This is a genomic window from Stenotrophomonas sp. 2619 (assembly GCF_040548725.1).
In the GTDB taxonomy this organism is placed as follows: domain Bacteria; phylum Pseudomonadota; class Gammaproteobacteria; order Xanthomonadales; family Xanthomonadaceae; genus Stenotrophomonas; species Stenotrophomonas maltophilia_AP.
In genome coordinates this window covers 115,344-173,014 of the sequence record NZ_JBEPSF010000001.1, presented here as the reverse complement: position 1 = coordinate 173,014, position 57,671 = coordinate 115,344, and the positions used below count along the sequence as shown (strand labels likewise).

The following is a 57,671-nucleotide window of genomic DNA, read 5'->3' as shown; positions in this document are numbered from 1 at the left end:
GGGCCAATTCGACCAGATCGGCCTTTGCCTGGGCACGCCGCGACTTGCGCACGTATTCCTGATAGGCCGGCATCGAGATCGCCGCAAGAATGGCAACCACGGCCACCGCGATCATCAGCTCGATCAAGGTGAAACCACGGACGCGCGAGCGGGCGGGCGAAGTATGCATGTCGTTCCTCGGCACGAAAGTAATCATCGGATCTGGCGCCAGGACTGGCGACCACACGGCCGCGGCATGTAAAGGCCATCAGCGCCCGGCGCGCGCAGCACGAAGGTGCACTGCTCGGCCTGGATCAGCTTGTCCACGGTGCAGCTGGAGTCCTTGAGCGGATCGCACGCCTTCAGCTTGGGCACGAAGATGCTGGTGTCCTTCACGGGCGGGCCCTGGCTGCGATCGCCGCCCTTGGTCAACGCCACCCCACCGCAGTTGCCCGTGCACAGGGGATCGCCGCCGACAGAGGGACTCAATCCGGTCATCGCACCACCACCGTTGAGCAGGCTCAGGCCGTAGAGCCAGTTGATGCCGCCGCCGCTACCGCAGATGGCCGTGCCGGGAATGTAGGTCGTGAAGAACACCGAGCCGTTCTGGATATTGGGGTTGCCGACGAAGCGCTCTCCGTCGATACCACTGCCGATCACCAGGTCCACGTACCAGCCACGCTTTGTGGTGTAGTCCACCCCGTTGCGACTGACATCGCGGATGTCATAGCCGGCAGCGGAGGTGCCATCGGTGACCGACTGCGCCACCAGGTTGCCGCGCCCGCCCGCGGAGCTGGTCAGGTTGTCCCATACCCCATACAGCGACTGCACCGGCGAGCGGCTGCTGACCTGGTTGTCATCGGCGGCGAAATACTGGCCGGTACCGAAGAACAGGCTGACGCCGCCGCCCGGACCAGCGGCCACTTCGATGCCGCTCATGATCGGCTGCACAGCGTTGTCGCGCACGGCCGTGAACAGCGGTGCACCGTTGAGCGCCACGTTCCAGTTGTTGGGGTTGCCATCGGAAAGATCGAACTTCCAGAGGTTGCCCAGCATGTCACCGCCGTAGACGGTGTCGGTGATGCCATCGTTGTTCTTCACCGCCACCGGCGCAATGTTGATCAGGCCGTTGCGGTTGGCATAGGCGGCCCCGCTCGGCGAGAGACGCTTGAGCACCTTGCCGGTCTGGATATCGACCACGAACAGCGCGGCCTTGCCACTGGTGGAATTGATGCCGTTGCCGAACAGGGCCACGAAGCGCGGTGCATCGGTGGGCGTAGCGCCCGGCACCGGTACGATGGTCGGCTTGCCAAGGACGAAGCCAAGATCCGATTCGGTCTTGCCAGACACTTCCCACAGCACCTTGCTCGCGTCGAAGCGGGTCGGATCGCCCACATCCAGCGCGAACACCGAGCCGTTGCCCACCGAACTGGCATTGGGCGCCTGGCTGGACCCGCCGGCACCGGTGGTGCCGACCAGCACACTATGCCAGCCGGTGCCGTAGTAAACGTCCGAAGAGCTCAACGGCCCATCGACATAGTAGCGATGACCGTACTTCGGGTTGGCCAGTTCGGCCATGTGCTGCAGCGACGCAGACGGGATGAAGGCGAACTCCTCATTGCCGGCAGACGTGCTGGTGGATCCGTTGAATCCATGCAGCATGCCGTCGTTGGCGCCCACGTACACCATCGTGGGCGGGCCACTGGAGGCTCGCTTGGCGGTCAGGAAGGTCTCATAGGCCTTGCCGAGGGTCAGCTTCCAACTGGCGGTGGAGGTGGACCAGTTCGTGTAGCCGTAATCGTCGCGGTTGGACACGATCTCGGTGGTCGAGTTGACGATGTCGCCCAGCGCCGTGCTGCGCGCGCGCAGCCCACTGACCGCCGTGCCACGCAGGTAGCTCACCAGGCTGGTCAGAGACTTGTTGTCGAACCAGACCGGCGTCGAGGCACTGAAGCCGAGTGTCCGCAACTTGGCTACATCATTGTTCCCTACCAGGTTGCTGGCCTGGAACTCGGCCACCGCAGCCGCGGTAACCGTGCCATTGGTCGCAGTGGACGTCGGTGACGTCGCCATGTAGATGCGGCGGGTGGAACTGCCGATGCGACTGGACGCACGCCACAGCTCCGCGCCATCGGTGCCATCGAGATTGACCTGGGTGGCAATTACATCACCGGTCCAGTCATACGATCCCTGCGGCACATTGAAGTGGGAGGACACCGTGAAGGAGCCGGTACTGATACGCGCGCCTGCGCCACTACCGCCCACGGGGGCATCGCCCTCGGCGACGCTGTTGAAGATCGCCTCCAGCGCTTCCTTCAACTTGGTCGGGTTGCGGGCCAGGAAGTAGTTGTCCGGCACGCCGGCCTTCTTGCTGTCCCACTTCTTGCCCGGCGCCACGCCGTACTTGGCGGCGTACCACAGCGGGCTCTCCAGCTGTCCGGCAGCGGCATTGGCCGAGGCCTTGTACTTCACGACGACAGGACGATCCCACTCGGCATGGAAATCATTGGTCTGGTTCAGCACCGAACCGTTGCGGTTGCTGCCATTGGGACGATCACCCGGGCGAAGCGCCAGTCGCTGCACCGTAGCAGCGGCGTTCGAGCCCGAAATGGTGTAGCCGGTCAACATGGCATTGCCTGCGAACGCCGACAGGTTCTCGATGCGGATGAGAACCTCGTCAGCGGCCACCTTTGCTTTCAGGGTGGTACCCCGCGTCACGCCACCGGACACCGCCGAATTGCACAGGGTGGTGTTGGTATTGGCTACCACGCTGCGCGTGGCATCGGCACGCCAGCACATGCTGTTAGTACCGGCCGGCACCGTATTGCAGGCCTCGCCAACACAGTAGCTCAGCATGGCCACCACGTCGTTGTCGTGATCGTTGCCCCACAGCGAATCTTCCCACACCAGCGAGAAACTACCGGCGGTGGCATCATTCGTATAGGGACGGCCATAGACGTTGCTGCCAGTGGCCGTACTGGACGTCTTGGCTCCAATGCCTACCGAGCCCAGGAAGCAACTGCGCCAGTCAGCGTCCGTACGCGACGCCCATCCGGTATTGTTGGCCTGGCACAACGGCGCCAAGCTGATGGTCTTGCCACCGACCTTGATGTCGAATTTGGGCAGGTTCTCGGCCATGGCAACGGTGTAGGTCGTCGCGGTCACCTTGTGATCGGCCGGCTTGCCCGGGATATTGCCGGCGCGCAGGTCCGTGGACGCAGCCGCCTTGGCCATGCCAGCGATGAGGTAACTGCCCTCCATCGATGGAATGTCGGGGCAGATACCGCGCGCGAGACTGAGGCTGCCGACCGTCTGGCCCTGGCAGATGTCTTCATGCGTGTTGAGGGAGGTGTTACGCGGCGTAGCGCCGACGCGGCCGACCATCCAGGACTTGCCCGCGATACCTTCGGCGGTGCCGATGGCGTCGGTGGCCGTGGCGGCGTTGATCGACGCAGGCAGGCTGCCGATGTTGTCGCTGTCAAACGACGGCAGGCCCGACGACAGCACCAGGATGCTGCAGTTGGCGCAGTACGAATTGCCGCCGTCCACCGGGGCACGATAGGGGTCCTTCCACGCGATGCCCTTGGGCAGGCCGCTCAGATCATTTGCATCGCCATAGACTTTCGCGCTCTTGCCTACATAGCGCAGCGCCTCAGCATACATCTCGGCCAGCGGGTTGCCCCAGGCGCTGCACTTGTAGCTGCCGGTACCAGGATCGATCAGGGTCTTGCTGCCCTGGCGGTTGAGAATGCTGTAGTCGCCGCAGTCATTCCACTTGTCCTTCCAGTTCCATTGATCGATGCGGAGCGTGGAAATCGTGTTGATGATGCCTTCGCCATCCTTCACCGCGTTGGGCTTGAGGTAACAGAACTGGCCCGTCGACAGATCTACTTCATCGCCGGCTGCACAGGTGGTGGTGCCATTGCCGGCCAGCTTGCCGATGTTGCGACGGAGTGCGCCGCCGTCGCGCGGATTCGCGTAGGTGCCAGAAATCAGACCAAAGCGGAGGCGGCCGCTTTCGCCGAAGTTCTGCAGCACGCCCACTGGTTTGTATCGGTCGGCAACGCCATCGTTGTACTTGCGGCAGTAACTCTCACGGACGGCATTGGCGGCCGGCGAACATACCTCGACCCGCACGGTGTAGCGCGTAGCGCTCTGCGGCGAATCTGCCTTCCCGTCGTCGGTACGGGCCACACCGCACTGGTTGAGTGCGGTCGATGCCCACTCGGTGTATTGGCCGGCCGCCACCATCATCTGGGGCACGCCGCCAGCAGCCACCGTGGCGTTGCAGAACGACTGCGCGCCGGACAGCGGCGTGAAGCTGCTGATGTCGCCGCCGGTGTACACCTTCACCCACGCATGCAGGTCGTTGGGAATCTGCGCGCGCTCGATCACGGTCCGATCAACGTCATCGACGATGCGCAGCCCGCCGTACAGCACGCCGCGCATCACATCGAGGCGACTCATCGTGACCCAGTTCAGGAAGTTGCCCGACCAGCTGGCCGAGCACGTATGTTCATTGGTGCCGGTTGCCTTTGCCGACGCCTTGAAGACGCCGTCGGGACCCGGGCCGCTGCTGGTGTAGCACAGATTGGAATCGAAGTAGCCACCGTACTCGAAGGTGTCGGTATAGGTGGTATTGAGCACGCCAACGTCGTCGAGGTCGCTGTAGTCGCTGTAGGCCTTGTTGAACAACTGCTCGTCGCGCGACATCACCATCATCATCAGCGGCGGCTGGGTCACCTTGGTATACAGCGGCTCCTGGGCGATATCGTAGTCGCCTAGTGCTGCGCGCAGCGGCATCACCAGCGCAACGATGGCCGTCAGGACCACGACAGCGCTGCCCGCGCGCAGCCAGGTGGCGGGAGTCATGCGGAGGAAACGACGCTGGGTGCTCATGGGATGAAGACCGTATCGATGACGGCGCTGGCCGACGCATTGGTTGGGTTGTCACTGGCAAGTGCCGTGACCTGGTAGATGTTGCCGGTTTCTTCGTTCTGCTTGACCCCCACCCGACGGCTCGAGGCGGCGAAGCACTTGTCCACGCGCCGGGTGTAGCTGGCCGAAGCGGTCTTCACGCCATCGGCCCAGGTCAGCGGGTCGTAGGTGGGGCTGCACACTTCCTGGTTGGCCACGAAGATGCCGCCGTCCGCCAGTTTGGTTTCGATGGCGCTCTCGACCCCGCGCGCATCCGACTCGGCGTTCTGGAACGCCTGGTTGGTACGCAGGTAGTTGGCTGCCATGCGCTCCTGCATGCCGGTCACCTGCATGCCCGCGATACCGATCAGGGCCAGCAGAATGAGCATGATCAACGCGACATACAGCACCGCGCCGCGCTGTGCGCGTGGGAAAGAGTGGCGGGGCATTTGAATGGCCATGGGAACCTCAGTTGCCGTACAGGCGATTGCGAAGCGCTACCGTGGTCTGGTACACCGCGCGCATGCGGCCATCATTGGGCGCAGTGAAGGTGACGCCCATCGTGGTAAGCGCGGCGGCATTGGTGGCCTGCTGGGCAGCAGACGGGTCGGGGCTGGAGATCACCATGCCCAGCTGCACCGCGCCAACGCGGCGCCACGCGGCGGCCGGGTCAGCCAGCGACCCCTGCACATCCTTGGCGGTGCCCTGACGGTCGATGTAGCCGCTCGGCGACACGGCGGTCAGCCGTCGATCCTGGCCATAGAGCATCTGCAGGTTTTCCACGCCTTCAACCAGCGCCTCCGGCGTACCCACCACCAGCGCGCCATTGGGACCGGCGGTATAGCGCACGCGGTACAGCGAGGTCTGCGCGTTGGCCGCGTCGTAGCCAACGTAGAACACGATGCTCTCGGCGCGATACAGCATGGCCTGGCCGGTGGTGTACAAACTGCTGAAAAGCGCCGCATTGAGCGGTGCATCACCCGCACTGACCGAGGATGCGCCCACCGCGCGCGCCTGGAACACGGTGGCCGACAGGCAGTCGGCAACGCCGAACAGGCCCGGGTTGTTCACCCCGCTCTTCAGCACCGCCATGCGCAGACCGTCGAAGTTGAACACGGGGCGCTGCGGATCACCGGTGATGGAGGTAACCGGCACGCCATCCGGCATCAGGTAGCGCAGCGCGACGATATCGCTGCCATCGACGCGATTCTTGATGGCGTCAGCCAGATCGGCCGGCAAGGCCGGGCTGTAGGCAGTACCGCCGGTACTCGGCGTGGCTGACAGCGTGACGGCCTGGTTGGGCTCGGTATTGGTCGCCTCGTAGCCCTGGATGGAATGGGTGAAGTCCAGCGCGGGGTTGGCGGTGATATTCAGCGTGGTGCGCAGCGAACCGGGGGCTTGCAGAGAATGCGCCTGATCGTTCACACAACCGAAGTGCCCGGCCATGCGCAGTTCGCGCTGCAGGCTGTCCATCGCGAAGCGGCTGTTTTCCTGCACGCGCGCCAGGCCCTCGGACAGGCGATAGGCCGCGCGTGACGCGGAGAACACCTGGACAACCCCCAGCATCACGATCAGGCCGATGACCATCGCGATCATCAACTCGACCAGGGACATGCCGCTCATGCGGCGGGTGCGTGGCAGCGGGCGGGTCACAGGCGGGTACTCGCGGAGAAGGTGGTGTCGGTGGCATCGGCGCGCCAGCGCTCGTCGCCCCAGCTGACGCTGACAGTGATGACATCGCCGTTGCGCGCAACCGACGCCGTGGCGTTCTCACCCAATGCCTTGCCCAGACGGCAACGCCATTCCTTCATGACCTTGTCTTTGTCGATGCCGGCACCGGTTGGCGACCTGCAGTCGGCCGCGGCCGTCGTCGCCGCGTAGGTGCCCACATACAGCGGCGCCGCCACCCGGTTGATGCGGATCTGGTCGAGCAGTTCGTAGCTCAGGTTGGTGGCTTGCGTACGGTAATTGGCGCTCTGGACGAAGCGCACGTTCATGGTCTGCAACAGGGCGAACCCCAGCAGGCCAAACCCCAGCACAACAATGGCGATCAGCACTTCGATCAGGCTGAAACCGCCCTGCTGCGAACGCAGCGAAAGGGTACGACGCGGCATCATGCGCAGGCCTCCTTGTGCAGCCGGACCTGGCCGGTCGGCGAGATGGTGAGGCGACGCTGCAGGGGCACCGCATCGCATTTGTCAGGCCGCAACGTGATGTCTTCGGCCGTGTTGGCGCGATTGCGACCGCGTGCATCGAAGGCAATCGACAACGCCTGGTCGGCGACGCCTTTCATGCTCTTGCGGCCTTCGGAAAAGCGCAGTGGCGTGTCGCCCTTGTCAAAGCTGCCATTGCCGTTGACGTCCGACCAGACCAGCCAGCCGTCTGTCCAGGCGGTGCCGTTGCAGGTCAGGCCATCGGACGAGGCACAGACGCCGGCCCCGTTGGTGCTCTTCACCGCCTCGGAACGGGCCAGCGCCAGCGAAGCGATCAGCTCGTTGGAGGTGGTCGCCATGCGGCTGGAGCGCAGCGTCGTCTGGAAACTCGGAAAGGCAATCGCAGCCAGGATGGCAACCACCGCAACGGTGATCATCAACTCGACCAGCGTGAAGCCTTTGGATCGGCGGACGGACATGGAACGCTCCCCAGCGTGATGGCATAGAAGATGAACGCCCCGCCGCCCGGCGGCAAGCGGCGGCAGGACGAACGGTCGCCCGGGGGCGACAGGCGTCAATCGGTTGACACGACAAGGCAGGGGCGCAGGCGCCGGGCGGGCCGCCAGCTCCCCGGCCAGCACCCCACCCTGCCCGCCCCGCGTGACCCGGACCACCCCGGCCCGGGTCAGCGCTCAGGTCAGGCCAGGACCTTGTAGCAGGGCTGGTACTCGCCGGAGATCTTCATCCGGCGCTGCTCGACGAAGGCGCGCAGCAGTTCGTCCAGGGCCTGCATCATGTCGGCGTCACCGTGGATTTCGAACGGGCCAAACTCCTCGATCCGGCGCATGCCGTCTTCCTTCACGTTGCCGGCGACGATGCCGGAGAACGCGCGGCGCAGGTCGGCGGCCAGGGCATGCGGCGGGCGGCCATGGTGCAGGTCCAGCGCGGCCATGGCTTCATGGGTCGGCACGAACGGCTGCTGGTACTCCCACGGAATCTCGATGGACCAGTTGAAGAAGAACGAATCCTTCTGCTCCAGGCGGTGCTCGCGCACGCGCTTGATGCCCGCGGACATGCGCCGCGCCACCGCCACCGGATCACCGATGATGATCTCGTAGCGGGCGGCAGCCGCATCGCCCAGGGTCAGCCGGATGAAGCGGTCGATCTGCTCGAAGTACGGCGCAGCCACGGTCGGGCCGGTCAGGATCAGCGGGAACGGCAGATCCTTGTTTTCCTCGCGCAGCAGGATGCCGAGCAGGTACAGGATTTCCTCTGCGGTACCCACGCCGCCGGCGAACACGATGATGCCGTGGCCGATCCGCACGAACGCTTCGAGCCGCTTCTCGATGTCCGGCATGATCACCAGGTGGTTGACGATCGGGTTCGGCGACTCGGCGGCGATGATGCCCGGCTCGGTCAGGCCGATGTAGCGGGTGACGTGCTTGCGCTGCTTGGCGTGGGCAATGGTGGCGCCCTTCATCGGGCCCTTCATCGCGCCCGGGCCGCAGCCGGTGCAGATGTCCAGGCCGCGCAGGCCCAGCTCGTAGCCGACCTGCTTGGTGTACAGGTACTCATCGCGGCCGATCGAGTGGCCGCCCCAGCACACCACCAGGTTCGGGTCGCCCGGGTTGAGGATGCGCGCGTTGCGCAGCAGCCCGAACACCGCGTTGGTGATGCCTTCGGAGGATTCCAGTTCGGCCGCGTAGGCCGGGCCCATCTCGATGGCCATGTAGGCCAGGTCGCGGACCACGGCAAACAGCAGCTCGGCGACGCCGCGGATGATCTCGCCATCGACGAAGGCCATCGCCGGTGCGTTCACCAGGTCGATGCGCACACCGCGATCCTGCTGGGCCACCTGGATGTCGAAATCGGGGTACAGATCGCGCGCCGCGCGCGGATCGTCGGAGGCGCTGCCGCTGGTGAGCACGGCCAGCGCGCAGCGGCGCAGCAGCTCGTGCATGCCACCGCCGGAGGCATCACGCAGGCGTGCCACTTCGGCGCGCGACAACACATCCAGTCCACCGCGCGGGTAAATCCGCGCGTCCTGCACCGGCAGCGTCCGCGCCGGGGTTTCGGTGATCTTCATTTCCATTCTTTTCGCTTCCTCAAGGTAGACGACTGTACTGCTGCCCCCTTAAAAAGCAAAACGGCCGGGAAACCCGACCGTTGGATACATTCTGACGTCAGCTGGCCCTCTGGAGCCGCTGCGGCGCGCTGATTTCTGCGCAACCCATCGAAGATACATGGGCCGGACCTGTCTGGCAAGGAGACCAGGCAACGCTGGCAGCCGGCCATAAAAAAAAAACGGCCGGGTTTCCCCGGCCGTTTTCAATCACGTATCAAGCCCGATGGATCAGAACTTGTACTTCAGGGTCAGCTGCATCGACCAACGCGACACGCCGGTGTTGCCCTTGTCGTTGTTGTTTTCCTGGATCTGCGGGGTATCGGTGGAACCGGTGAAGTTGTAGATGTACTTGCCGGTGGCCGGGTCGATACCGGCATAGCTGGCCACACGGGCGGTCGAGTTGAAGCCGTAATCCTCGATCCTGCCCCACTTCTTGTTGATCAGGTTGCCGACATTCATGATGTCCAGCGCCAGCTCACCCTTGTGCTCCTTCATGAAGCCCGGGAATTCCTGGGCGATATGCACGTCGAAGCTGTTGGTCCACTTGGTGCGGAAGGCGTTGGCCGGGGCGATCTGGCCCTGGTACTTCTCCAGCTGCGGGTTGGCCGCCAGCCAGTCGAAGAAGGCCTTTTCCATTGCCGCGCCGCCGGTGAACTTGACGTCGCCGTAGCCGTTGGGCACGTAGAACAGGTCGTTGAAGAAGCCGGCACCCGAGGTGGACGCAGCGTCGCCGTTCATGTCGTTGTAATAGATGTAGCTGAACGGACGACCCGAACGGCCTTCATAGAACAGGCCCACGGAGGTGTTGTAGTCGCCGAAGAACGCCTTCTTCCAGTTGATCGAGCCGGTGATACGGTCCTTGATCGCGTAGCGCGAGTCATAGGCCACGTTCTCATTGACGTTGCCGATCAGGGTGCTGCCCCAGTTGGAGGTGTTCTGCGAGCTGGTCAGCGGGCTGACTTCGGTCGCGGCGGTGTAGGTGTAGGCCAGCGACCAACCCCAGTTCTCGGTCAGCGGCTTGTTCAGGCCAACAGTGAACTGGCGGCTGCTGCCCTTGTCGGTGTTCTTCATCAGCAGCACGTCGCCCATGTCGGTGGGGCGATTTGCCTTGCCGCCCACGCGCTGGGTGGTACCAACGGCAGTTGCACCCTCACGGATAGAGCAGTTGGTCGGCGTAGCTGCCAGACCCACGCACGGAATGTAGCCCGCGCCGTTCCAGAACAGCTCACGACCGTCCTGGCCAATACGGGTCGCACCGGCGCCAGCCTGGTTGTACAGATCCAGACGCTCGAAATAGATCGCGCTCTTGACCTTGGTGTACAGGAACTCAGCCGACGCGACGATGCCGTACCACGGCAGTTCGTGGTCAAAGGCCAGGTTGGTCTTCCACACCGACGGCAACTTCAGATCGGGCGAGGCGATGTCCACGTTCTGGCGTGCGCCGGCGCCCGCGCTCGGGATGTACGGCGGATTGGTGTCCGGGGTGAAGATCGCACCCGGGTTGTTGACCGTGTACTCGGTGTAGTTCAGACCGGTGTTCTGGTAGGCACCTGCCAGCCACACGTTCGGGGCCGCGCCACCGAACAGGCCCACGCCGCCGCGCAGCTGGGTCGGGCGATCGGTGTCGAAGGTGTAGTTGAAACCGAAGCGCGGCTGCACCAGCTTCTGGTCAGGCAACTGGGTGTTGTCATACCCGTACAGCTGCATGATGCGCGGGTTGTACAGCTTCTGCGTGCTGAAATCCGGCATGTCGACGCGGACGCCGGCCTGCACGGTCAGGTTGCTGTTGACGGCCCAGCTGTCCTGGATGAACACACCGGTGTTCTTCAGCGTGTACTTGGCCGGGATGTCATCGTAGCTGCCGCCTGCACGCGGGGCGCGCACGATGTACTGGCTCGGATTGTTGTTGGCGAAGTCGTTGAGGCTGGCGAAGCTGTAGGCGCCATTGACGTTACGGCCGTAGTAGTTCAGCAGGTCGTTGTCGGAGTAGTCGAAACCGAACTTGACGGTGTGGTCGCCGACGTACCAGGTAGCCGCACCGAAGGCGCTCAGCTCCTTGCTCTCGACCGCATTGACGTGCGAGTTCTGCTCGGTACCAAAGTACAGCGAGTCATTGCCGGTGGCGCCAAAGCCACGCACCTGGATCTGCGGCAGGCTCGACGGGGTGGTACGGATCGAGGTGTATTCCTTGTGCGACAGCTTGAACTCGGTCGAGAAGTTCTCGGACCAGTCACTGAACAGCTCGCCCATCCACGATTCGTAGGTCTTCGGCTGCTGGTACCAGAAGCTGCTCAGCGACACGGCGCTGCTGCTGATCTGCGGGAAGCGGACCACGTTCTGCTCGAGCTTGTTGTAACGCACGGCGGCACGGTGGTTGTCGCTGATGTTCCAGTCGACCTTCAGCGCGTACTCTTCCACTTCGGTCTTGTTCGACGGCGCGTTGAGCGAGCCGGCATCGAAGCCGTAACCGGTGGCGATCTGCTGCGCGCGGGCAATGTCGGCATCGGTGATGCTGCCCTTGCCGTACGGCGAGTCGGTCAGGCTGACGCCCGGGGCCGAACGCTCCATCTTCTCGTAGTTGGCGAAGAAGAAGACCTTGTCCTTGATGATCGGGCCACCCAGGGTCATGCCGTAGGTCTTTTCGTCATCGAAGCCGTTGAAGCGGACGCCTTCCAGATCCTTGCGGACCATGTCCTTGTCGCGGTACGCGTAGTACACGGTGCCGCCGAAGTTGTTGGTACCCGACTTGGTCACCGCGTTGATCACCGCACCGGTACCACCGGCGATGGTGGTGTCGTAGTTGGCGATGTCGATGTTGATTTCCTGGATCGCATCCATCGACACCGGCTGACGCTCGGTCGGCAGGTTGTTGGATTCCAGGCCGAACGGATCGCCGGCACCGATGCCGTCGATGCGGATCGCGTTGTAACGGGTGTTCTGGCCACCGACCGAGATCGCACCGTCGGCCTTGCTGACCTGCGAGATGCGCGGGTCGAGGCGGATGTAATCCTGGATGTTGCGGTTGACCGACGGCAGCGACTCGATCGTCTGGCGATCGACGTTGGTGCCGGTGCCCATCTTGTAGGCGCTGAAGATTTCCGAACCACCGGCCACGGCCACGACCTGCACGGCATCGAGGTTGGTGGCACCGGCGGCCATGTCGCCGGCCAGGTTGGCGTTGACGGTGTTTACCTGATTGAGGTTCAGGTAAACGCCCTCTTCGGTCTTGGTGCCTTCACCGGCCTTGTTGATGGTGATGGTGTACGGACCACCCACGCGCAGGCCGCGCGCGTTGTAACGACCCGACGCATCCGTGGTAGCGCGGCTGACGGTGCCCGACTCGGTGTGCGTGATGGTGACTTCGGCACCGACGACAGGCGAACCTGCGGCGGACGTGACCTGGCCGCCGACACCGGCAGAGGTGCTCTGGGCGAAGGCGGGAGCGGCGGCAAGTGCAGCCACGAGACCAAGAGTGAGCTTGGACATCCGGAGGTGGGTCATTTTGGGGATAGCCTCGATGCGAGATTGGGGATGGCGGAGAAAAAAACGCGCCCAAGCAGCCTTGCTGGCGGCTGACTGGACTTTTGATCTGGGTTCCCTAGCCGCAGGCTGGTTTCAGCCGCAACGGTTAACACTAGATTAACACGGTAGCTCCGGATTGTGACGGTTTGGCGACAAAACACACGCCATCACAACGGTATCGTGACGCCTTCTTCACATTCAGGATGAACCGGCTGAATGGCGGGGATATGACAGTACCCGCCCGTAGAGCCGGGCTCTGCCCGGCTGGCGCCGCGATCGGCCAACCACGTAGAGCCGGGCTCTGCCCGGCTGCGCCAGAACGTCAAAGTCGGCCGGGCAGAGCCCGGCGCTACGCGGGGGTGTGGATCTGGCCGCGGTGGGCCGCACCGGCGGCCGAGAGCAGCAACACCGCAGCGTGGGCGCAGTCGACCGGATCGCGGGCGCTGCGGTCTTCGTCCAGCGAGAAAGCCCGGGCACGCAAGGCCGTGCGCATCGGGCCCGGCTGCAGGCCGCTGACCCGGACCGGGCTGCGGCCCAGCTCGTCATGCAGGCTGCTGATCAGGCCCCGCAGGCCGTGCTGGGCGGCGCCATAGCCGCCCCAGTACGCCTGCCCTACCCGTTCGGGGTCGTCCACGGTGAACACCAGCGCGGCATCGTCCCGCTGGCGCAGCAGCGGCAGGCAGGCCTGGGCCAGCCAGGCTGGGGCGGTCAGGTTGACGTGCACCGCCCGCGCGAACGCGGCCGGGTCGGCCAGCTCGAACGGGGTCAGGCCGGCGAAGTCGGCGGCGCAGTACAGCAGGCCATCCAGACGGCCAAGTTCGCTCTGCAGGCGCTCGGCCAGTGCGGCGTAGTCGTCTGGGGTGGCCCCTTCCAGGTCCATCGGGTACAGCAGCGGCTCGGGGCCGGCGGCCTGGACAGCCGCGTACACCCGGTCGAGCCGGCGCGGCTTGCGCCCCAACAGGACCACCGTGGCACCGGCTTCGGCGCAGGCCACGGCAGCGGCGCTGCCGAAGCCACCGCCGGCACCGGCGATGAGGATGACGCGATCGGCAAGCGATCCAGTCCCGACCACAACGGACGGGACCGCACTCATGGGAGCGACGCCTCTTCCACGATGCGCTTGAGCTCGCCCGATTCGAACAGCTCCAGCACGATGTCGCAGCCGCCGATCAGCTCGCCGTGGATGAACAGCTGCGGGAAGGTGGGCAGGTTGGAGAAGCGCGGCAGGTTGGCGCGGACCTCCGGTTCCTCAAGCACGTTGACCGTGCGCAGCGCGACCGCACCGGCGGCCATCAGGGCCTGGATCGCCCGGCTGGAGAACCCGCACATGGGGTACTGGGGGGTGCCCTTCATGAACAACACGAGGGGGTAACGCTCCACTTCGGTCTGGATCTGCTGCATCACCGCCACAACGACTCTCCCTGCGGGTGGGACAACCCGGCCTGGCCGGTCGGATAGACTTCCCTCAGCGCCATTGTAAGCCTTCCGGCCCTGCCTCCGGCGCCCCCGTCCCCAATCCAATGCGAGCCATGCCCCTCGACCTGCCCCGCCTGCCCTACGACCGCACCGCCCTGCAGCCGCACCTGTCGGCCGAAACGCTGGACCTGCACCACGGCCGCCATCACCGTGCCTACATCGAGGCGGTCAACGCGCGCATCGAAGGCACCGAGCTGGCCGACCTGCCGCTGGAGGACATCGTGCGGCAAAGCCAGGGCAGTCTGTTCGATGCCGCCGCCCAGGCCTGGAACCACGCGTTTTACTTCCAGTGCCTGCACCCGCGCGGCGGCGGCGATCCGAAGGACCGGCTGGGCGAACTGGTGACCCGCCACTTCGGCGATGTGCGCCGGCTGCGCGAAGAGTTCGAGCGCGCCGCGTTGGGCCTGTTCGGGTCGGGCTGGGTCTGGCTGGTGCAGCACCCGACCGGCGCGCTGGCCATCCAGAGCACGCGCAACGCCGGCACCCCACTGACCGGGCACAGCACCCCGCTGCTGGCCTGTGATGTGTGGGAGCACGCGTATTACACGGACTACCAGAATGAGCGCGCGCGCTATCTGGAGGCGTTCTGGAAGGTGGTGAACTGGGATTTCGTGGCGGCGCAGTTGCGCGATTGAGCGGTGTGTACCGACCAACGGTCGGTACCTACGTGGGGGTTTACGGTCGGTACCTACCGGCAGGTCACGACCGTTGGTCGTGACCGGGGCGCTCGCCCCCCTTCCACCGTCTCTACCCGCGCAGCACCGCGACCACCGGGGCGACCTGGGCGCCGCGATCAAGCTGCCCGCCCACGTTCTCCAACGCGTCGGCCAACCTGCCCGCGTCGTCATCGCGCAGCGTGGCATGGCCCACCTTGCGGCCGTCGCGCGGCTGTTTGCCGTAGTCGTGCCAATGCCCGCCGGGCTGGCCCAGCACGGCCTCCGCGGCCGGCATCGCGCCCAGCCAATTCAACATGCAGGCCTGCCCCAGCATGCGGGTGTCGCCCAGCGGCAGGCCGAGCACGGCCCGCAGGTGGTTCTCGAACTGCGAGGTCTCGCTGCCTTCGATCGTCCAGTGGCCGGAGTTGTGCACGCGCGGCGCCATCTCGTTGACCAGCAGCTCGTCACCGCGGCAGAACAGCTCCAGCGCGAACACGCCCACATAGTCCAGGCGTTCGGCCAGCGCACGGGCATGGCCGATGGCCGCCTCGTGCTGGGCCGGGCTCAAGCGCGCCGGGGCCAGGCTGGCCGACAGCACGCCGTCTACATGCCAATTGCCGGTGACCGGCCAGGCACGGAATTCACCGTCGCGACCACGCACGGCCACCACGCTCACTTCGCGATCGAAGGCGACGAAGCCCTCCAGGATCAGGCCGGTCTTCTCGACGTACTCGCCGAGCGTGGCCCAGGCCGCATCAATATCAGCCGCGCTGCGGATGCGGAACTGGCCCTTGCCGTCGTACCCCAGGCGGCGGGTCTTGACGATGCAGGGCATGCCGAATTCGGCCACCCGGGCGGCGAGTTCGTCGCGACTGCGGATGTCGGCGAACGGCGGCAGCGGAATGCCCAGCTGCTGGAACAGGGTCTTCTCGCTCAGGCGGTCCTGGGCCACGGCCAGCGCATCCGGGTTGGGATACACCGGCACGCGCTCGGCCAGGAAGCGGGCGCTGTGCGCGGGCACGTTCTCGAAATCGAAGGTGACCACGTCCACGCGGGCGGCAAAGGCGGCCAGCGCGGCCTCATCGTCGAACGCGGCCACCTGCAGCGGCGCCACCTGGGCACCGCAGGCATCGGCGGCCGGGTCGAACAGTTCAAAGCGCAGCCCCAGCGGCGCGCCGGCCAACACCATCATGCGGGCCAGCTGGCCGCCGCCCAGGATGCCTACGGTTCGGGGGCTCATTGACGCGGATCGTCGTGGGCCATGACGTCTTCGGTCTGGCGGGCGCGGAACGCGTCCAGCGCCTGGCCGATCGCCGGCTGTTCCGGGGCCAGCATCGCGGCCGCGAACAGCGCCGCATTCGACGCGCCGGCGTTGCCGATGGCGAAGGTGGCCACCGGGATGCCGGCCGGCATCTGCACGATCGACAGCAGCGAATCCATGCCGTTCAAGGCCTTGGACTGCACCGGCACGCCCAGCACGGGCACGGCGGTCTTGGCCGCGATCATGCCCGGCAGGTGGGCCGCGCCACCGGCACCGGCGATGATCGCGCGCAGGCCACGGCTGCCGGCCTGCTCGGCGTAGGTGAACAGCACGTCCGGCGTGCGGTGCGCCGAGACCACTTTCACTTCATAGGGAACGCCGAGCGCATCGAGCTTCTGGGCGGCGTGCTGCATGGTTTCCCAGTCGGAGCGGGAACCCATGACGATGCCGACGAGCGGCGCGGATTGGTTGGGGGTCATTGGCCGTCACCTGCCTTAAAGACGTATTCTAGCCATCTTCCACGCAAGACGAAGAATCCATGGATCGCAAGCTGCTCGACCTGCTGTGCTCGCCCGACACCCGCCAGCCCCTGTCCCTGCTGGACGCCAAGGGCCTGGAGGCACTCAACCGCGCGATCGGCGCCGGCACCGTGCTCAAGGCCGACGGCAGCACCCAGGCGCTGGCCCTGCGCGAAGCGCTGCTGACCCGCGACCGCAAGCAGGTGTTCCGCGTCGACGACGGCATTCCGGTGCTGCTGGCCGAAGAGGCCATCGCCACCGCGCAGATCGCCGACTTCCCGGAAAAATGAGCCGGGCCGAGCTTGCGGCACCCGATGCCGCCGCGGTAGAAGCCGACGTGGCACGGGCGCTGGCCGAGGATATCGGCAGTGGCGATGTCACCGCGGCACTGCTGCCCGACCGCCCCGACAGCGCCTACCTGCTGTGCAAGCAGGACGCGGTGATCGCCGGCCGGCCGTGGTTCGACGCCACCCATCGCGCCCTGGACCCCCAGGTCCGGATCGACTGGCGGGTGGCCGAGGGCGACCACGTTGCCGCCGGTACGGTGCTGGCCATCCTGCACGGGCGCAACCGCAGCCTGGTGAGCGCCGAGCGCACCTCGCTGAACTTCCTGCAGACGCTGTCAGGAACGGCCACCACGACGGCGCGCCATGTGGCCGCCGTGGCGGGCACCGGCGCGCGCATCCTGGACACCCGCAAGACCCTGCCCGGGCTGCGCGTGGCGCAGAAGTACGCGGTGCGCTGTGGCGGCGGTGACAACCATCGCCTGGGCCTGTTCGACACGGTGATGCTCAAGGAAAACCACATCCGCGCCGCGGGCTCGCTCACCGCGGCGGTGCAGTCCGCGCGGGCGCAGTGGCCGCAGCTGCCGCTGGTGGTCGAGGTCGAAGACCTGGACCAGTTGCGCGAAGCACTGGCGGTGGGCTGCGAGCGCATCCTGATCGACGATTTCGACGCGGACCTGCGCCGCGAGGCCGTGCGCATTGCGGCCGGGCGGATTCCGCTGGAAGTCTCCGGCAGCGTGGGCCTGGACGGGCTGCGCGCGATCGCCGAGGACGGGGTGGACTGCATCTCGATCGGCGGCCTGACCAAGCACGTACAGGCGATCGACCTGTCGTTGAAGTTGGGCCCGCCGCCGGGTTGAGGCGCGCGTGCCGACCGACGGTCGGCACCTGCCCGGCCGGTAGCACACGACCGTTGGTCGTGTGGCATCGGCCCGTGGCGTTCACGGGATCGGCAGACCGGGTCTGCGAGGCTTGCCCTGCCCCCACCCGGAGAGCGCGTATGCGCCCCTTGTTCCTGCTTGCATGCCTGTCGCCGCTGGCGACGCTGCTGCCGGCCACCGCGGCCGCGGCCGAGGCCTGCGATATCCCGCCCCGGTTTGGGCTGAGCCCGCTGGCGGTGAACATCGTGCAGACCGCCTGCAATGAACACCGGCTCTGGTATCGCCCGTTCATCGACCGCGACGGCCGCGTGGCCAGCATCAGCGCGACCGAAGCCGAGGACGTGCACCTCGCCGACAACGGCATGGTCGCCTGGCAGCGCGTGGTGGGGTACTGGCGCCAGAGCGGCACGCTGTCGCCGATGGGCGGCCAGCCCGGCGCATCCAGCTGCATGGCGCCGCCAGGCACGCGCTACACCGACACCGACTGCCGTGCCTTCCTGATCGACAACCCATGGTCGGCCGCCTTCATCTCCTGGGTGATGACCCGCGCCAGCGTGCCGGGCTTTACCCGCTCGCCCCGGCATATCGACTACATCCGCGCGGCGTACCAGAACAGCGGCCCGTACCGGATGACCGATCCGGCGCAGGAAAAACCCGCGCCGGGCGACCTGCTGTGCTACCTGCGCGATCGCCGGGAAGCGCTCAGCTACAGCGGCCTGGTGCAGTCGCTGGGCAGTGGCGCGGTGACGCATTGGAAGTCGCATTGCGAGGTGGTGATCGCGGCCAACATGGGCGGCGACCGCACCCTCTACCTGATCGGCGGCAACGTGATGAACACCGTGGCGATGCGCAAGCTGTCGCTGGACCGCAGCGGCCGCATCGAACTGCCGCCGGCCAAGGCCAATGCCAGCGATGGCATGGAACTGGGGTGCACGCCGGGCCGCGAAGAGGAATGCAACTTCAACCGGCAGGACTGGGCCGCGCTGCTGAAACTGGTGGCGACCGCGCCTGCAGCGCTTCCGCCGCCGGCCACACTACCGCCGCCGGATGCGGAGGGCGTTCCACCGGGCCCCGCCCAGCCGTTGACGCCGCCACGCCCGTTGCCGGTGTCGCCGGCTGCGCCGGGGTCAGCACCGGCACCCACACGCCAGCCGTCGTCACCGGCTACGCCGCCCCAGCCTCCGGTGCCGTTGTCCGGGGCTGCGCCGCGCAGCGGGGGATGACGGACGCCTCAATGGCTTGATCCGGGCGAGGTTCGCCGCCATCTTGGATGGTTCCAGCCGCTCAGAACGTACCGAGTCACCAATGCCCAGTTTGATCCTGTTGATGATTGCCGGTGCGTTCGCCTACGCGTTCTGGAACTCCGCACGCGCCGCCGCCGAGCGGGCCGGCGAGCTGGGCCGCAACGCCTGCCGCGCCGCCGATGTGCAATGGCTGGACCAGAGCGTGCATTCCACCGGACTGCGCGTCTGCCGCAAGCCCAACGGCTGGCTGGGCTGGGAGCGCACGTTCAAGTTCGAGTATTCGCACGATGGCGTGGACCGCCACAGCGGCCGCATGGTGCTGCGCGGGGATGAGCTGGTGTCCTTCGTCGGCCCCTCCGCAGCCCGCATCAGCGAGATCCGGCGCAGCGTGGACACCACAGGCGCCGAGGACGTCTGACCCCGGCGGTAGAGCCGACCGTTGGTCGGCTGACGCATCCCGCGGTAGAGCCCACCGTTGGTCGGCTGTCGTTGGGTCGGCTGCCTGGATTTCGGCGGAGAGCAGCCGACCAACGGTCGGCTCTACGTGGAATGGCCGCCTTGCGGCGGCCATGCGTGTTTTACTTCACCACGCGCAGATGCGGGCGGCCGCTGGGCTTGGGCGGCACATCATCAGGCGGGGTCGGGCTGTCATCCGGCGGCAGCTCATCGTCCGGGCCCGGTTCGTGGCCGGGAATGTCATCCGGCAGGGCCATGCCCTGCCCGGTCTCGCGCGCGTACACGGCCAGCACGGCCGAAATCGGCACGTGCACCGGGTAGCTGGTGCCCGAAAAACGCGCCGAGAAACTCACGCCGTCGTTGTCGATATGCAGCTGCACCACGGCGCGTTCGGCGATGTTCAACACCACCCGGCCGTCCTTGACCGCGCTCTGCGGCACCTGCACGCCCGGCATCCCGGCGTCGACCAGGATATGCGGCGTCAGGTCGTTGTCATTGATCCATTCCACCAGGGCCCGCAACAGGTACGGACGGTGGCTGGTCATGCGGAAAGTGTCTTCAGTCATGGGGTAGAGCCGAGCCTTGCTCGGCTGCGGGGATCCGATTGCGTAGTGACAAGTGTACGCGCCCGCCTACCCGCAGGTCAGCCTCCGCGCGTGCCCGCCCTGCGTTTTCATTCAGTGCACCGGCCGCCTGAGCGTGCCGGTGCGTGCCGTCAGCCCGGCAGATCGCGCAGCTTCTTTTCCTGGTCGGTCAGGCTGCGGATGAAACCGGGATGGCGGAAAATGCGGTTGCCGTAGTCTTCGATCGACTTGCCGTCCTTGGGCAACGGCACGTCCAGCGACTGCAGGCGCCAAATGATCGGCGCCATGGCGCAGTCGGCCAGGCTCATTTCCGGATTGAGGAAGAACTTGCTGGCCTTGAACAGCGGCACCGCGCTGGTCAGCAGCTCCTTCAGCCGCTTGCGACCGGCTTCGGCCTGGGTCTTGTTGCCCAGCTGGATGGCCTGCACCTGCGGCACCCAGTCGTGCTCGATGCGCAGCATCGCCAGGCGGATGCGGGCGCGCGACAGCGGATCGACCGGCATCAGCGGCGGGTGCGGGTAGCGCTCGTCCAGGTACTCGCTGACCACCGATGCCGCGTACAGCACCAGTTCGCGCTCCACCAGGGTGGGCACGGAGTGGTACGGGTTGAGGTCGATCAGGTCCTCGGGCGGATTCTGCGGGTCGACCGGGACGAAGTCGTAGCTCACGCCCTTGGCAGCCAGTACCAGGCGCACGCGATGGCACAGCACATCGTCGTTCGAGGAAAACAGCGTCAAGGTGTTTCGCATGCGTACGCTCGCCGCCATCAAAGGCTCTCCAACGTCCGGTAACCGCCGGTCGTATCGGCGCCGCCAGCCCACTGCCAGCGGTCGTCACAGTACCCGAGTGTGCAACTGCCCATCACAAAAGCCAATAGGCCGATCGACCCCTGCCGGGGCCGATCCACGCTCGGTGGCGCCTGGAGGCTCAGTGCACGTCCTTCCAGTATTCCTTCTTGAGCAGGTAGGCAAGGAACGTCAGCAGGGCCAGGAACAGGATCACCCAGACCCCCAGCTTCTGGCGCTTGAGTGCGGCCGGCTCACCGGCGTATTCCAGGAAGTTGGTGATGTCGCGCACCGTCTGGTCGTACTGCTGTGCATCCACGTTGCCCGGCTGCGCGATCTTCAGGCCGATCACCGGCGGGTCGGCGCCCGGGCTTTCCGCCTTGCCGTGCACCGCGTGCTGCAGGCCCTGCATTTCCCACAACGGGTTGGGCATGGACGCGTTCGGGAAGAGGCTGTTGTTCCACCCCAAGGGCCGCGACGGATCCACGTAGAACGACTTGAGGTAGGTGTACACCCAGTCGCTGCCGCGCACCCGGGCAATCAGGCTCAGGTCCGGCGGCATCTTGCCGAACCACTTTTCAGCCTGCGCCTTGGGCATGCTCACAGGAATCGGCTCGCCGATCGGGGTGCCGGTGAAGTTGAGGTTGTTCATCACCTCGTCCTCGCTCAACCCGAGATCGGCGGCCATCCGCGAATAGCGCAGGTACTTCAGCGCATGGCAGCCCGAGCAGTAGTTCATGTACAGCTGCGCGCCACGCTGCAGCGACGCCCGGTCGCTGAGGTCGTTGCCGGCCTGCAGGGTCTTGCCGCCCTCGGCGGCACCGGCGATGGCGCTGCTCAACATCAGGGCGGCCGCGCAGGCCAGCCGGACAATCCAGTGGTCAGTCATGCGTGGTCACCCGATCCGGTACCGGTTTGGTCCTGTCCAGCCTGGTCCATAGCGGCATGGTGATGAAGAAGGCGAAGTACAGGAAGGTCAGCACGCGGCCCACGTAGGTTTCATGGGCGTCGGTGCCGGGACCCGAGCCGATCACGCCCAGCCACACGAAGCACACCGCGAACACCCCCAGCAGCACCCGCGACAACCAGCCACGGTAGCGGTAGGACTTGACCCGCGCGCGGTCCAGCCACGGCACCAGGAACAGGATCGCGATGGCCGAGAACATCACCAGCACGCCGCCCAGCTTGTTGGGCACCACCCGCAGCATCGCGTAGTACGGGGTGTAGTACCAGACCGGCTTGATGTGCTCCGGCGTGACCAGACGGTTGGCCTCGGTGAAGTTGTCGTGTTCCAGGAACAGGCCACCGAAGGCCGGGGCGAAGAAGATGATGAAGGCGGCGATGATCAACAGGAAGCCGGCGCCGACGCCATCCTTGAGCGTGTAATACGGATGGAAGGGAATGCCGTCGGTAGGCGCGGTGGCCGACCAGCGGTTGCCCTTGGGGCCCTTCTTGATTTCCACGCCGTCGGGATTGTTGGAGCCCACCTCGTGCAGCGCGCCCAGGTGCAGCACCACCAGCAGCAACAGCACCAGTGGCAGGGCGATCACGTGCAGGGCGAAGAAGCGGTTGAGGGTGGCGTCGCTGGGCAGGTAGTCGCCCATGATCCACTCGGTCAGGCCGGTCCCGATCACCGGGATCGCGCCGAACAGCGAGATGATCACCTTGGCGCCCCAGAACGACATCTGGCCCCAGGGCAGCACATACCCCATGAAGGCTTCGGCCATCAGCACCAGGTAGATCAGCATGCCCAGGATCCACACCAGTTCGCGCGGCTTCTGGTAACTGCCGTACAGCAGCCCGCGGAACATGTGCAGGTAGACCACGATGAAGAACAGCGAGGCCCCGGTGGAGTGCATGTAGCGGATCAGCCAGCCCCACTCCACATCACGCATGATGTATTCGATGGAGGCGAACGCTTCGGCGGCGTTGGTCTTGTAGTGCATCGTGAGGAAGATGCCGGTCACGATCTGGTTGACCAGGATCAACAGTGCCAACGAGCCGAAGTAGTACCAGATGTTGAAGTTCTTCGGCGCGTAGTACTCGCTCACATGCTTGCGGTACACCGGCATCAGGCCCGGTGCGCGGGCATTGACCCAGTCGGCGACGCCGGTGGCGGTGCGGGTAAGGATGTTGGCCATGATCAAGCCGCCCCCTGCGGGTCAACGCCGATGATGATGGTGTTGTCGTCCTGGTAATGGTGCGGCGGCACCAGCAGGTTGATCGGTGCCGGAACATCCTTGAACACACGACCGGACATGTCGAAGCGCGACTTGTGGCACGGGCAGAAGTAACCGCCCTTCCACTGCGGGTCGTAGGGCTCGGGACGGATCTCGGCGACCATTTCCGGCGAGCAGCCCAGGTGGGTACACAGCCCGACCAGCACCGAGACATCTGACTTGATCGAGCGGAACTCCGGGTTCTGCTTGAGCACGTACTCGGGCTGCTGGTCCTTCTCGCCGGATTCGGGATCCTTCAGGCGATCGTCCAAGCCATGCAGGGCCTCCAGGATGGCCTTGGAACGCTTGACGATCCAGATCGGCTGTCCACGCCACTCCATGACCAGTCGCTGGCCTTCCTGCAGGGCGCTGATATCGGCAATCACAGGGGCACCGGCCAACTTGGCGCGGGCACTGGGATTCCAGGACTTGATGAACGGTACCGCTGCAAATCCGACGCCGACTGCTCCGACCACCGCGGTGGTTGCTGAAAGGAATCGTCGACGTCCGGTGTTGACTGGATCGTTTACCCCATCGTTGGCCATCCGGCACTCCGATATTGATTTAGGTAGCTTGAGGCTGCCAGTGGACCGGTGGGGGCCAGTCCACATTGAATCTGCCGCGAGTGTAGCTGAACCGAAGTCGGCCACACAACGCGGTACTACGGAACGACATTACTGCAGGACATTACGCCATCAAGGCACGCCAGCGCCATGGGCGCGGTGCTTCATTGGGTGGTGGCCTGCGCACCGCGGTAGCGATCGGCCAACTGCGCCACCCGCTTCACGTAGTACTGGGTTTCGCTGTAAGGCGGGACCCCACCATGGCGATCCACCGCGCCCTCGCCGGCGTTGTACCCGGCTGCAGCCAGGGTGAGGTTGCCATTGAAGCGCTTGAGCAGCCACGACAGGTACTGCACGCCGCCGCGGATGTTCTGCGCTGCGTCATAGGAATCGGTGACGCCGAAACGCCGCGCGGTGGGCGGCATCAACTGCATCAGGCCCTGGGCGCCGGCACGACTGAGCGCGGTCGGGTTGTAGGCCGACTCGGCATGGATGATCGCCCGCACCACCGCCTCTTCAACCCCGAACTCGCGCGCAGCAGCGGCGATCTCGGTCTGGAAGGCCGTGGTGTTGAGCCGCACCGAGCCGAAGTTGACCCCCGGGTTGGCGCCGCAGGCGTAGCAGCGTTCGATGAAGCTGTAGTGGATGGTGCGCACCTGGCCAAGGCTGGCCAGCTGGGTGGGACGGGCGCTGGTGTAGTGGCGCACCCCGTCCTTCATGTAGGAATAGACCTGGCCGTTGACCACGCGCCCGGCCTTGTTGGGCCGCGGTGCGGGCGCCGCCGGGGCGCTCAGCACGGTGGCCGGCTGGGCCGGGGCGCTGGCCGTCACCGCGCTGCCCGTGCTGGCGCGATCGGTGGCGGCGGGACTGGCGGCGGGTGTCGCAACGACCGCCGCGGCGGCCGGGGAAGGCGCGGGCGGCACATACCGGCGGGCGGCGCCGCGGTCGGGCCGGTAACTGCTGACCACGCTGCAGGACGCGCCCGAGACCCGCTTGCTGACGTAGCTGGGGATGTTGTCGGCCCCGACGCACTTGTACAGGGTGCCCGCACTGGCCGGCAAAGCGGTCAGCGCAGCCAAGGCCAGCGCAGCGATCCCCAAGATCCCCTTCATGGCGGCGAGTGTCCCAAGTTAACGGAGCGTTGCCAAGTCTTTGACGCGCCACTGACGGACCGCCGCCCCCAACCCCGACGGCCGTCACATCCCGACCCGGCCCGGGCGCCCGGCGCCCTCCCCCCTTCCCCGCTACAATGGGCGGCTTCCCAGCAGCCTTCCCGGCTGCCTGCCCGCCCACCCGACTGGAATAAGCGCCATGACCGGGACGCCAGCTTCGACCGCGCCGACTTCGGCCGGCTCCGCCTTGCCTGCCTCCGTTTCGCCCGATTCGCCCCGCCCCGACCTGATTCCCCTGCCCGGCACCCGGCCGAAGGTGGACGGCCCGGTGCGCGGCAAGCTCTATATCAAGACCCACGGGTGCCAGATGAACGAGTACGACTCGTCCAAGATGGCCGACGTGCTCGCCGCCGCCGAAGGGCTGGAGCTCACCGACGACCCGGCCGAGGCCGACGTGCTGTTGATGAACACCTGCTCGATCCGCGAAAAGGCGCAGGAGAAGGTGTTCAGCCAGTTGGGCTACTGGAAGGCGCTGAAGAACAACGGCCGTGGCGTGATCATCGGCGTGGGCGGCTGCGTGGCGTCGCAGGAAGGCGAGGCGATCATCAAGCGCGCCCCGCACGTGGACCTGGTGTTCGGCCCGCAGACCCTGCACCGCCTGCCCGAACTGATCCGGCAGCGGCGCGAATCGGGCAAGTCGCAGGTGGACATCAGCTTCCCGGAAATCGAGAAGTTCGACCGCCTGCCCGAGCCGCGCGCCGACGGTGGCTCGGCGTTCGTGTCGATCATGGAAGGCTGCTCCAAGTACTGCTCGTTCTGCGTGGTGCCCTACACCCGTGGCACCGAAGTGAGCCGTCCGTTCGAGGACGTGGTGGTGGAAGTGGCCCAGCTGGCCGCCCAGGGCGTGCGCGAGATCAACCTGCTCGGCCAGAACGTCAATGCCTACCGCGGGCCGTATGGCGAGGGTGAGTTCGCCGATCTCGGCCTGCTGATCCGCACCATCGCCGAGATCGACGGGGTGGGCCGGATCCGCTTCACCACCTCGCACCCGCTGGAGTTCAGCGACTCGCTGGTGGATGCCTACCGCGACGTGCCGCAGCTGGCCAACTTCCTGCACCTGCCGGTGCAGGCCGGCAGCGACCGGGTGCTGTCTGCGATGAAACGCGGCTACACCGCGCTGGAATTCAAGGCCAAGATCCGCAAGCTGCGCGCGGTGCGCCCGGACATCTCGATCAGCTCGGACTTCATCGTCGGTTTCCCCGGCGAGACCGACGAGGATTTCGAGAAGACCATGAAGCTGATCGAGGACATCGGCTTCGACCACAGCTTCTCCTTCATCTATTCGCGCCGCCCGGGCACGCCCGCGGCCGACCTGGAAGACACCATCAGCGACGCCGAGAAGCACGCCCGGCTGTCGCGCCTGCAGGCACGGATCAACGAACATGCCGCCGGCATCTCGGCCAAAATGGTCGGCACCGTGCAGACCGTGCTGGTGGAAGGTCCGTCCAAGCGCGACCCGAACGAGCTGACCGGCAAGACCGAGAACATGCGCTCGGTGAACTTCCCGGGGCACCCGCGCCTGGTGGGGCAGTTTGTCGACGTGGTGATCACCGAGGCGTACAGCAACTCGCTGCGCGCGCGGATGGTGACGGCGTAACGGCGTGCCGACCAATCAGGGGCGTGCCGACGGTTGGTCGCCCCTAATCCAACCGCTTGCGGAATCGCAGGATCGCCAGGGTCATCATCACCGCGATGAAGGCCAGCAGTGCCAGCACCTCCGGCCACAGCTCCCACCAGCGCGCGCCCCGCAGCATGATCCCGCGCACCAGCCGCAGGAAATGGGTCAGCGGCAGCACCTCGGCCAGCCACTGCACGACCCTGGGCATCCCCGCGAACGGGAACATGAAGCCGGACAACAGGATCGACGGCAGGAACACGAACATCGTCATCTGCATGGCCTGGAACTGCGACTGCGCCTTGGTGGAGATCAACAGCCCCAGCGACAGGTTGGCGGTGATCAGCAGCATCGCCACCAGGTACACGTCCAGCACGCTGCCACGCACCGGCACGTCGAACAGCCACATGCCCAGCAGCAGCACCAGGGTGGTCTGCACCAGCCCGATCGCCGCATACGGCAGCACCTTGCCGATCATCAACTCGCTGCGGGTCAATGGCGTGGCGATCAGCAGTTCCATGTTGCCGCGCTCGCGTTCGCGCACGATCGCCACGGCGGTGAACATCACCATGGTCATGGTCAGGATGATGCCGATCAGCCCCGGCACGATGTTGATCGCCGAGCGCCGCTGCGGGTTGTAGAACGCCACCACGCTGATCTGCCCGGCACTGGCCACCGCGCCGCTGCGCAGCGGCCGGTCGTTGCCCACCGGCTGGGTGCTCAACGGAACCTGCGCCAGCTGCACTGCCGCGCTCTGCACCACGGTGTCACTCCCGTCCACCATCACCTGGACGGCTTCGCGACCTTCAAAACGGCGGCGTTCGAAATCCGGCGGCACCACCACCCCGATGCTGATGCGCCCCTCGCGCAGCGCCTGCACCAGCTGCTCGGGCGTCTCCACGCGCAGGATCGGGTGAATCACCCCCGTGGCTACCATGTCCATCAGCAGGGCACGCGAGGCCGAGGTTCCGGCCTGATCGGCCACGCCGGTGTCGAGATGCCGCAGATTGAGATTGATGGCATAGCCGAACAGCACCAGCTGCATCACCGGGATGCCCACGATCATGGCCAAGGTGATGCGGTCGCGGCGCATCTGGCGCAGCTCCTTCAGCACGATCGCCCACAGCCGGCGCAGGCTCATGGCGAGGTGTCCTGCGCCGCAGTGCTGTCGCGTCCGCGCGTGGCCGACACGAACACGTCCTCCAGATTGGCGGCCGCCGGCACGACCTCGGCGCCCTGCCCGCCGCCGCGCAGCGCCTGACGGATGCGGTCCTCACCTTCGCCGGGGTGCGCCAGCAGCACGCGCAGGGTGTTGCCGATCTGGGCCACGCTGAGCACGCCAGGCAGGCCGGCCAGCAGGCGCTGGGCCTGCCGCGGCTGCTGGGCGGCTACTTCCAGGGTGCGGCCCTGCAGCGCGGCGGTCAGCTCGGCGGGGCTGCCGTCGGCCACCAATGCGCCCTGGTCCAGGATGGCCAGACGGTGGCAGCGCTCGGCCTCGTCCATGTAGTGGGTGGACACCAGCAGCGTGGTGCCGGCATCGGCCAGGTCGAACAGTTTCTCCCAGAAATCGCGGCGCGACTCCGGATCCACCGCGCTGGTGGGCTCGTCCAGGAACAGCAGCTCGGGCTGCTGGATCACCGCCCCGGCCAGCGCCAGGCGCTGCTTCTGGCCGCCGCTCAGGGTGCCGGCCAACTGCTTCTGGCGGTCTTCAAAGTGATACTGCGCCACCAGCGCGTCGATGCGCTGGCGTGCCGCAGCGCGCGGGATGTCCTGCACGGCGGCAAGAAACTCCAGGTTTTCGCGGACGGTCAGGTCATCGAACAACGAGAAGCGCTGGGTCATGTAGCCGATGCGCCTGCGCAGCGCTTCGGCCTGCTCGGGAATGCGCAAGCCGAGCACCTCGATGTCGCCCTCGCTGGGGGTGAGCAGCCCGCACAGCATGCGGATGGTGGTGGACTTGCCCGAGCCGTTGGGGCCAAGGAAGCCGTAGACGTTCGCGCGCGGCACGCTGAGATCGACGTGGTCGACGGCCACCAGGTCACCGAAGCGCTTGGTCAGCCCGCGCGCGCGGATGGCCAGTGACTCCCCACCGGCCCCCGCCGGTTCGGGCAGCACGGCCGCAGCGGGATCGGTCGGCACCGTCGGGACCATCAGAACGTCACCCGCACCGGCACCCCGGCGGGCAACCGGGCCAACGCGGCGGTGTCCGTACCGACCAGCTCGATCTCGGCCAGGTAGCTCAGCCGCGCCGCGTCCTCACCGGTGAGCGCGTAGTACGGGGTGAACACCGGGTCGCTGCGCACCGCCCGCACCCGACCGGTCAGGGCGCCGTCGCGCCCCTGCAGGTAAACGTGGGCCGCCTGCCCCACCACCACCGACGGTCGCAGCGCCGAGGGCAGGTACACCCGCGCATACGGATGGTCACCCACCAGCAGCACGGCCAGCGGCGCGCCCACCGGCGCCTGGTCTCCCAACCGGTACGGCAGCGCGTCGATCACCCCGGCGCGCGGTGCCACCAGTGCCAGCTTGCCCAGCGTGACCGCCTGTTCGTCCTGCTGGGCCTGCGCGGCCTGCAGCGACGCGGCGCCCTGGGCGACCTGCTCGGCGCGGGTGCCATGCTGAAGCGCCAGCAACGCCTGTTCGGCGGCCTGCACCACGCCCGTTGCATTGCCGGCGGCGGCACGGGCGCGGTCGACGTCGGCCGCCGCCACCAGGCGCTGCCGCCCCAGGGGCTGCAGGCGGGCGTAGTACGCCGATGCGTCCGCGGCCTGTGCGCGCGCGGCGGCCAGATTGGCCCGGGCCTGGGCGATGTCTTCCACCCGCGGGCCGTGCTCGAGTTCCTCAAGCGCCTGTCCGGCGCGTTGCGCCTGCGCCTGCAGTGCGGCCACCTGCGCGGCGGTGCGGGTGGCGTCCAGTTGCAGCAAGGGGGCGCCAGCGGGTACATGCTGCCCTTCCACCACCGCGACCGCGACGATGGTTTCCGCGGCGGGCGCCGGTACGGTGATGCGGTCCCATTCGAGGGTGCCAAGGGCTTCAGGCGGCGCGGGGTGGCAGGCGGCGAGCAGCGCGGTCGAGAAGCAGAGTGCCGACAGGCGGCAAAGCAGCGTTGGCGATGGCATCGCAGCGTTCCAGACGGGACCGGATGCTGCCATGCTGCCTCTCCGATCAGCGGCTGCCCGTGAAGGCCAGGCGCGCGACGCGTACTGCGGCCCCCTGAATCGTCCACGATGGCGGAGCTACTGCCTGCCCAGGGCGGCCCTGGCCCTTTCCCACTGTGCCCGCCCTCAACGCCGCACGTCATATCCCGCTGTATGCGAGGCGACGACGGGTCAGACCATAGGTGTCGTGGAGCAGCGCCTCGATCGCCTGCGAGCCTTCGGCAAGCACGTTCCCGTCCGGACTACCGCATTGCGCCTCCCCTGCACCGTCCCCCGCACCCGCTGGCTTCAACCAGCACGCCAGCTCAAGCCGCTCCTGCCCCTTGCGGTCATAGCGATACACGCGGTACGCGGCGCTGCCGTCCCCCAGCAGCGTCTGCCTGAAGCCCGCACGTCGGCCGGCACCTGCAAGATCTTCGCCAACGGCGCCAGGGCCACCGGAGCCGTAGCGGATCACCTGCTGCACCTTGCCTGCTGCGTCGTAGTCTTCCTGACGCAGCACAAGCTGCGACCGCCACACCCGCTGGACAGGGACATGGCTGCCGGCGGCGAACACTTCCTCCACCCGTACGTCCTTGCCATAGCCGTAACTGCGCACACGCGGGTAGCTGGCCAGGTTCGCAAAGCCATCGCGGGCGGCCGACATCGGAAGATCCACTTCGGGGAAATCGTAATGCACGCTCGCCTTGGAGCGCCCATCCGTCTGTGGCCGCTCCCGATAGATCGGCTGCGCATCGTCGGCGGCGAAATCCGGCGGATACGCGTACAACGATGCAATCCCGCGTCCCGACGCAATCCGTGCCCCAACCGTGTTATCGGCAGCGGCGACGTCCGGCCGGGGCGGCATGAGGAACGTGGCGGTCCCTGTCCAACCCGCGTTGTCATAGCCATCCGGCCGCATCAACGCCACGGCGCTCCCGTCCGGGAGCGAGGGCGGTCGGGATCGCAGCAGGGCTAGGACGGTACCGTCGTCGTTGTACATCACCCGCAGCGAATCCACGTTGTCTTCGCTCAGGTCCGCACACGCCTTGCCGAAGTCCCACCGCCCGACGCCGGCCGTGTCGATTGACCATGTCAGGCGTCCAACCTGGTCATACCGTGCGCAGTACAGCAGACCACTCTTGGGCGCCAGCCACGCGACACCGTCGGGTGGCAGCACATCGGGGCTGACGACATCACGCACTTCGACAAGGCGCCCCGCCCGATCATAGTGGTAGAGCCGCACCGCGCCGACGAAGAAATTCTTCGACCAGCGCCTGGCGCCTTCTGCGACGGGTGTTACGGCATCAACCTGCTTGACGGCACCGTCACCGTGACGCGGTTGCCAGCGCTCCTCCCTGCAGACGCGCCACGTGTCTTCAATGCGTTCCCCATGGATGGCGGTACCCCCCGCGGCACCAAACATGTCAGTCGGCGGATCCTTCTGTGCCTGCGAAACCTCCACGTCGGGCAGCACAGCGCGGTTCTGCGCGTCCGTGCGGAACGGGTCGATACGGGTGTCGAACCCATCGGTGTTGCCCGTCATGAAGATTCCGGACGCTCCAGAGGATGCCCCTGCTGCTGCAGCATCTCCCGTGCAGGCCGCTGCCAGCGGCGCGCCAAGCATGCCTGCAACGGCGAGCACGCTGGTGACTGTCCGTTGAGACTTCCTTTTACTCGGATCATCCATGACGTTTCATCCGTAGTTTTGTAAACAGCTTCCGCGTGGTTCGCCTGCAACCGCCTGAGCCACGCCGATTCGACGACCTTACTTGGCAAATATCATCATCAGCAGCACCATCAGCCCCCCGAGGGCTGCCTGCACCGCGCCAACCGCCGCAGCGGCCATCACGGCAACGATCATATAGCCGATGTAGAACATCGCGCCCAGCCCGAACAGGTTGAGCCCCAGCGCCAGCATTGCCGAGCGCCAGGCCTGCCGCCGCCGGAACAGACTGACAACGCCCAGCAACAGGCCCGCAAGGAATACGATCAACACGGAGAGCAGTATCACGGCGACGGTAATCACGCGCCGTTCGGTGATGGACTCCCACTCGACGGCCAAGGCGGCGACGGCCAGGCCGATCAAGACCAGCAGGCCGAGGAACGACAAGGCCAGCGCGCTCTTTGTCAGGCGTGAAAGCCGCGCTGACGCGCCGCCGTCACCGATCGGGATGCCCAGACCCTCCTCAGGCGGGACACCTTCGGGCACCTTGGCCGGCACAGTCATCGCGCTTCGCCGTAGCTCAGCTTTTCCACGTCATATCCGTACGTCTTGGCCATGTAGCTGTCGATTGCCGCCAGCCCTTGAACCACCATCTTTCCATCGGGCGTTCCACAGCGATTGGCGACGTTCTTCATGCCGTAGATCAGCGCTTCTTCCCTGCTGCGCTTCGGTGTTGGATCGGGCGTCCACCATGGGAAATGGCGGAGGGGTTTGTTGCTGGGGACATCGTGCTGCCAGCAGACGAAGGTCAGACGCTCCTTGCCTGCTGTGTCGTAGTCGTAGACGCGGTAGCTGGCGTAGCCGGTGGTAGTGGGCGTGACCTTCAGCAAGCCACTTTCGGCATAGCCTTTCAGGTCTTCCTCGTAGGCATCCTGCGGTGCGGCACCGTATTGAACTACGCGGATCAGCTTGCCATTGCCGCCGTACATCTCCTGACGATTCAGATCCAGGCTGCGCCACTGCCGCTGGCGCGGCTTTCTGGAACCAGCGTCGAAGACTTCTGACACCGTCATTCCGCTCCGATGAGGAAAGATCCTGACCCTGGGGTAGCTACCGATCGCAGCGAATCCCTTGTCTATCACCGACAAGGGCACCGGTGAACCAGGAAACCGGTACTCAAGCATCGAACCGCCGGCATCGCCACGCGCCGCATACAAGGGCTGCGCGTCTGCTGCCGCGAATTCCAGAAACGTTGTACTGAGGTTGGTCAGTTCATCTTTCGCATTGAAATGAAGCTCCACGTGCGCTTGCTCGCCGGACGGAAGCCGTTCGGGCAGCCAGATGGACCCGTAGCCTCCGCCGCCAGACTTTCGCTGGCTGTCGGAGGCGTCGGCATCGCCCTCTCCGTAGTAGTTCAGCATGGCGCGCAGGGTTCCATTGGCGTTGTAGCGATACCGCTCAAGCGAATGCTCGCCAGCCTTGAGCTGGCCACACGAGAACGCCGGGGCCTTGCTGACGCTAGGCCCCGGCAAGCCTGCAGACTGCACCAACCTGCCATCTTCGTAACGGAAGCAGTACAGGACGGATCGTGCAACGATCTTCGACGGGTACTTCGGGTTGAGCCTGTTGGCCTCAGGGGACATGTACCTGTCCACCTCAATGAGATTATTGGACCCATCGTAGTAGAAGGCGGTTGCCGAGCTCATGTAGTAGTGCGGCAGCAACTTCACCAGCACGGGATGTCTTTCCTGCGCTGGCGTAGGCATGTACGCAATGGCCGCCACCCTTCCATCACTGTCCCGAAGACGTTCGGGCTTCCCACCAAGACTGTCTCTTACAACAGCGTTCAAGGTTCTACTCTTCCAGGTCTCCACCCGGCAGACCCGCTTACCGCCTCGCCCATCATCTTCAGTGAATACAACGTCCCCTCCCCATTGATCGAACTTTCCGGCCTTAAGCTCTTTCAGCGCGGGAGAAACGGCAGGCGGTGCCAGTCGACCGCCCGGCAAAAGACGGGGAGTGGCGACGCCGACGCCCCCACCTTGTCCATTACTGAATAGCAGGCTTACCCCGGTTGCAGGCGATGCCAGAGGGTCCAGCCTGTCGGTGCATGCAAGCGCGCGGCCGCCCGAGCAGAGGGCACCTGTGATGACCAGGAGGGACAACAGGGACTGCCTGATTTTCATGTTTGCTCCGTGGGGGATTTCACGTCCAAGCGAGCAAGCGCCTGCAGGGTGCCGCTGGAACCGCCTTGAACGGCCGGAAGAGCGGCAATGAGTTCTACAGGCATTGCAGCAGCAGGATCATCCATCCCGTGCCCCCATTCAAGCGGCATCGACACCCAGAATCCTCTGACCCGGTCCCCTGCCCCGCTGCCTTTCAGTCGTGAGAGCGCCTTGGCAATGTTGTGGCGACCCACAGTGCGCGTCGCCTCGTCCACCTTGGTGCTTGCCACTTCCATGTACTGCGCTTGAAGGTCAGGTGGCTGCGCGTAGATGTAGCGCGCGATGGCGTCCTTTTTCTCATTCCAGCCACCGGAAGGAAATCCATCGAAGACTGAGTCGTAGCGTGCCATGGAATTCCTCGGAACGTTCGTGAACACCTCTTCGTATATGGATGCATTCTTTTCCGCAAGGCTACGGATGTAATCCGACGTATCGGCACTCGCCGGCAATTCAAGGTTCAGCTCGGCATGGTCCTGCTTCACGATAGGAGGATGAAATATTCTGTCGGTTGCATCCGTAAATCCGCCTTGCTTCTTGATTGCGCCAAACACAACCTCTTCCTGAATCGACATGCCCAGGAACTTCTTCCACAGGCGCATCCGAAGGTCCTGTGCAAACTTTCGCGTCACGACCCTCACGCCATTGCCCAGGTCACGCACTGATGTCGCCGTATCCACAATCACCGCAGCGATCTCGGTGTCGCCGTCGCCCTGCAGGCTCCGATCGTTACAGTTGGCACTTCCGATGATGGCGACCGCATCGTCAACGATGAGCAGCTTGGAATGCACGTAGCACTGCTCGGTCACCAGATAGAGTGGTGGACTGCCCTTGCTGCCCCCGGCAGTTTGCGGCCCGCGGCTATAACTGTCGTGATTGATGTCTTTCAGGACACCGTAGCTGCGTAGATTCAAGACTGTCAGGTACTTCTTCCAGCCACCTGCCGCAACTTCGTCTCGCAGATCTTCTTCGCTGACGCTTACGTCGCGAATATCCTTGCGTTTGGCCACGAGAGTGCGACTGATTCGGCGAATCAGACTGTCGTGACCACGCAACAGCGTCTGCTGCGCCCAGTAGTGCTGCTTTACCACGGCACCGTCTTTCACGTTGCCTTCCGGATGCACGGGAAGCGTGATGTAGACGTGGAACCCTTGGCCACTCCGTATTGCCTTTGCGACGCGGGTGGCAATGGTGTCAACAAGTGTATTGCGCGCGGCGGAGGGCACGCCCTGCTTCTTTGCAAGAACATCAGCAATGGGCGTCTCGGGCAGTACAGCGTCCAGCGGACCCGCAGCAGCGCCCAGCACGCGCGCTGTTCGCTGTGCCTTCTTCTCCTGGGCCGGCGTTGCAGGCCCCCGCTGGCCGCCCTTGATGATGGTGTCCAAACGTCGCCCAGGATCTGCATCCGAGAAGCCGCAGTCGGAAATCAGGAACTGGGTTTCAATGTAGACGAACGCCTTGGCGGATGCGATGCAGTTCAGCATGGCATCCTGGATCGATCTCATAGGCAGGCTGCGCTCCCAGTACGGCTTCAGATCACTGCCATCGTCCATATTCAACCGATATTGTCTGCAGCCTTTCCGCTCCATATCGTGCAGTGCGGTGCCAGACGACCGGACGATCTGCACGCTGACCTCGCCTGCGCTGCCCCTGCTGCACAGGTCTCCAAACAGTGCCGTTCTTCCACCCATTGCATCCAACCAGGCATCCGTCAGCGCAGTGAGCTCAAGACCCCGTCCCAACGACTTCTGCTCCGGCACGCCAGCACCCAGATCGTTTGCCTGTCCAATGCCGGCATTGACGACAGCATTCGCTCCTCTCCCGATCAGCGATTCACCGCGTTGATTCTGCCAGACCATTGCATTCCATCGGTGCATGAAGTTGCGGCAGATATCGAAAACAGCCGGGCCCTCCAGCCGTGCATGCACGTCCTGCCAAGGCATGCGTGGCTGACGACCACTGTCCAGCAGGCTCTGGGCACGGTTGATCGGGGTGTCCAGCCATTTCCGGAAGGACTCCCACGACTCCTTGGCACGCTCCAACGCAGCCAGTGCTTCTGCGCGCGCCTTCTCGACGTCCTTTACAAGCTGAGATGGATCAGCGGCATAGGTGCCCAGTCGATCGACAACTTTCACGGCGCGATCGTAGCTCTTCAGGAGCTCGGCTTTCTTTTCGTTGATCCAATCATTGATAGCCTTGGCTTGAATTGAAGTGAACGCGTCCACTGCATCCGAAGCCGCATTGGCAGCGCCTCCGGCATTGCCCTTCGCAGCCTCATCTGCGGCACGGTTGCTTGCAGCAATCACCTCACGATACTTGTGCCGTGCCTGGTCGAGATCGATCTTGATGGAATTGAGGACCTTTCCTACGGTCCGCACCACCTCGATCATCTCCTTGATTCCCTTGACGTCTGTCATTTCCTGAAGAACTGAAATGATTGCATCGCTAAGGACCTGCTTGCCCTTCTCTTCCAGGCGGGGCGTGATGGCGGCCTTGTCCGCGTAGTCCAGAAGTTCGGCCAGCGCTGCTCCGTCCTCCCATTGCTGCTTCATGCGGTCGAAGGCAACCGTAAGCCCAGGTAGATAGGCCGGCGCGAACCCCGGGCGCGTCCTCCCAGCCACATCAGGGCCCGTCTCCTTCTTGGGTTGAGTCAACGTCACTTCATCCGCCGTCATGCCGCGCGGTTTCATCAAGCAGTTGTTGTAGTGGTCATTCAGTATGTGTAGTCGGGGGTCGCAGACGACGTCGAAGTTGCCATCATCCCAGCGCCCATGTGCAACATCCAACCCACCTACAAAGCCAATCTTCCCGTCAACCACCAGAATCTTCTGATGGTGAGAGAAGCCGATATTGAAAGGATCCGTACGTCCCGTTGCCGGGTTATGAAGTCCAACTTCGATGTTTCCAGGCGTCTTGTCATCCCGCATCATGTAGAGCGCGGTCCGTGCTTCGTTCTCATGCGTGTACGCGGCGGCTTCGATGCTGTCATACAGCAGCACCCGCACATCCACCCCACGCACATTGATCGCGTCATACAGCAGCTCGCTCAGGCGACCGCGGTGCCCGGCCTCTCCCCGTCCGGTCAGCTCCGTGTCGAAATTCATCTGCCAGTCGGCGATGAAGATGAATTTTTTCGCGCCGCGGATCGCCTCGGCCATTGCATGCATGGCCGAGCGCCCGTCGGTGTAGGACTTCACCGCGTTGCCATGCCGTACCGGGGCGAACTGGCGATCCGGCGGCGCGTAGTAGTCACCGCTGGAGGTACCTACCTGGCCGGACTGGCAGGTCAGCGCGTTGCGCGCAACCGTACTGGTAGTGGTGCCGTCGGCCATGGTTCAGAGCTCCTTGCGCTGCTTGGGCGTGGTGGTCAGCAGGGACTGGAACTCGTACTCCACCCGGTGGCGGATGGCGCGTAGCGCATCGGCATCGGGCAGGTGCTGCAGGTCCTTGCTGTAGTTGTTGGCATCCAGGGTCTCGACGATCTCGCGTACCCCGGGGCCGGTGCTGAACTGGCGCATCTGCAGCGGGATGGCGTCGATGCCGTGCACCAGGTACAGGCGCCCGGGGAACCGCGCCACGGCGTCCCAGACGGTCTTGCAGTCGGCATCGTCAAGGGCGACCTTGCCGTCGTCGTCGGCGCTGCCTTCCTTGAGCACTTCCACCCACTGTCCGGCATCCACCGCATGCAGGTTGTCCGGCGTATCGCTGGCGCTCTGCCGGGTGCGCACGATTTTCCACGGCTGGCCGGCCAGCGCGATGCCCTGCGGGCCCGGGATGTCCTGCAGGCGGAAGGCGAAGCTGGGCAGTACATCGGGGGATTCGCTGCGCGGCATGGTGGGCAGCGGATAGGTCAGGTTCGCGGGGCCAACGAAGGACTTCTGACCCGCATGCACGGTGATGTTGCCGGGGCAGGTCACGGTCAGGTTGCCGCCGGCCAGGGTGATGCTGGCACCGCCGGCCGTGGCGATATGCACGGTTTTCGGCGCGGCCATTTCGACCGCCGCGCTGGCACTGGCCGCGCGCAGGGCGTTGCGCGCCTGCAGCAGGATCTGGTTGTCCTGGGCCTGCACGATCAGCTCGCCCTGCCCGCTCACCACGCTGAGCGTGTTCCCGGCGGCCGTGCCCACGGTGGCCGCCAGCACGCCGATGGCTTGGCTGGCGTGGACACGCGCCTGGCCTTGGACGACACATTCGGACGCCTGCCCGCTGGCCAGGCTGAGCACCTCGCCCACCGCCCATTGCAGGCTCTGCCCGGCGACCTGCACCAGACCGTCGCTGCCAGACAGACCCAGGGTGGCATCGCCGCTGTGCGGCAGGCGCTCTTGTCCGCCACCGCTGGCGTACGCCGGGGCGTCGGCCCGACCGCTGTCGAAGGCGTTCCCGGCCACGGTGGTACGAGTGCTGCGCAGCAGGCTGGCCAGCGGCGCAGGCGCATCCTGCTGGCCCGCCACGCCGGCGTGCGCGGCGACGGCGACGCTGCGGTGCACGCGGGTGGCTTGGTGCTGGACCCGGCCAAGTTCGTTGAGCTGGGTCAGCAGCGCACTGGGGGCGACCGCCTCACCGGCCGGCGCGCGGGCGGCGCGCGGTTGCGCGCTGAGCCACAGGCCGGCGCGGGCCCGCACGGCCCCCCAGGCGTCGGTGCGCAGCTCGTTGCCTTCGCCGCGCAGGCTGCCGCGGAAGTTGTCGGCCTGGTGGATCAGGTGCCCCAGGTTGAGCTGGGTGCTGGCATGGGTCGTGGCCAACTGCAGGCGCAGCTGTCCGTCGCTGTCGTCGAACAGCAACCGCGAGTGCCCCTGGCCGTGCCACTCGCGCGACTGGATGCCCCACAGCGCGGCCGGGTTGCGGTGCGCGTCTTCGCCGGCGCCCATCGCATGCCAGGCGGGCGCGTGGCCACCGGCCAGGTTGCCCTGCGCACTACTGCGGGCATCCCCTGCCTGCGCATAGGCGCCTCGTTCGCTGGTCGCCGACGCGCCGGCCGGGGGGGCGGCCGTGCCAGCTTCGCCGCGACCGTTGTAGAGCGTACCGACGATGAGCGGGCGGTCGATGTCGCCTTCCAGGAAGGTCACCAGCACCTCCTGCCCTACCCGTGGCAGGAACTGTGCACCCACCCCGGGGCCGGCGTAGCGTTGGGCAACGCGCAGCCAGCTGCTGCCATCGTCGCCGCTGCCTGCCCGCTGGAAGTGGAAGCGCACCTTGATCCGGCCCAGGTCGTCACAGGACACCTCGCCGCTGTCGCTGCCATCAGCGGCAATCACCCGCGCGGTCTGGTAGCCAGGTGCCAGCGGCCGCGGATTCAACCGCAGGCCGGTGCCGTCTTCGCGCGCCGGGCGCCACGCCACGGCGCGGTCCACGCCCTCGAAGGCGTTGGCATAGCCCAGCGTTTCGGCCCGCGTGCCCAGCTGGCGCTGGCGCGCGGGCGTATCCAGCCCGGCCATGGGCGCCGGTGGCGCATGGCCCAGGCGCTGCAGCAGCGCCTCGCGCGCGGTGGTGGGAAAATTGTTGCTGGCCTGATGCCAGATGCGCGTCACCAGCACATTCGGCACGCCGGCACGGTCGGACAGCGGCCACTGGCGCAGGTTGAACCAGGTACCCGTGCGAAGCCCCGGGGCGGTGCTGCTGCCCACCCAGCTGGCGCTGCGCGATTCGTGCGCCTGGGCAGCCAGGCGGCTGTAATGGTCGGCCACGCCGCGGTTGGCGAACGCATAGGCGCCCACCGGGGTGTACGCCTCCAGGGCGGTCTCCCCGCGTTGCGCGGACAGCACCGGGGTCTGGCCCTGACGCGCCTGCTGGCCGAGATAGTCGTCACTTGCCAGCACCAGCGCGGTTACGCCGATACGCCGCGAACGTCCCAGCGTCAGCACGCTGTCGGTGGCCTCGGTGGCGTCCGCGCGGTGGAAGCGCAGCCCGCCGTCGCGCTCGGAGGTGGCGTCCTGCGCCTGCGCGGCGCTGTCGGCGAAGACCACCAGTGCGTGCCCGGCAGGCGCGTCGGCGTCTTCTTCGATGCGCCAGCCCAGGCCCTCTTCGGCGAGCAGGCGCTGCAGGAAGTCCAGGTCCGATTCGCGGTACTGCACGCAGTAACTGCGCCGCGGCACGGCGGCGAGGAAGTCGATCACTTCGTCGCTGACCCGCCAGGTACCCTGGGCGGCATAGGGGTCCAGAACGGCCTGCAGGATGTCCAGCACCGCCCGTTCCTGGAACACCCGGCTTTGCCGCGCCTGCCCCAGCAGCCAGGTCCACGGCACCAGGCACAGGCGATAGCGCGCCAGCCCGCCATCGGACGCCACGCAGGCCGCCTCGGACACCACGCCACTGCGCAGTACGTCGTGTCCGCCGGCCTGCCGCGAGGACAATGTGGCGGCAACGCCGAGCCAGGCATCCACGTCGAGCAGGGCATCGTTGGCCAGCACGTCCACCCACCACTGGAAACCGTCGGACAGCTGTTCGTGCCCGCACCAGCGCTCGACCAGCAGCGCCTGGCCGTTGGCCAATGCCAGACGGTGCGGACGACTGGCGCCGTCCAGCCCGGCGACGCCGGCGAACAGTGTGATTGCATCCTGCATCGTGCCCATCCATTGCAGCCGTCCGGCCGCGTGACCTGCCCAGCATCCATGGCGCACCCGGCCCGCCGGCATGGCGGCAGCACGCTGCACCTCCCACTCTGTCGCTACCGTCGAAACGCACGCCGCTGCATTATCTGCAGGCTCTCCCCGCCACACAGACGCACGCACCAAGCTGCATGGACGAAGAATATAGTGAATCGTCGCCGCCCGATATCCGGGGCAACTCTGACGATAATGTAGGAAAACCCCTACTCGCACGGAACGCGCGGGCCTGAAGCGTCGCCGGATGTCTGCCTTGGCCCATCAACATAACTAACGACATAATTCCGGCCGATTCCGCCACGCAAATATCGTCAAATTCCCAACGCCCCCACCAGGGCATGCACCGGGTACAGCGCGCCAGTGCCCGAGGGCGTGCCGCGTACAGGTCGGGCTGGCGGCGTGTCCTGTTCCTGAAGCGACCGGCCATTTTTTCACCAGCCCTTGTTCAACCTTGTCGCACAAGGGCTGGCACGGGATATCCACAGCTTTGCCAACGACTCCCCCACACCCGGTGTGGACAACCGGCACCGGTATGGCGGCTGCACGGGCTGCGCGCTACCCTGTAGACCCTTTCCCTGCTTGCGGCCGCGGTCCCCTGGATCGAAGGCTGCCAGACGCAATGACCGCACTCTCGCAACGCGATTTCACCCTGGCTCCCGAAGACAACGAACGCCTGGCCAACCTCGCCGGCCCGTTTGATGAGCACCTGCGCCAGATCGAACTCAAACTCGGCGTGGAAATCGCCAACCGCGGCCACGTGTTCCGCGTGACCGGCCCGCGGCGCCTGGCCGAGGAAGCGCAGCTGTTGATCGAAGCGCTCTACGCCGAAGCGGCGGAGGTGACCTTCGACAATCACGCCATCCACCTGCGCCTGAACCAGGCCAATGTCGACCAGGTGGTCGAACGGGCCTACGAAGCACAGGAAGTGACCATCAAGGTCAAGCGCGGCACGGTGCGCGGCCGCGGCGCCAACCAGGCGCGCTACCTGCACCAGATCACCACCCACGACATCAATTTCGGGATCGGCCCGGCCGGCACCGGCAAGACCTTCCTGGCCGTGGCCAGCGCGGTGGACGCGTTGAACGAGTCGCGCGTGCAGCGGCTGATCCTGGTGCGACCGGCGGTGGAGGCCGGCGAGAAACTGGGCTTCCTGCCGGGCGATCTCAGCCAGAAAGTCGACCCGTACCTGCGCCCGCTGTACGACGCGCTGTATGAAATGCTGGGCGTGGAGAAAGTGCTGAAACTGCTGGAAAAGAATGTCATCGAAATCGCGCCGCTTGCGTATATGCGCGGCCGCACGCTCAACGATGCCTATGTGATTCTGGACGAAGCGCAGAACACCACCGTGGAGCAGATGAAAATGTTCCTGACCCGGCTGGGCTTCGGCTCCACCGCAGTGGTCACCGGCGACCTCACCCAGACCGACTTGCCCAAGCACGTGAAGTCCGGGTTGCGCGACGCGATCGAGGTGCTGCGCGACGTGGACGGGGTCAGTTTCACCTTCTTCGAGGCCCGCGACGTGGTCCGCCACCCGCTGGTGGCGCGCATCGTCAGCGCCTACGACCGGCGCGACCTGCAGCAGGTGAATCCCGGCGCGGAGTAGCCGTACACTGCCGGCACTCCCGTCGCACAGGAAGTGCCATGAATCGTACCTGCGTGCTGTTGTGCCTCTGCCTGCTGGCCGCCGTGCCGGCAACGGCGTCGGCCAGTGAAAAAACGGCCGCCCCCGCGCGTCCGTATGTGGAAACCAGCTACGTGATCGCCCCCAGGTCGGTGGGCGATTTCACCCTGGTACGCAGCAGTCTCGATCCGGATAACCGGTTGGCCGGGGCCAGCCTGCTCTACCGCGCCAAGGATCACCCCGAAGCGACGATCAACCTGTACATCTATGCAGCGGGCCGCCTCGATCCGGATACCGCAGTGATCGAGGGCATGCAGGCGTTCGGCGAAAGCATGAAGCATGCCGTCAAGGACGGCACCTATTCGCGCCAGCAGACGCTGGGGCCGGCTGACGCATTCCGGCTTACCCCTGCGCCACCCCCGGCGGCGGCCAACGATGAGGAGGCCGTCATGCGCGACGCCATCGCCAACGCCGGCGGGGTGAACGGGCAGAAGCTGCGCATGGAACTGCATCGCGCGCCGGGCGACGCCCCGCTGCGCTCCAATGCGTATCTGTTTTACAAGCAGCTGTACTACGTCAAGGTGCGCATCTCGGCCGCGCAGCCGGACATCGGCGCCGAGGCATTCGACGCGCTTGCGGACCAGGCCACGCGCGCACTGGTGCCGGCGGTGCAGGTGGAGAACGTTGGCGGCTGCGCCGCCGGCGCCATCCAGGTCGACTCCAACGCCTCCGATACGCAGATGATGCACGCAATTGCCCGCCAGCTCAGCCAGCAACAGGGGTATCACTGCCACGGCTCGGCCAGCACCGTGCGTATCGAGGAGCGCCGTGCCACCGCCGATGTCATCGAGATCGCCTACGACGCCGACGACTGGAAGTCGCAGTGAGGCGTCGCACGCGCGATACTGTGCCCTCCTGATTGATCTGAATTACCGGTATCGCCATGACCAAGGGCCCCGTCCGCCTCGATGTAGCCGTCAGCTACGCCCTGCCCCGCGCCGGGCTGCCCTCTGCGGTGAGCTTCCGCAAATGGGTGGCTGCCGCGCTCAAGGGCCGCATCCGTGAAGCCGACCTGGCCATCCGCCTGGTCGATGCCAAGGAAGGTCAGTCGCTGAACCGGCACTACCGCGGCAAGGACTACGCCACCAACGTGCTCAGCTTCCCGGCCGAAGTGCCCGAGGGCCTGCCCAAGGGCGTGAAGTTCCCGCTGCTCGGCGACCTGGTGATCTGCGCGCCGGTGGTGGCCAGCGAAGCGGCCGAGCAGGACAAGGCGCTCAATGCCCACTACGCGCACCTGACCGTGCACGGCGTGCTGCACCTGCTCGGCTGGGACCATGAGGACGACAAGGAAGCCGAGGCCATGGAGCAGCTGGAACGCGACATCCTGGCTGAACTGGGCATCGACGACCCCTACGCCAACGAGCAGTAAGCCGCGCCGCCCGGCTACCCACGGATTCCAGATGACCGCTTTCAAGACCCTCTGCCTGGGCCTGCTGGCCTTGCTGCCCGCCGCCGCATCGGCCGCCCCGCTGGACCTGGCCGCGCTGATCGAATGCCGCCAGGGCGTGGCCGACTACGCCGCCGTCGCCCCGGTGGTGGCCGACCCGCTCAAGGCCGTGGCCAATGGCCTGCAGCCGCTGCCGCAGGGCAACCAGTTCATGACCGAGTTCCGGCTGGCCACGCCGCTGACGGTGTTCGGGCAGCGCACCGAGTACGTGGCGGTGGCCGGCGCGAGCATCATGGCCATCCTGGACCTGGCCGACCCGCGCCCGCTGGCGAAGACGCTGGCGCTGGAGGACGGGGTGGACAACCCGGGCAAGTTCATGGCCGGGCGGGAGCTGGTCAGCCGCGATGTCACCGACCCGAGCACCGGCGAGCCGATGATCGAATCGATCATCCTGAGCCTGTCCACGGTCAAGAGCCACCCGGGCAAGACTCTGGCCGGCTGCACCTACAGCCTGGACCTGCCCGCGGAGGAGGAGGCGCCGGTGCCGGCCCCCACCCCGCCGGCCGCCTCGGTGAATGCGGCCCCCGCAGGCGGGCGCTGACAGGGCCCCGCATCCTGCTAGACTGAATCCAACGCCCGGTTCGCCGGGTGCCCTTTTTTCCAGAGATGTCTGAAGACGACAGTAGTAGCTCCACCCTGGAGCAGAACGAAAAGAAGCGCAGCTGGCTCGAACGCCTGACCTCTGCCTTCTCCGGCGAACCCCACACCCGCGACGAGCTGGTGGCGGTGCTGCACACCGCGCACGCCGATGGGCTGATCGCTGCCGATACCCTGCGCATGATGGAGGGGGCGATTTCGGTCGCCGAACTCACCGTGGGCGACGTGATGATCTCGCGTTCGCAGATGGTGTCCCTGCCGGTCGAAGCGCCCTTCCTTGAACTGATGAAGCAGGTGGTCGAATCGGGCCACTCACGCTTCCCGGTGCACGGCGACAACAAGGACGACATCCTTGGCGTGCTGCTGGCCAAGGACCTGCTGCGCGGCGTGGTTGCCGACAACGGCCCGGCCAACGTGCGCGAACTGCTGCGCCCGGCGGTGCTGATTCCCGAAGCCAAGAAGCTCAACGTGCTGCTGAAGGAGTTCCGGCTCTCGCGCAACCACATGGCCATCGTGGTGGACGAGTACGGCGGTGTTTCCGGGCTGGTCACCATCGAGGACGTGCTGGAGCAGATCGTCGGTGAAATCGACGACGAGCACGACGAGGCCGAGGACCACACCGCGCAGATCGCCATCCAGGCCGACGGCCAGTACGTGGTGGACGCCCTGACCGCGATCGAGGACTTCAACGAGCGCTTCGGCGCCAGCTTCCCCGACGACGACTACGACACCATCGGTGGCCTGGTCACCGAGGCGATCGGCCACCTGCCCGAAACCGGCGACGAGCTCAGCCTGGACCGCTTCGTGTTCCGGGTGGCGCGTGCCGATGCCCGCCGCGTGCAGGCGTTCCATGTGACCGTGCTGCCGGCTGACACGAACAACGAGGATTGATCCACGCCATGCGGCCCCTGCTGAAGCGGTGGCCGTCGTGCCGCCTGTTGTTCCTGTGCTGGATGCTCACCCTGGCCAGCCTGCCCTTCGCGGCGCTGGCCCAGGAGGCGGCGGCCCCCGTCACCGTGCCGGCGGCCGATGCCGGCGCGAACGCGCCGGCGGCACCGCGCATCGGCGTGGTCACCATGCAGCCCGGCGAGATCTTCTTCGAGCGCTTCGGTCACGACGCGCTGGTGGTGGTGGACCCGGTCACGGGCCAGGCCACCTCCTACAACTTCGGCTACTTCGATCCGAGCGAGCCGGACTTCATCGGCCGCTTCGTGCGCGGCGAGATGATGTACTACCTGGTGGCGCTGCCGCTGGACGAAGACATGTCCTACTACCGCCAGAGCGGTCGTGGGGCCAGCATCCAGTGGCTGGACCTGGACCCGCAGCAGGCGCGCACCCTGGCCGCCTCGCTGGCCGAGCGCGCCAAGCCGGAGAACGCGCGCTACCACTACGACTACTACACCGCCAACTGCGCCACCATGGTCCGCGATGCGGTGGACCAGGCGCTCGGCGGTGGCCTGCATTCGCAGCTGTCCGGGCGTTCGCGTGGCAACACCTACCGCAGCGAATCGGTGCGGCTGGCCTCGCCATCGCCATGGATGTGGCTGGGCTTCGACATCGGGCTGGGCCCGTTCGCCGACCAGCCGCTGTCGCGCTGGCAGGAAGCGTTCGTGCCGATGCGCCTGGCCGATGCGCTGCGCCAGTCGCGCAACAGCGAAGGCCGGCCGCTGGTACAGGCCGAGCAGGAACTGCTGCCGCACCGCATCGCCCCGGAACCCACCGAATCCCCGCGCCGCTGGTGGCCCTGGCTGCTGTGCGGCCTGCTGGCCGCCGCGGGGGTGTGTGCACTGCGCTCCCGCCGACGCCTGCTGGGCGGCATCGCGCTGCCGCTGTGGCTGTTCTGCGGTATCGCCGGCGCGTTGCTGACCTACCTGTGGGGCTTCAGCGCGCACCAGGCTGCGTGGGCCAACCGCAACCTGCTGGTGCTGTCGCCACTGTGCCTGCTGTTGCTGCCCGGCGCGATCACGCTGCTGCGCGGGCGCACCCCGCGTGCGTGGTTCCGTTGGGTGCTGTGGGCGGTGGCGCTGCTGGCGTCGCTGGGCCTGGTACTGCACTGGCTTAGCCTGCAGGCGCAGGTCAACCTGCAGTGGATCGTGCTGCTGCTGCCGGTGCATCTGGCGCTGGCGTGGGCGCTGGGCCGTCGTGACGTACCTGTCACAGGCCGCTGACGCAGGATGCCGCCCATGGAAAGCACCGCACCCGTAAATCCGCCCTGCGTCATCAACTGCGTGCACTACGATGACCAGGGCAAGCGCCATGACATCAGTCTGGACGCGATCAGCGATGTGATCGAAAGCGGCAACGGCTTTGTCTGGGTCGGCTTGTACGAGCCGGCCGACAGCGTGCTGCTCAAGCTGCAGGAAGAATTCTGCCTGCATTCGCTGGCCATCGAAGACGCCCGCAACGCGCACCAGCGGCCGAAGGTGGAGGCGTATGGCAACTCCCTGTTCGTGGTGGTCACCACCGCGCAGATGGTCGATGAGCGCATCGCCTATGGCGAAACCCATGCCTTCCTGGGTCCCCGCTTCCTGGTGACGGTCCGCCATGGGGCGTCGCTGTCCTACGCCGCGCCGCGCGCCCGGGTCGAGCGCGAGCCCGAGCTGCTGCGCACGATGGGGCCGTCGTACTGCCTGTATGCGGTACTGGACTTCGTGGTGGACAACTACCTGCCCATCACCCAGCGCTATCGCGACACGCTGGAGCTGCTGGAGAAGGACATTTTCTCGGACAGCTACAAGCGCCAGACCGTGGTGCGGCTGTACGAGCTGAAGCGCGAGCTCAACAAGATGCGCATGGCCGTGGCGCCGCTGCAGGACATGCTGGCGCAGATCAAGCGCTACCAGGGCGAGCTGGTGCCGGACGAGGTCAAGCTGTACCTGCGCGACGTGCATGACCATGCGGTACGGATCAGCGATGTGATCGACACCCTGCGCGAGATGCTGGGCACGGCGTTGAACGTGAACCTGTCGCTGGTGACGCTGGCGCAGGGCGAGACGGTGAAGCGGCTGGGTGCGTGGGCGGCATTGCTGGCGGCGCCGACCCTGATCACCAGCTGGTATGGCATGAACTTCACCCACATGCCCGAGCTGGACCAGCCGTGGGCGTACCCGGCGATGATCATCGGCGTGGGCGCGATCTGCGTGGGGTTGTACCGGCTGTTCAAGCGGGTGCGTTGGCTCTGACGCGGGGTGGTCGGCGCCCGTTTGGGGCTACGGCGCGGGATGTACGCACGGCATGTCGGTAGTCCGGGCAGCCGACCAACGGTCGGCTCTACCCGTTTGAGCAACGCGATGCCGGGTTGTGCCGGCCAGCAACGCGGGTCCCGGTAGTGCCGGCCGCTGGCCGGCTCCAGGCGGCGCCGGATACACACGGAGCATCCCGAGATTGGGAGCAGCCGACCAACGGTCGGCTCTACCCGCTTGAGCAATGCGATGCCGGGTTGTGCCGGTGAACAACGCGGGCCCGGTAGTGCCGGCCGCTGGCCGGCTCCAGGCGGTGCCGGATACACGCGGAGCGTCTCGAGATTTGGAGCAGCCGACCAACGGTCGGCTCTACCCGTTTGAGCAATGCGATGCCGGGTTGTGCCGGTGTACAACGCGGACCCGGTAGTGCCGGCCGCTGGCCGGCTCCAGGCGGTGCCGGATACATACAGGGCATCCCGAGATTTGGAGCAGCCGACCAACGGTCGGCTCTACCGCTGTGGTACGAGTAGGTAGCGACCGTTGGCCGCTACGCCCCTCAGATCAAGCCACGTACACCGTTTTGATGTTCATGAACTCATGGATGCCGTGGTCGGCCAGTTCGCGGCCGAAACCGGAGCGCTTGCTGCCGCCAAACGGCAGGCGGGGGTCGCTTTTGACGATGGCGTTGACGAACGCCGCGCCGCATTCGAGCTTCTTGGCGATCGCTTCGCCACGCACCGCATCGGCGGTCCAGACGCTGCCCCCCAGACCGAAGGTGGTGTCGTTGGCCACGCGCAGCGCGTCGGCATCGTCGCGCACGCGCAGGATGGCCGCGGCCGGGCCGAACAGCTCCTCGTCGTAGGCCGGCATGCCCGGCCCGACGTTGTCCAGGATGGTGGCCGGGTAGCCGGCATGGCTGCCCGCCACGGGCTCGCCGCCGAGCAGCAGCTTGGCGCCCTTGGCCACGCTGTCCTGCACCTGCGTATGCAGTTCATCGCGCAGGTCGGCGCGGGCCATCGGGGCCAGCGTGGTGTGTTCGTCCTGCGGGTCGCCGTAGACGCGCTGGGCAGCGGCGGCGACGAACTTTTCCACGAAGGCATCGGCGATGGCATCGACCACGATGAAGCGCTTGGCGGCGATGCAGGTCTGGCCACTGTTGTCGAACCGCGACTTCACCGCGGCGGCGACGGTCTTGTCGAGGTCGGCGTCTTCGAGCACGACGAACGCATCGCTGCCGCCCAGTTCCATGACGCACTTCTTGAGCTGGTCACCGGCATTGGCGGCAATCGAGCGCCCTGCCCGTTCGCTGCCGGTCAGGGTTACGGCCTTGACCCGCTTGTCGCGCAGCACGTCGGCGGCCTGGTCGTTGTCGATGTGCAGGACGTCGAACACGCCGGCGGGCAGGCCACCGTCGCGGCATACAGCCAGGATCAGGTCGGCGCACTGCGGGACGTTGCTGGCATGCTTGAGCAGGGCAACATTGCCGGCCATGAAGGCTGGCGCAAGGAAGCGGAACACCTGCCAGATCGGGAAGTTCCAGGGCATCACAGCAAACACGCAGCCGATGGGCTCGTAGCGTACGTAGCTGCGCTGGGCCTCGGTGTCGATCAGCTGCGGCTTGAGGTAATCGGCGGCGTGGTCGGCGTAGAACTCGCAGGCCTGCGCGCACTTTTCCACTTCGGCCAGGGCTTCGGCCTTGAGCTTGCCCATCTCCGTGGTCATGGCCCGCTGGATCTCATCCTTGCGGGTGCGCAGTTGCGCGGCGATGCCACGCAGGATGACGCTGCGCGCCTGCAGGGACTGGCCCGACCAGGCCGGGAACGCGCCTGCCGCAGCGGCCAGGCGCTGTTCGATCTGGGCGGCATCGAGCAGTTCGTGGCGGTAGGTGACCTGGCCGGTGGCGGGGTTGACGATTTCAACGGTCATCGTGGTACTCCGGAAGACAGTTCATCATTCTGCGCCCGGGGGTGTGATCCGGATGTTGCCGGGGTTGGCGGGGAGACGGGGTTGGATTGCGACATGGTGTCGCACGTCGGGCCGAAGCGTTAGCAGTCGCCTCTTCCGGGCGGGCACGGTGAGGGTGAGTTGCCAGGGCACGCTGCAAGTCCCGCTCCGCGGCCCGGCCCAGCCGCTGGCGGCTGTGCGTTCAGACGCATGCGAGGCAGTGCCTCGCAAACAATGCGCCTTCACCCATGTAAGCTCCGTCGCCGCATCCATGCGGCTCAGGGCCCCGTCAACCCACCCTCACCATGCCTGGACAGTTTGTCGGTTGCCGAACCAAGAGCAAAGCCGGCCGACCGGTTTGATTGGGGAGAGAAGAGCAGCCGGGCAGAGCCCGGCTCTACGCGGCGCAACGCGGCAACTGCCTTACGCCGTTGCCCTACGCCTTCAACAAAAGGGCAAGCACTCTGTCGGGGGGGGGGGGGGGGGGGGGGGGGGGGGGGGGGGGGGGGGGGGGGGGGGGGGGGGGGGGGGGGCGGGCGGGGCCGCCCCCCCCCCCCCCCCCCCCCCCCCCCCCCCCCCCCCCCCCCCCCCCCCCCCCCCCCCCCCCCCCCCCCCCGCCACACCAGACCCTGCCCCGCTGTTGCTGTTGCTGTTGCTGTTGCTGTTGCTGTTGCCGTTGCCTCAGCCCTTGTCCTGCAACGCCATCTGCATGTCGCGCTGACGGCGCTTCTCGCCGCGGGCGGTCACGAACCAGCCCACTACTGCCGCGATCGATACTGCCAGCACCATCAGCGTCGCCAGTGCATTGATCTCCGGCTTGATCCCCATCCGCACCGACGCGAACACCTTCATCGGCAGCGTCGTCGAACTCGGGCCCGCCACGAAACTGGCAATCACCACATCGTCCAGCGACAGCGTAAAGGCCAACAGCCAGCCAGCCACCAGCGCCGGGGCGATGATCGGCAGCGTGATCTGCAGGAATACCTTCAACCGGCCGGCCCCCAAGTCCATCGCCGCTTCCTCCAGCGACCGGTCAAGTTCCTGCAGCCGCGACGACACCACCACCGTCACGAACGACAGCGTGAACGTCACATGCGCGATCCAGATGCTGGTTACCCCGCGCGCCGGAAAACCGGGAATACCGCCCATCGCCACCAGCAGCGTCATCAGCGAAAAGCCCAGGATCACCTCCGGCATCACCAGCGGCGCGGTGATCAGCGCACCGAACATCGTCTTGCCCGGGAAACGCTTGAAACGCGTCATTACCATCGCTGCCATCGTGCCCAGCACCGTGGACGCACAGGCCGTCCAGAACGCCACCTTCAGGCTGATCCACAGCGCATCCAGAATCTGCCGGTTGTTGAACAGCTCCCCGTACCAGCGCGTGGAAAAGCCCGACCACACCGTGGCCAGCTTGGATTCGTTGAACGAGTAGATCATCAACAGCAGGATCGGCAGGTACAGGAAGCCGAAGCCCAGCCCCAGCACCGACCAGCCCAGCCAGCGGCTGCCGCGCACCATGCTCATGCCAGCTTCCCTTCCAGCTCACGCTGCTGGACCCGGTTGAACAGCAGGATCGGCACCAGCAGCAACAGCAGCATCACGATCGCCACCGCCGAGGCCGTCGGCCAGTCGCGGTTGTTGAAGAACTCGCCCCACAGCACCCGCCCGATCATCAGCGTGTCCGGACCGCCCAGCATCTCGGGAATCACGAACTCGCCCACCGCCGGAATCATCACCAGCATGCAGCCGGCGATGATGCCGGTGCGCGACAACGGCAGGGTGATCCGCAGGAACGCCTGCCATGGCTTGGCGCCCAGGTCGTAGGCCGCCTCCAGCAGGCGGTTGTCCAGCTTGACCAGGTTCGCGTACAGCGGCAGCACCATGAACGGCAGGTAGCAGTACACGATGCCGATGTAGGCGGCGGTCGGCGTGTACAGGATCTGCAGCGGCGCATCGATCACGCCGAGCTTGAGCAGCAGCTGGTTGAGCAGCCCGTTGCGGTCCAGGATGCCGATCCACGCGTACACGCGGATCAGGAACGAGGTCCACGACGGCAGCACCACCAGCATCATCGCCACGTTGCGCGCGGCCGGTGACATCCGCGAAATCACGTACGCCATCGGGTAGCCGATCAGCAGCGTGAACAGCGTGGCAATCACCGCGATCTTGATCGAACTCAGGTAGGCCAGCACGTACTGGCTGTCCTTCACCAGCGCCGCGTAGTTGCCCAGGTTGAGCTTCAGCGAAAACGCCCCGTCCACGTATTCCAGCAGCCACGTGTAGGGCGGCGAGCCCACCTGCGTGCGTGCGAACGAGATCATCAGGATGATCACGAACGGCACCGCGAAGAACAGCAGCAGCCACAGGTAGGGCGCGGCGATCACACCACCGCGGGTGCCGGGGAGCCAGCGCTTCCAGACGGCGGCGTTCATGCGGTGAGCACCACGCCGTCGTTGTCGCGCCAGCACACCCACACGCTGTCGCCCCAGGTCAGCCCGTCGCTGGCCCAGCGCTGCGAATTGGCGAAGTTGGACAGCACCTTGGCCCCGCTGGGCAGGCGCACGTGGTACACCGAATGGCTGCCGAAGTAGGCGATCTCCTCGATCACCCCTTGCGCCTTGTTGGTGTCCCCGGCCGGCTCGTCCTTGCCGATCATCACCTTCTCCGGGCGCAGCGCGAACGCCACCGGCTGGCCTTCGTAGCCGGTGATGCCGTGGGCCACGTAGATCGGCGCGGGGAACAGCGGCGTGCGCACGGTGACGTACTCGGGCAGGTCCTCGTCGATCACCCCGTCGAACAGGTTCACCGAGCCGATGAACTCGGCCACGAAGCGGTTGGCCGGCTGCTCGTAGATTTCATCGGGCTTGCCCACCTGCTGGATCCAGCCGGCGTCCATCACCGCGATGCGGGTGGCCATGGTCATGGCCTCTTCCTGGTCGTGGGTGACCATCACGCAGGTCACGCCCGAGGTTTCGATGATGTTGACCAGCTCCAGCTGCATCTGCGAGCGCAGCTTCTTGTCCAGCGCGCCCATCGGCTCGTCCAGCAGCAGCAGCTTGGGCCCCTTGGCCAGCGACCGCGCCAGCGCCACGCGCTGCTGCTGGCCACCGGACAACTGGTGCGGCTTGCGCTTGGCCAGCTTGCCCAGCTGCACCAGTTCCAGCATCTCGCCCACGCGGGTGCGGATCGCGTCGCGGGCCAGGCCGTCCTGCTTGAGCCCGAAGGCGATGTTCTGTTCCACCGTCATATGCGGAAACAGCGCATAGGACTGGAACATCATGTTGATCGGCCGCTGGTAGGGCGGCAGGTCGTTGATGCGCTGGCCATCCAGCTCGATGCTGCCCTTGGTGGGGGTTTCGAACCCGCCCAGGCAGCGCAGCAGCGTGGACTTGCCACTGCCCGAGCCGCCGAGCAGGGCGAAGATCTCGCCCTTGCGCACGTCCAGGCTGACATCGTCGAGCGCGACGAAGCCGTCGAATTCCTTGCGCAGCGCGCGGATGGACAGATAGCCCGGCTCGAGGACCGGCACGACCTCGCCTTCCGGCTTGGCATCAAATGGCATGGGGGGCGGCTCCAGGAGCGGCAGCGGACGGGGGGAGGATTCCATTTTACCGGTGGTCGCAGTGTCATGGTGTGCCCGGACCGGCTGCCCGGCCCTCGGCCTGCCGCCGTGCAGACCCCTGAAACGACAACGCCGGCCCTGCGGCCGGCGTCGTGGAAGCGGTCAGCGACCGGTCTTCACCTCGGTCCACAACCGGGTGTAGAGCTTGTCCACCTCCGGGGTGTTGATCGAGTAGGTGAACATCTTGGCGGCCACGTCGGCCGGCGGGTAGATGGTCGGATCGGTGCGGATCGCCTCGTCCACCAGCGGGGTGGCCTTGGTCACCGGGTTGGCGTAGTGGATGAAGTTGGTGTTGGCGGCGGCCACCTTCGGTTCCAGCAGGTAGTTGATGAAGGCATAGGCGGCCTCCGGGTGCTTGGCGTCCTTGGGGATGGCCAGCATGTCGAACCACTGCGGGGCGCCTTCGCGCGGGATCGAATAGGCCACCGTCACCCCGTTGGCCGCTTCGGCGGCGCGGTCGCGGGCCTGGATGATGTCACCGGACCAACCCACCACCAGGCAGGTGCCGCCATTGGCCAGCGAGCCCACGTACTGCGAGGAGTGGAAGTTCTGCACGTAGGGGCGGATGCCCTTGAGCAGCGCGGCGGCCTTTTCCAGCGTGGCCGGGTCCTGGCTGTGCGGATCTTCGCCCAGGTAGTGCAGCGCGATCGGGATCATGTCCGACGGCGTGTCCAGGATGGTGATCCCGCAGTCCTTCATCTTGGCGATGTTCTCGGGCTTGAAGATCAGGTCCCAGCTGTTGGCGATGTCGGTGCTGCCGCCAAAACGCTGCTTGAGCAGTTCCACGTTGTAGCCGATGCCGGTGGTGCCGATCATGTACGGCACGCCGTACTGGTTGTCCGGGTCCTGCTGGGCAATGCGCTTCATCACCTCCGGATCCAGGTTGGCCAGGTTCGGGATCTTGCTCTTGTCCAGCGGCAGGAACACGCCGGCCTTGATCTGGCGGCCGAAGAAGTTCAGCGTCGGCACCACCACGTCGTAGCCACTGTTGCCGGCCAGCAGCTTGGTTTCCACCATTTCGTCGCTGTCGAACACGTCGTAGGTCACCTTGATGCCGGTGGCCTTCTCGAAGGTGGGAATGGTGTCTTCGGCGATGTAATCGCTGTAGTTGTAGACGTTCAGCACCTTGCTGTCGTCGTCGGACTTGCCGCCGCCACAGGCGCTGAGCACGGATACGGCAATGCCGAGGGTGAGGATTCGCAGCTTCATCGGACTCTCCACAGGTCAGGTGCGAGGTGGGGGAACCGGCCAGACCGGCACAACGGGTGCCAGCCTAACGGGCATGCCCCCATTTTCCCAGCACATGGCCCTCACGGCCATGCCGGATCTGGCGACGCGGCGCCGTTCAGACGTTGAGCAGCAGGAATTCCCGCTCCCACGAGCTGATCACGCGGAAAAAGGTCTCGTATTCCTTGCGCTTGACCGAGACATAGGCCCGGCAGAAGCGCTCGCCCAGCATCTCGCGCAGTTCCGGGCAGCCTTCCAGCCCATCCAGCGCCTCGCCCAGCGAGCGCGGCAGGTCGTAGCCCAGCTCCTTGGCGCTGCCACTGATCGGCGCGGTCGGCGAGCCCTGCTCGCGGATGCCCAGCAGGCCGGCGGCCAGGGTGGCGGCCATGGCCAGGTAGGGGTTGGCGTCGGACCCGGCGAAGCGGCTTTCCACCCGCATGTTCTCCGGCGTGTCCAGCGGCACGCGCAGGCCGCAGGTGCGGTTGTCGAAGCCCCAGTGCACGTTGCTCGGCGAAACCTCGCCGAACACCAGCCGGCGGTAGGAGTTCACGTTGGGCGCGAAGAAGGCCATCGCCATCGGCACGTACTTCTGCAGGCCGGCCAGGTAGTGGCCGAACAGCGGGCTGAAATCCTCGCCGCCGTGCTCTCCGGTGAACACGTTGTGGCCATCGCTGATCCGCAACAGGCTCTGGTGGATGTGCATGGCGCTGCCCGGCTCGTTCTCCATCGGCTTGGCCAGGAAGGTGGCATACACCCCGTGGCGCATGGCCGACTCACGCATGGTGCGCTTGAACAGGAACACCTGGTCGGCCAGGTCCATCGCGTTGGCGTGGGTGAAATTGACCTCCAGCTGCGCCGCGCCGGATTCGTGGATCAGTGTGTCCACGTCCAGCTTCATGGCATCGCAGTAGTCGTACATCAGGTCGAGGATGGGGTCGAATTCGTTGACCGCATCGATCGAATACGACTGGCGCGCGGTTTCCGGGCGCCCGGAGCGGCCGGCCGGCGGCAGCAGCGGGAAGTCCGGGTCGGTGTTCTTCTGCACCAGGAAGAACTCCAGTTCCGGCGCCACCACCGGGCGCAGGCCGAGTTCGGCATAGGCATCCAGCACCCGGCGCAGCACGTTGCGCGGCGCCAGTTCGTGCGGTTCGCCGTGCTTGGTGTAGCAGTCGTGGATCACCTGTGCGGTGGGGTCGGTGGCCCACGGCACCATGCGCACGGTGTCCGGGTCCGGGCGCAGGATCATGTCCGAGTCCGACGGCGAGGTCAGTTCGTAGTAATCGTCCGGGAATTCACCGGTGACCGTGGTGGCGAAAATGCCTTCGGGCAGGCGCGTGCCGTAATCGTGCGAGAACTTGTCGGCCGGGATGATCTTGCCGCGTGCGTTGCCGGTGATGTCCGGCACCAGGCATTCCACCTCGGTGATGCGCCGCTCCTTGAGCCAGCGCAGCAGCGCGCTCTCTTCGGGCACGGGCGGCGGGGCGGCCTTGCGCGAAGAAGAGGCCGCTTTGCGCGGGACAGTGGCTTTACGCGAGCGCGTTCGGGTGGTCATGACCGGTCTGCTTTGCAGGAGTAACGGCGACAAGCATCGCCGAAGGCTTGGAAAATGCGGTGATGGAAGGGATGGTCGGTAACACGCCATTCCGGGTGCCACTGTACCCCGAGCACGAAGGTGTGGGCGCGGCTGCGCGCGGCTTCCACCAGGCCATCGTCGGCACGCGCCTCCACCCGCAGGCCGTTGGCGAGGCGATCGATGCCCTGCCCGTGCACCGAATTGACCTTCACACGGTCCGCGCCGGCCCAGGCCGCCAGCCAGCCGTCGGCGGCCAACTGCACGGCGTGCGACGGCGCGTACTGCTGCTCCACCGGCGCGGCCGGGTCCTCGCGGTGATCGGCCAGCCCGGGCACCTCGTGCACGCGCGCATGCAAGGTGCCGCCGAGGACCACGTTCAATTCCTGGAACCCCCGGCAGATCGCCAGCACCGGCAGGTCGCGTTCCAGCGCGGCCTGCAGCAGCGACAGCGCAGTGGCGTCGCGCGCCGGATCGTGCGGGTTGCCTGGCCAGGTGGGCGCACCGCCGTAGTGATGCGGCTCGATGTTGCTCACGGCGCCGGTCAGCAACAGACCGTCGAGCCGGTCCAGCCACGGCGCGGCCGGCAACGGGGGCTGCAGGCTGGGCAGCAGCACCGGCGTGACACCGGCCGCCACGGCCAGCGCGCGGATGTACTTCTCACCGGCCACCGCAAAGCGATGGTGGCCCAGTGGCGTGCTGTCGGTGGGCAGGCCAACCCAGGGGGGCGCGACCATGCGGCATGCTCCGATGACCTGCTGCCACGGTAGCGCCGTGCCCATCCGCGGTGCAACACGCCCGCCCGGAGGTGTGCGCCCTCACATGCCGGCTGCGATGCCTGCGACAGACTGCGCGCTGTCACCGCGGATCGTTGCTGGCATGCTGTCACCATGATTGACGTCCCCAACCTCCCCTGCCGGTGCACACCGTGAGCCGCGCCGGCCAGGACCACGTATCCAGCTGGTATGCCGACAGCCTGCCAGCGCAACCGCTGCGCCCGGCGCTGACCGGCGACCACGCTACCGATGTGTGCATATTGGGCGCGGGCTACACCGGCCTGTCGGCCGCGCTGTCGCTGGCCGAGCGCGGCTACCGGGTCAGCGTGCTGGAAGCGCACCGGGTGGGCTGGGGCGCTTCCGGGCGCAATGGCGGCCAGGCCATCGTCGGCTACGGGTGTGAAGTGGATACGCTGGAACAGCTGGTGGGCACCGAAGACGCCCGGCTGCTGTTCGACTATTCGCGCGACGGCATGGCCTTGCTGCGCCACCGCCTGCAGCACTACCAGATCGACTGCGACTGGCACGACGGCCACGCCAGCGTGCCGATCACGGCCCGCCAGGAGCGCGCGCTGCGCACCGGGCTGCTTGATCTGGCCGAGCGCTACGACTATCCGCTGCAGTGGTGGGACCGCCCCCAGCTGCAGGCGCAGCTGGACAGCCCGCGCTATACCGGGGCGATGTTCGATGCGGCCAGCGGCCACCTGCAGCCGCTGGCCTATGCACAGGGCCTGGCACGCGCGGCAGAAGGCCTGGGTGTGGTCATCCACGAGCAATCGCCGGTGGTACAGCTGGTGCGGGGCCCGCGTCCGCAGCTGCGCACCGCTCACGGCAGCATCCGCGCCGACCATGTGGTGATCGCCGGCAACGCCTGGCTGCAGGGCATCGCCCCGGAGCTGGAAACGCGGATCATGCCAGTCGGCACCTATATCGGCGCCTCGCAGGTATTGGGCGCCGAACGCGCCCGGTCGCTGATCCGCAACGGCATGGCCGTGGCCGACGTCAGCTGGGCACTGGACTACTTCCGGCTCAGTGCCGATCACCGGCTGTTGTTCGGCGGGCGCGCCAGTTACTCCGCCCTGCCGCCCCCCGGGCTGCGCGGGGTGATGACCCGGCGCATGCACCAGGTGTTCCCGCAGTTGGCCGACGTGGGCATGGAACAAGTCTGGGGCGGCTACGTGGACATCACCCGCAACCGGGCGCCGCATTGGGGTCGGCTGACCCCGAACGTGTACTTCGCACAGGGCTTCTCCGGGCATGGCGTGGCCGCGACCGGGCTGGCCGGGGCCGTACTGGCCGAGGCCATCGCCGGGCAGAGCGAACGCCTGGACGTCTTCGAACGTATTCCCCACCGCCCCTTCCCCGGCGGCCGGCTGCTGCGCACGCCGCTGCTGGTGGCGGCGATGTCCTGGTACAAACTGCGGGATGCGTTGTGGTGAGCGCTGGAGATATCACTCCGTTAGAAATAGCGACACCCATCACATTCAGACATAGATAATGCGCAGCACTTCACGTGCCGCCGCGCCTGATTGGATTCCTATAATCACCCACGACGATTGCATGCGCAGGGATCAGCCGATACTGT

General features: G+C 66.3%; 47 protein-coding genes (1 of these 47 only partly in view). 14 read left to right on the top strand and 33 right to left on the bottom strand.

The annotated features are described in order from the left end of the window. The 10 genes from ABIA71_RS00720 to grxD all read right to left on the bottom strand — a co-directional run. Window positions 1–169: the 5' portion of a type IV pilin protein gene (locus tag ABIA71_RS00720; protein WP_354282330.1), read on the bottom strand. 251 nt of this gene lie to the left of the window's left edge; 169 of the gene's 420 nt are visible here — the first part of the coding sequence; the start codon lies at window positions 167–169; its stop codon lies beyond the left edge, outside the window. A 23-nt stretch (window positions 170–192) separates the two neighbouring features. Next, on the bottom strand, window positions 193–4,878 hold the full coding sequence (locus tag ABIA71_RS00715) for a pilus assembly protein (protein ID WP_354282328.1): 4,686 nt from the start codon (window positions 4,876–4,878) through the stop codon (window positions 193–195). Then, window positions 4,875–5,345: a pilus assembly PilX family protein gene (locus ABIA71_RS00710; protein ID WP_354282326.1), complete on the bottom strand. Its 471-nt coding sequence runs from the start codon at window positions 5,343–5,345 to the stop codon at window positions 4,875–4,877. The genes ABIA71_RS00715 and ABIA71_RS00710 overlap by 4 nt, the downstream gene beginning before the upstream one ends. 19 nt (window positions 5,346–5,364) lie before the next feature. Then, the gene (locus ABIA71_RS00705; RefSeq protein WP_354282324.1) at window positions 5,365–6,519 is read right to left on the bottom strand and encodes a PilW family protein; all 1,155 of its coding nucleotides are present in this window, start codon (window positions 6,517–6,519) and stop codon (window positions 5,365–5,367) included. A 26-nt stretch (window positions 6,520–6,545) separates the two neighbouring features. After that, entirely contained in the window at window positions 6,546–7,013 is a 468-nt protein-coding gene (gene pilV / locus ABIA71_RS00700) for a type IV pilus modification protein PilV (protein ID WP_354282322.1), read from the bottom strand. Further along, window positions 7,010–7,528, bottom strand: coding sequence for a GspH/FimT family pseudopilin (locus tag ABIA71_RS00695; RefSeq protein ID WP_354282320.1), 519 nt, complete (start codon window positions 7,526–7,528; stop codon window positions 7,010–7,012). Before ABIA71_RS00695 ends, pilV begins: the two co-directional genes overlap by 4 nt. Window positions 7,529–7,746: 218 nt before the next feature. Continuing rightward, entirely contained in the window at window positions 7,747–9,135 is a 1,389-nt protein-coding gene (gene ppnN, locus ABIA71_RS00690; RefSeq protein WP_128095943.1) for a nucleotide 5'-monophosphate nucleosidase PpnN, read from the bottom strand. Window positions 9,136–9,402: 267 nt separating this feature from the next. Further along, window positions 9,403–12,675, bottom strand: coding sequence for a TonB-dependent receptor (locus tag ABIA71_RS00685; protein ID WP_354282318.1), 3,273 nt, complete (start codon window positions 12,673–12,675; stop codon window positions 9,403–9,405). Between the two features lie 370 nt (window positions 12,676–13,045). Further along, the gene (locus ABIA71_RS00680; protein ID WP_354282316.1) at window positions 13,046–13,789 is read right to left on the bottom strand and encodes an SDR family NAD(P)-dependent oxidoreductase; all 744 of its coding nucleotides are present in this window, start codon (window positions 13,787–13,789) and stop codon (window positions 13,046–13,048) included. Continuing rightward, the gene (gene grxD / locus ABIA71_RS00675) at window positions 13,786–14,106 is read right to left on the bottom strand and encodes a Grx4 family monothiol glutaredoxin (protein ID WP_038689261.1); all 321 of its coding nucleotides are present in this window, start codon (window positions 14,104–14,106) and stop codon (window positions 13,786–13,788) included. Before grxD ends, ABIA71_RS00680 begins: the two co-directional genes overlap by 4 nt. Before the next feature lie 119 nt (window positions 14,107–14,225). Between grxD and ABIA71_RS00670 the strand changes: the two genes are divergently transcribed. Further along, window positions 14,226–14,807, top strand: a complete 582-nt coding sequence (locus ABIA71_RS00670) for a superoxide dismutase (RefSeq protein WP_128095949.1) — start codon at window positions 14,226–14,228, stop codon at window positions 14,805–14,807. Window positions 14,808–14,919: 112 nt separating this feature from the next. Here ABIA71_RS00670 and ABIA71_RS00665 read toward each other — a convergent pair whose 3' ends face one another. Both ABIA71_RS00665 and purE read right to left on the bottom strand, forming a co-directional pair. Next, the gene (locus ABIA71_RS00665) at window positions 14,920–16,068 is read right to left on the bottom strand and encodes a 5-(carboxyamino)imidazole ribonucleotide synthase (RefSeq protein ID WP_354282314.1); all 1,149 of its coding nucleotides are present in this window, start codon (window positions 16,066–16,068) and stop codon (window positions 14,920–14,922) included. Next, window positions 16,065–16,568, bottom strand: coding sequence for a 5-(carboxyamino)imidazole ribonucleotide mutase (gene purE / locus ABIA71_RS00660; RefSeq protein WP_038689267.1), 504 nt, complete (start codon window positions 16,566–16,568; stop codon window positions 16,065–16,067). The genes ABIA71_RS00665 and purE overlap by 4 nt, the downstream gene beginning before the upstream one ends. Window positions 16,569–16,627: 59 nt before the next feature. Between purE and ABIA71_RS00655 the strand changes: the two genes are divergently transcribed. From ABIA71_RS00655 to ABIA71_RS00640, 4 genes are all read left to right on the top strand, one after another. After that, a complete protein-coding gene (locus tag ABIA71_RS00655; protein WP_128095951.1) occupies window positions 16,628–16,897 on the top strand; it encodes a Trm112 family protein in 270 nt (89 codons plus the stop codon). Beyond that, the gene (gene nadC / locus ABIA71_RS00650; RefSeq protein WP_354282311.1) at window positions 16,894–17,751 is read left to right on the top strand and encodes a carboxylating nicotinate-nucleotide diphosphorylase; all 858 of its coding nucleotides are present in this window, start codon (window positions 16,894–16,896) and stop codon (window positions 17,749–17,751) included. The genes ABIA71_RS00655 and nadC overlap by 4 nt, the downstream gene beginning before the upstream one ends. A 140-nt stretch (window positions 17,752–17,891) precedes the next feature. Then, the gene (locus ABIA71_RS00645; protein ID WP_354282309.1) at window positions 17,892–18,995 is read left to right on the top strand and encodes a DUF2272 domain-containing protein; all 1,104 of its coding nucleotides are present in this window, start codon (window positions 17,892–17,894) and stop codon (window positions 18,993–18,995) included. Window positions 18,996–19,077: 82 nt separating this feature from the next. Then, on the top strand, window positions 19,078–19,434 hold the full coding sequence (locus ABIA71_RS00640; RefSeq protein WP_314403027.1) for a DUF3301 domain-containing protein: 357 nt from the start codon (window positions 19,078–19,080) through the stop codon (window positions 19,432–19,434). 160 nt (window positions 19,435–19,594) lie between these two features. Here the strand turns inward: ABIA71_RS00640 and ABIA71_RS00635 are convergent, their stop codons facing one another. The 6 genes from ABIA71_RS00635 to ABIA71_RS00610 all read right to left on the bottom strand — a co-directional run bounded on the left by ABIA71_RS00635 (window position 19,595) and on the right by ABIA71_RS00610 (window position 24,735). Next, window positions 19,595–20,038 carry a ClpXP protease specificity-enhancing factor gene (locus tag ABIA71_RS00635; RefSeq protein WP_128095955.1) on the bottom strand — a complete coding sequence of 148 codons (444 nt, stop codon included), beginning with the start codon at window positions 20,036–20,038 and terminating at the stop codon, window positions 19,595–19,597. A gap of 149 nt (window positions 20,039–20,187) precedes the next feature. Further along, entirely contained in the window at window positions 20,188–20,823 is a 636-nt protein-coding gene (locus ABIA71_RS00630; RefSeq protein ID WP_038689276.1) for a glutathione S-transferase N-terminal domain-containing protein, read from the bottom strand. Window positions 20,824–20,983: 160 nt separating this feature from the next. Continuing rightward, window positions 20,984–21,730 (bottom strand): cytochrome c1, encoded by a 747-nt coding sequence (locus tag ABIA71_RS00625; RefSeq protein WP_128095956.1) that lies wholly within the window; start codon window positions 21,728–21,730, stop codon window positions 20,984–20,986. Beyond that, a complete protein-coding gene (locus ABIA71_RS00620; RefSeq protein WP_128095957.1) occupies window positions 21,723–22,982 on the bottom strand; it encodes a cytochrome b in 1,260 nt (419 codons plus the stop codon). The genes ABIA71_RS00625 and ABIA71_RS00620 overlap by 8 nt, the downstream gene beginning before the upstream one ends. A gap of 2 nt (window positions 22,983–22,984) precedes the next feature. Further along, on the bottom strand, window positions 22,985–23,605 hold the full coding sequence (gene petA / locus ABIA71_RS00615; protein WP_038689281.1) for a ubiquinol-cytochrome c reductase iron-sulfur subunit: 621 nt from the start codon (window positions 23,603–23,605) through the stop codon (window positions 22,985–22,987). A gap of 182 nt (window positions 23,606–23,787) precedes the next feature. Then, complete coding sequence (locus tag ABIA71_RS00610; protein ID WP_354282305.1) at window positions 23,788–24,735, bottom strand: lytic transglycosylase domain-containing protein; 948 nt, start codon at window positions 24,733–24,735, stop codon at window positions 23,788–23,790. 199 nt (window positions 24,736–24,934) lie between these two features. Between ABIA71_RS00610 and miaB the strand changes: the two genes are divergently transcribed. After that, entirely contained in the window at window positions 24,935–26,392 is a 1,458-nt protein-coding gene (miaB, locus tag ABIA71_RS00605) for a tRNA (N6-isopentenyl adenosine(37)-C2)-methylthiotransferase MiaB (protein WP_159496347.1), read from the top strand. A 43-nt stretch (window positions 26,393–26,435) separates the two neighbouring features. Here the strand turns inward: miaB and ABIA71_RS00600 are convergent, their stop codons facing one another. The 8 genes from ABIA71_RS00600 to ABIA71_RS00565 form a co-directional block, all read right to left on the bottom strand. Beyond that, window positions 26,436–27,551, bottom strand: a complete 1,116-nt coding sequence (locus ABIA71_RS00600; protein WP_354282303.1) for an ABC transporter permease — start codon at window positions 27,549–27,551, stop codon at window positions 26,436–26,438. Beyond that, a complete protein-coding gene (locus tag ABIA71_RS00595) occupies window positions 27,548–28,483 on the bottom strand; it encodes an ABC transporter ATP-binding protein (RefSeq protein WP_354282891.1) in 936 nt (311 codons plus the stop codon). Before ABIA71_RS00595 ends, ABIA71_RS00600 begins: the two co-directional genes overlap by 4 nt. A 77-nt stretch (window positions 28,484–28,560) precedes the next feature. Further along, entirely contained in the window at window positions 28,561–29,529 is a 969-nt protein-coding gene (locus tag ABIA71_RS00590; protein ID WP_354282301.1) for an HlyD family secretion protein, read from the bottom strand. Window positions 29,530–29,707: 178 nt separating this feature from the next. Then, window positions 29,708–31,093, bottom strand: a complete 1,386-nt coding sequence (locus tag ABIA71_RS00585) for a hypothetical protein (RefSeq protein ID WP_354282299.1) — start codon at window positions 31,091–31,093, stop codon at window positions 29,708–29,710. A 222-nt stretch (window positions 31,094–31,315) separates the two neighbouring features. Continuing rightward, window positions 31,316–31,777: a hypothetical protein gene (locus ABIA71_RS00580; RefSeq protein WP_354282297.1), complete on the bottom strand. Its 462-nt coding sequence runs from the start codon at window positions 31,775–31,777 to the stop codon at window positions 31,316–31,318. Further along, window positions 31,774–33,399: a hypothetical protein gene (locus ABIA71_RS00575; protein ID WP_354282295.1), complete on the bottom strand. Its 1,626-nt coding sequence runs from the start codon at window positions 33,397–33,399 to the stop codon at window positions 31,774–31,776. Before ABIA71_RS00575 ends, ABIA71_RS00580 begins: the two co-directional genes overlap by 4 nt. Next, window positions 33,396–36,767, bottom strand: a complete 3,372-nt coding sequence (locus ABIA71_RS00570) for a phospholipase D-like domain-containing protein (protein ID WP_354282293.1) — start codon at window positions 36,765–36,767, stop codon at window positions 33,396–33,398. The genes ABIA71_RS00575 and ABIA71_RS00570 overlap by 4 nt, the downstream gene beginning before the upstream one ends. Window positions 36,768–36,770: 3 nt before the next feature. Then, window positions 36,771–39,995, bottom strand: a complete 3,225-nt coding sequence (locus tag ABIA71_RS00565) for a type VI secretion system Vgr family protein (protein WP_354282291.1) — start codon at window positions 39,993–39,995, stop codon at window positions 36,771–36,773. A gap of 661 nt (window positions 39,996–40,656) precedes the next feature. On the opposite strand from ABIA71_RS00565, the gene ABIA71_RS00560 reads away from it, so the two are divergent. The 7 genes from ABIA71_RS00560 to ABIA71_RS00530 all read left to right on the top strand — a co-directional run bounded on the left by ABIA71_RS00560 (window position 40,657) and on the right by ABIA71_RS00530 (window position 46,944). Further along, window positions 40,657–41,640, top strand: coding sequence for a PhoH family protein (locus ABIA71_RS00560; protein WP_038689307.1), 984 nt, complete (start codon window positions 40,657–40,659; stop codon window positions 41,638–41,640). Between the two features lie 38 nt (window positions 41,641–41,678). Continuing rightward, window positions 41,679–42,545 (top strand): hypothetical protein, encoded by an 867-nt coding sequence (locus ABIA71_RS00555; protein WP_354282289.1) that lies wholly within the window; start codon window positions 41,679–41,681, stop codon window positions 42,543–42,545. Between the two features lie 56 nt (window positions 42,546–42,601). Beyond that, entirely contained in the window at window positions 42,602–43,087 is a 486-nt protein-coding gene (gene ybeY / locus ABIA71_RS00550) for an rRNA maturation RNase YbeY (protein WP_128095419.1), read from the top strand. Window positions 43,088–43,118: 31 nt separating this feature from the next. Beyond that, window positions 43,119–43,706, top strand: coding sequence for a hypothetical protein (locus ABIA71_RS00545; protein WP_354282287.1), 588 nt, complete (start codon window positions 43,119–43,121; stop codon window positions 43,704–43,706). 65 nt (window positions 43,707–43,771) lie between these two features. Then, window positions 43,772–44,653, top strand: coding sequence for a CorC family transporter (locus ABIA71_RS00540; RefSeq protein WP_159496341.1), 882 nt, complete (start codon window positions 43,772–43,774; stop codon window positions 44,651–44,653). 8 nt (window positions 44,654–44,661) lie between these two features. Next, window positions 44,662–45,930 (top strand): lipoprotein N-acyltransferase Lnb domain-containing protein, encoded by a 1,269-nt coding sequence (locus tag ABIA71_RS00535; RefSeq protein WP_354282285.1) that lies wholly within the window; start codon window positions 44,662–44,664, stop codon window positions 45,928–45,930. A 15-nt stretch (window positions 45,931–45,945) separates the two neighbouring features. Further along, window positions 45,946–46,944 carry a magnesium and cobalt transport protein CorA gene (locus tag ABIA71_RS00530; RefSeq protein WP_128096023.1) on the top strand — a complete coding sequence of 333 codons (999 nt, stop codon included), beginning with the start codon at window positions 45,946–45,948 and terminating at the stop codon, window positions 46,942–46,944. A gap of 561 nt (window positions 46,945–47,505) precedes the next feature. Here the strand turns inward: ABIA71_RS00530 and ABIA71_RS00525 are convergent. From ABIA71_RS00525 to ABIA71_RS00495, 7 genes are all read right to left on the bottom strand, one after another. After that, the gene (locus ABIA71_RS00525; protein WP_354282283.1) at window positions 47,506–48,870 is read right to left on the bottom strand and encodes an NAD-dependent succinate-semialdehyde dehydrogenase; all 1,365 of its coding nucleotides are present in this window, start codon (window positions 48,868–48,870) and stop codon (window positions 47,506–47,508) included. A gap of 699 nt (window positions 48,871–49,569) precedes the next feature. After that, a complete protein-coding gene (locus ABIA71_RS00520; protein WP_354282281.1) occupies window positions 49,570–50,415 on the bottom strand; it encodes an ABC transporter permease subunit in 846 nt (281 codons plus the stop codon). Next, on the bottom strand, window positions 50,412–51,323 hold the full coding sequence (locus ABIA71_RS00515) for an ABC transporter permease subunit (RefSeq protein ID WP_128095967.1): 912 nt from the start codon (window positions 51,321–51,323) through the stop codon (window positions 50,412–50,414). The genes ABIA71_RS00520 and ABIA71_RS00515 overlap by 4 nt, the downstream gene beginning before the upstream one ends. Continuing rightward, complete coding sequence (locus tag ABIA71_RS00510) at window positions 51,320–52,453, bottom strand: ABC transporter ATP-binding protein (protein ID WP_038689323.1); 1,134 nt, start codon at window positions 52,451–52,453, stop codon at window positions 51,320–51,322. Before ABIA71_RS00510 ends, ABIA71_RS00515 begins: the two co-directional genes overlap by 4 nt. A 162-nt stretch (window positions 52,454–52,615) precedes the next feature. Beyond that, window positions 52,616–53,722 (bottom strand): polyamine ABC transporter substrate-binding protein, encoded by a 1,107-nt coding sequence (locus tag ABIA71_RS00505; protein WP_128095968.1) that lies wholly within the window; start codon window positions 53,720–53,722, stop codon window positions 52,616–52,618. 136 nt (window positions 53,723–53,858) lie between these two features. After that, window positions 53,859–55,292 (bottom strand): glutamine synthetase family protein, encoded by a 1,434-nt coding sequence (locus ABIA71_RS00500; RefSeq protein WP_354282278.1) that lies wholly within the window; start codon window positions 55,290–55,292, stop codon window positions 53,859–53,861. After that, window positions 55,289–56,047, bottom strand: coding sequence for a gamma-glutamyl-gamma-aminobutyrate hydrolase family protein (locus ABIA71_RS00495; RefSeq protein ID WP_354282277.1), 759 nt, complete (start codon window positions 56,045–56,047; stop codon window positions 55,289–55,291). The genes ABIA71_RS00500 and ABIA71_RS00495 overlap by 4 nt, the downstream gene beginning before the upstream one ends. 182 nt (window positions 56,048–56,229) lie before the next feature. On the opposite strand from ABIA71_RS00495, the gene ABIA71_RS00490 reads away from it, so the two are divergent. After that, on the top strand, window positions 56,230–57,525 hold the full coding sequence (locus ABIA71_RS00490; RefSeq protein ID WP_502960559.1) for an NAD(P)/FAD-dependent oxidoreductase: 1,296 nt from the start codon (window positions 56,230–56,232) through the stop codon (window positions 57,523–57,525). Window positions 57,526–57,671 lie beyond the last annotated feature (146 nt).

Coding starts and splice junctions, on each gene's coding strand:
- ABIA71_RS00715 (WP_354282328.1), bottom strand. CDS start 4,878: ATGAGCACCCAGCGTCGTTTCCTCCGCATGACTCCCGCCACCTGGCTG.
- ABIA71_RS00710 (WP_354282326.1), bottom strand. CDS start 5,345: ATGCCCCGCCACTCTTTCCCACGCGCACAGCGCGGCGCGGTGCTGTAT.
- ABIA71_RS00705 (WP_354282324.1), bottom strand. CDS start 6,519: ATGAGCGGCATGTCCCTGGTCGAGTTGATGATCGCGATGGTCATCGGC.
- pilV (WP_354282322.1), bottom strand. CDS start 7,013: ATGATGCCGCGTCGTACCCTTTCGCTGCGTTCGCAGCAGGGCGGTTTC.
- ABIA71_RS00695 (WP_354282320.1), bottom strand. CDS start 7,528: ATGTCCGTCCGCCGATCCAAAGGCTTCACGCTGGTCGAGTTGATGATC.
- ppnN (WP_128095943.1), bottom strand. CDS start 9,135: ATGAAGATCACCGAAACCCCGGCGCGGACGCTGCCGGTGCAGGACGCG.
- ABIA71_RS00685 (WP_354282318.1), bottom strand. CDS start 12,675: ATGACCCACCTCCGGATGTCCAAGCTCACTCTTGGTCTCGTGGCTGCA.
- ABIA71_RS00680 (WP_354282316.1), bottom strand. CDS start 13,789: ATGAGTGCGGTCCCGTCCGTTGTGGTCGGGACTGGATCGCTTGCCGAT.
- ABIA71_RS00670 (WP_128095949.1), top strand. CDS start 14,226: ATGCCCCTCGACCTGCCCCGCCTGCCCTACGACCGCACCGCCCTGCAG.
- ABIA71_RS00665 (WP_354282314.1), bottom strand. CDS start 16,068: ATGAGCCCCCGAACCGTAGGCATCCTGGGCGGCGGCCAGCTGGCCCGC.
- purE (WP_038689267.1), bottom strand. CDS start 16,568: ATGACCCCCAACCAATCCGCGCCGCTCGTCGGCATCGTCATGGGTTCC.
- ABIA71_RS00655 (WP_128095951.1), top strand. CDS start 16,628: ATGGATCGCAAGCTGCTCGACCTGCTGTGCTCGCCCGACACCCGCCAG.
- nadC (WP_354282311.1), top strand. CDS start 16,894: ATGAGCCGGGCCGAGCTTGCGGCACCCGATGCCGCCGCGGTAGAAGCC.
- ABIA71_RS00645 (WP_354282309.1), top strand. CDS start 17,892: ATGCGCCCCTTGTTCCTGCTTGCATGCCTGTCGCCGCTGGCGACGCTG.
- ABIA71_RS00640 (WP_314403027.1), top strand. CDS start 19,078: ATGCCCAGTTTGATCCTGTTGATGATTGCCGGTGCGTTCGCCTACGCG.
- ABIA71_RS00635 (WP_128095955.1), bottom strand. CDS start 20,038: ATGACTGAAGACACTTTCCGCATGACCAGCCACCGTCCGTACCTGTTG.
- ABIA71_RS00630 (WP_038689276.1), bottom strand. CDS start 20,823: ATGGCGGCGAGCGTACGCATGCGAAACACCTTGACGCTGTTTTCCTCG.
- ABIA71_RS00625 (WP_128095956.1), bottom strand. CDS start 21,730: ATGACTGACCACTGGATTGTCCGGCTGGCCTGCGCGGCCGCCCTGATG.
- ABIA71_RS00620 (WP_128095957.1), bottom strand. CDS start 22,982: ATGGCCAACATCCTTACCCGCACCGCCACCGGCGTCGCCGACTGGGTC.
- petA (WP_038689281.1), bottom strand. CDS start 23,605: ATGGCCAACGATGGGGTAAACGATCCAGTCAACACCGGACGTCGACGA.
- ABIA71_RS00610 (WP_354282305.1), bottom strand. CDS start 24,735: ATGAAGGGGATCTTGGGGATCGCTGCGCTGGCCTTGGCTGCGCTGACC.
- miaB (WP_159496347.1), top strand. CDS start 24,935: ATGACCGGGACGCCAGCTTCGACCGCGCCGACTTCGGCCGGCTCCGCC.
- ABIA71_RS00600 (WP_354282303.1), bottom strand. CDS start 27,551: ATGAGCCTGCGCCGGCTGTGGGCGATCGTGCTGAAGGAGCTGCGCCAG.
- ABIA71_RS00590 (WP_354282301.1), bottom strand. CDS start 29,529: ATGCCATCGCCAACGCTGCTTTGCCGCCTGTCGGCACTCTGCTTCTCG.
- ABIA71_RS00585 (WP_354282299.1), bottom strand. CDS start 31,093: ATGACGGGCAACACCGATGGGTTCGACACCCGTATCGACCCGTTCCGC.
- ABIA71_RS00580 (WP_354282297.1), bottom strand. CDS start 31,777: ATGACTGTGCCGGCCAAGGTGCCCGAAGGTGTCCCGCCTGAGGAGGGT.
- ABIA71_RS00575 (WP_354282295.1), bottom strand. CDS start 33,399: ATGAAAATCAGGCAGTCCCTGTTGTCCCTCCTGGTCATCACAGGTGCC.
- ABIA71_RS00570 (WP_354282293.1), bottom strand. CDS start 36,767: ATGGCCGACGGCACCACTACCAGTACGGTTGCGCGCAACGCGCTGACC.
- ABIA71_RS00565 (WP_354282291.1), bottom strand. CDS start 39,995: ATGCAGGATGCAATCACACTGTTCGCCGGCGTCGCCGGGCTGGACGGC.
- ABIA71_RS00560 (WP_038689307.1), top strand. CDS start 40,657: ATGACCGCACTCTCGCAACGCGATTTCACCCTGGCTCCCGAAGACAAC.
- ABIA71_RS00555 (WP_354282289.1), top strand. CDS start 41,679: ATGAATCGTACCTGCGTGCTGTTGTGCCTCTGCCTGCTGGCCGCCGTG.
- ybeY (WP_128095419.1), top strand. CDS start 42,602: ATGACCAAGGGCCCCGTCCGCCTCGATGTAGCCGTCAGCTACGCCCTG.
- ABIA71_RS00545 (WP_354282287.1), top strand. CDS start 43,119: ATGACCGCTTTCAAGACCCTCTGCCTGGGCCTGCTGGCCTTGCTGCCC.
- ABIA71_RS00540 (WP_159496341.1), top strand. CDS start 43,772: ATGTCTGAAGACGACAGTAGTAGCTCCACCCTGGAGCAGAACGAAAAG.
- ABIA71_RS00535 (WP_354282285.1), top strand. CDS start 44,662: ATGCGGCCCCTGCTGAAGCGGTGGCCGTCGTGCCGCCTGTTGTTCCTG.
- ABIA71_RS00530 (WP_128096023.1), top strand. CDS start 45,946: ATGGAAAGCACCGCACCCGTAAATCCGCCCTGCGTCATCAACTGCGTG.
- ABIA71_RS00525 (WP_354282283.1), bottom strand. CDS start 48,870: ATGACCGTTGAAATCGTCAACCCCGCCACCGGCCAGGTCACCTACCGC.
- ABIA71_RS00520 (WP_354282281.1), bottom strand. CDS start 50,415: ATGAGCATGGTGCGCGGCAGCCGCTGGCTGGGCTGGTCGGTGCTGGGG.
- ABIA71_RS00515 (WP_128095967.1), bottom strand. CDS start 51,323: ATGAACGCCGCCGTCTGGAAGCGCTGGCTCCCCGGCACCCGCGGTGGT.
- ABIA71_RS00510 (WP_038689323.1), bottom strand. CDS start 52,453: ATGCCATTTGATGCCAAGCCGGAAGGCGAGGTCGTGCCGGTCCTCGAG.
- ABIA71_RS00505 (WP_128095968.1), bottom strand. CDS start 53,722: ATGAAGCTGCGAATCCTCACCCTCGGCATTGCCGTATCCGTGCTCAGC.
- ABIA71_RS00500 (WP_354282278.1), bottom strand. CDS start 55,292: ATGACCACCCGAACGCGCTCGCGTAAAGCCACTGTCCCGCGCAAAGCG.
- ABIA71_RS00495 (WP_354282277.1), bottom strand. CDS start 56,047: ATGGTCGCGCCCCCCTGGGTTGGCCTGCCCACCGACAGCACGCCACTG.